We start from the raw sequence: 56,875 nt of genomic DNA, 5'->3' as shown, positions 1-56,875 counted from the left end.
TTGCGCAGCTGCTGCGGTGCTTCCTGCGCCCATTCCATCGCCGGACCGATCAACTGCACCGCCAGCGAACCGGTCACGCCCAGCCCGGCGCCGAGGATCAGCAGTGCGCCCAGCGCGCGCGGAATCCACAGCTTCTGCAGCAGGCGCAGGATCGGGTTGCCGACCAGTGCGAAGAACACCGCCAGCAGCACCGGCAGGATGATGTCCTGCGCGGCCCACAGCGTGTAGCCCACCGCCAGGGTGGCCAGGACCACCAGCGACATCGGCCCGCGTGGACGCGACGGGGGCGGCAGCGGTGCCTCCGCACCCTGCGGATCGGCTGGTGACGGGGACAGGAGGGACTCGCTCATCGACGCACCAACCGGGAAGGGGAGCGCATTATCCGCCGGCCGCGATCGGCGCGGCGGAGTGCATGGATCAACGTTCGGACAGCTCGGTGGCGGCTTCGGCCGGGCGCGGTTCGCGCGGTTCCGGTTCGGGTTCCGGGCGGGGGGCAGGTGCCGGCCGTGCGTTGGCGGCGGAGGCCGCCGCCTGTGCCTGTTCGCTGGCATCGTCGGCTTCTTCGGCCGCGTCGTCGGCGGTCGCTGCAGCCTGTGCCGCCATCGCCGTGGCAAACGCCGCCTGGGCACTGGCGAACAGGTTCGAGACCGAACCGACCATCTGCAGCCAGCGCGCACCGTTGACCTTGCCGGGCACTTCCAGCTTGCCGGCGATGAAGCCACCGGCCAGGCCGACCACCACGATGCGCAACGGCGACCAGCCCTTTCGCCAGACGTCGCTGAGCGTGGACCAGTGGTCCTGGGTCTCGCCCAGGCGCACGGTCACCACCTGTTCGCAGCGTTTCACCCGCCGCTGCAGCGCGCCGAACTTCATGGCTTGCCCTCGGGCAGCTGCACGCCGGCATCGGGGTCGTCTTCGCTGGGCTCGTCGAACAGGCCCAGGCGTGACAGCTGGCGCCGGGTGGCATGCATGCCGGTGTGGTGGAAGAAGTAGGACACCCGCCAGATCGCGTAGCCGGTGACGGCCAGGCTCAGCAGCGAGGTGATCAGCAGCGCCTGCAGCCAGCTAAGGCCCCAGCTCTGCAGCAGGGCGATGAGGGTGGCCGCCATCAGCAGCCAGGCCGAGGCACCAAATACGATCGCCACGCCGGCCCAGGCCAGCGCACGGCCGAAGGCACTGCGGGCCAAGGCGAAGTCGGCCGAGGCCAGCCGGCGCAGCGAGCGCACGGTGTGCTTGGCCGAATCGGCAGCGGCACGACCGGCCGCGCCGACCTGGCGGATGCTCTCATCCAGCGGCGGGGTGGCCGCCGGATCAGGGGCTTGCGCGTTGTCTTCGCTCACGCCGCGGCTTACTTGTCGCTGCTGCCGCGGGCCAGCTTGGCGATGATCCAGCCGGCAGCGAAGGCGACGCCGAACGATGCCAGCGGACGCTCACGGATCAACTCGGCGGCGCTGTCGATCAGGTCCTTGCCCTTGTCCATCAACGCGTCAACCTGTTCCTTGGCAGCGGCACCACCGAATTCGGCGGCGGCCAGGCCAGACAGTGCGCTGTCGGACAGTTCGGCCTTGACGTTGGCCTTGCCGATGCGCAGCTCGTCGGTCGCGGCACCGGTTGCGCCCTTGATCGCACCGCCGGCGGCCGTGGCGGCCTGCTTCAGGTGGGAACCGGCTTCACCCAGGTGTTCCTTCAGGTTCTCGGTATTGGTGGGGCTCATCGAATCACTCCTGTTGCGATGGGGGAACGGGTGTCGGCGGTGCCGACCTGGACTGACAGCAATAGCATTGCCGGGGTATAGGGGGTGTTACGGCGGGGCGATCAGCGCATCACGAGCTGGCCCTGCTGCTGGCCATTGTTGCGCAGCACGCGCACCACCAGGGTCGGCGGGCGCTGCTGGAAGTTGGCACGCCAGCTGGCCAGGTCGGCGAATTCACCCACGGTGGCGTCGGTGATGATGTCGCCCTGCTGCAGGCCGTTGCTGGCCGCGCGGCTGCCACGCTTGACCTCGCTGACCAGCACGCCGCCAACACCCGACTGTCGCAGCGACTCGGGCAGGTCGACGAAGGTGGCACCGGTCAACCGCGGGTCCAGGCTCTCGCCGGTGACCGCACGCGCCTGTTCCTTCAGCGTGGCCTTGATCTGCACGGGCTTGCCTTCGCGGCGTACGTCCAGCGTCATCGGGCTGCCGACCGCAGCCAGGCCTTCCACGTTGTGCAGGGCTTCGGCGCTGTCCACGCGTTGGCCGTTGGCCGAGACCACCACGTCGCCCGGCTTCAACCCGGCCGCGGCGGCCGCCGAACCGGCCAGCACGCGGGTGATCAGCGCACCGCGCGTTTCGCCCAGGCCCAGCCCCTGCGCGATCTGCGCGGTCAGGTTCTGGCTCTCCACGCCCAGCGTGCCGCGTACCACCACGCCGTGCTTGACCAGCTGGTCGACCACGCTGCGCGCCAGGTTGGACGGAATCGCCAGGCCCAGGCCGATGTTGCCGGCCATGCTGCCCTGCGGGTTGAAGCTGGCGGTATTGATGCCGACCAGCTGGCCCTGCAGGTCGACCAGGGCGCCACCGGAATTGCCGGGGTTGATCGACGCATCGGTCTGGATGAAGTTCTGGTAGCCCAGGCCACGGATGCCGCTGCGGCCCACCGCCGAGACGATGCCCGAGGTGACCGTCTGGCTGAAGCCGAACGGGTTGCCGATGGCCACCACGAAGTCACCGACCCGCAGCTGGTCGCTGTTGCCGAGCTTGATGTCGGTCAGGTTCTGCGCCGGGATGCGGATCAGCGCGATGTCGGTATCGCGGTCCGAACCGAGGAACTCGGCCTTCACCGTGCGCCCGTCGGCCAGTGTCACCTGCACGTCATCGGCGTTGTCGATGACATGGTGGTTGGTCAGCACCAGGCCTTCCTTGGCGTCGATGATCACGCCCGAGCCCAGCGATTCGTTGATGCGCTCCTGCGGGATATCCGGGAACAGGCGGCGGAAGAACGGGTCGTTGAAGAACGGGTTGCGCACGCGCACCACCTGCTTGGTGTTGACGCTGACCACGGCCGGCATCGCCTTTTCCAGCATCGGCGCCAGCGAAGGCACCGCCTGTCCGGCCACCGCGGCCGGCAACGCGGCGGTGGTCGGCAGCACCGCTGGCAGCGGTGCTGCATCGGCACGGTTGTCCAGGTGGGCATTGATGCCGGTGGCAACGAAGCCACCGAAGGCGGCGGCGATTGCGAGCGTAAGCAGGGTGGGAAGCGGTCGCATGGTTGTCGGTTCGCTGGCGTGGGTGGGGGCGGTTCGGCCCTACGGTAAAACAAGCTGAATGAGTGTGTCGCGATCTGGATAAATGCGCCATGAAAACCGCAGGCCGCGAAAGGCGAGTGAGGAGGCTGACAGCATGGCTGTGGCGACACCGCACAGGCGACGCCTGCACCACCGAAGACGATCGCCGGGGGCGCCGACACAGACCGATACCTGCGCAGTTCCGCGCAACCGGGTGCCGCAATGCGCCACAGCACGCATCGGATGCCGCGTCCGTGCAACGGCACGCAACGGCCATCTTCGACCACGCGCTTGCTGTGGCGTAGTCCTTAAAAAAAGGGGTTTCCTGTGAACCCGCCGCTTCCGCGGCAGTGGTGGGCTACACCATGGCCGTCGCATCAGATGCGATTGCGGGCGCGTGCCCCGTTCCACGATCGTCAATGTCGGTATAGCATCGCCCCGTTTTGATACTTAAGGCCCCCAGGAGGGCAACATGAGCAACGGTAATGGTGTGTCGGTCGTGACCGACGCTGTCGAGAACGTCAAAGAAGCCGCCACCAACGTTGGCGAGACCATCGCCCACGCCGCCGAAGACGCCGTGAAGTCGGTCAAGAAGACCGTCAAGCGCGCCACCAAGGCGGCCGGTACCCGCGTTGCCAAGGCCAAGAAGGCCGTGGCCAAGGTCGAGAAGACCGTTGCCAAGAAGGCCGACAAGGCCGCCAAGTCGGTCGGCAAGACCGTTGCCAATGCCAAGAAGAAGCTGGAAGCGGCCAAGAAGAACGCCAAGGCCGAAGCCGCTGCCCTGAAGAAGGAAGTGGCCAAGAAGAAGGCCGCTGCAGGCAAGGCTGTGACCAAGAAGACCGCTGCCGCCAAGAAGGCCACCAAGGCTGCCGGCAAGAAGGTCGCCACCGTGAAGAAGGCCGCCACCAAGAAGGCCGCCGTCGCGAAGAAGACCGTTGCCAAGAAGACCGCGGCCGCCAAGAAGGTGGTCGGCAAGAAGGTCGCCACCGCCAAGAAGGCTGTGGCCAAGAAGACCGTCGCCGCCAAGAAGGTCGCCGGCAAGAAGGCCGTGGCTGCGAAGAAGGTTGTCGGCAAGAAGGTTGCCGCCACCAAGAAGGTCGCCACCAAGAAGACCGCGGCCGCCAAGAAGGTTGTCGGCAAGAAGGCTGCCGTCGCCAAGAAGGCTGTTGGCAGGAAGGCCGCCGTCGCCAAGAAGGCTGTCGGCAAGAAGACCGCCGTCGCCAAGAAGGCGGTGGGCAAGAAGGTTGCCGCCACCCGCAAGACGGTCGCCAGGAAGGCTGCGCCGCTGAAGAAGGTCGCCGCCAAGAAGGCTCCGGCCAAGAAGGCCGTGCGCAAGGTCGCCAAGCGCAAGTAATCGCGCCGTGACCGAAGGCCCTGCCACCCACCGGGTGGTAGGGCCTTTCGCGTTTCTGGGGCGCTACCTGGGGCAAGATGCAGGTTCTTCCCGCCGGAGCCCCGACCATGCGCGGTATCGACTTCAGTTCCTGGCAGGGCGTGCTGTCCACGTTGGCCGGCCTGGTCCTGATCACCCTGCTCGGCGTCGGCATCCGCCTGCTGGTGATGCAGACCCTGCAGCAGCGCCGCGAGCGCGAGAACCGGCAGATCAACGAACGGCTGCGCACGCTGATGGCCGCCTACAAGACCCTGGGCGGTTCGTTCACCGGCGAGCTGGGCGTGGATCCCAGCCATCGTCGCGACCTGCGCCAGCGCGAAGATGCCGACGGCATCGCCGAGCCGCGCTCGGACCGTGCGCGGCGCATCCGCGATGCGGTCGAGGCCGCGCTGTCGGACATCCTGCTGCTGGGCACCGACGAACAGGTGCGGCTGGCCACGCGTGCCGCCAACGAACTGGCACAGGGGCGCCCGGTGCATACCCACGAACTGGTGGTCTCGCTGCGCGACTTCGTGCGCGAAGCGCTGGATCTGGCCCCGATTCCGGCCGATCTGCAGATTCCACCGCAGGGGCCGACCCGGCCCGTTGCCAGTGGTGGCGGCAAGGGCCGTAACGACGGCGATGCCAAGGGCGGCCGTGCAGGCGGTGGCGGTGGTGGTGGAATGGGCGCCGGCATGGGCGGCATGGGCCTCGGTGCCGGCGCCGCACTGGGCGCCGGCCATGCTGCTGCCAGCGATGAAACGGACGCGCGCTGAGCACGTCCGCCGGGTTCAGCGCGTCAGCTCGTAGAGCGGCACGAAGCCGCCGTAGATCATCCGCGCGCCGTCGAACGGCATCGGATTCTTCGTTGGATCAAACCGCGGGTCCTCCATCATCTTCTTCATGCCGGCGTCGCGGGTCGGCTTGTCCGGCCATTCGATCCAGGAAAACACCACCGTCTCATCCGGCGTGGCTTTCACCGCGCCGAAGAAGTCGGTGGTCTTGCCGTGCGGCACGTCATCGCCCCAGCACTCGACCACGCGCAGCGCGCCGTACTCGATGAAAACGGGATCCCCTGTGCGTGCATGGGCGAGGAACTTCTCCTTGTTGGCGGTGGGCACCGCCAGGACGAAACCGTCGATGTAGCTCATTGCCTGCCTCCGGATGGACCGTGCCACATGCACGGCCTTCAGGTACACGACGAACCAGCGCGTAGGGAATCGACATCCCGCGTGCGCCTGTTCAGCCCGGGCCACCCGGGAGCGGGGCCAGCACCGTATCCGGTGGCTGCTGGCCGGCCAGGTGGCGCACGAAGTAGTCCCACATGCGGTGCGTGTAGGTGGCGTCGTTGCGGAACAGTTCGTGGTCCTGCCGGGCCAGGTACAGCAGGTCGTAACTACGCTGGGCCTTGTTCAGGGCCGCGGCCAGCTGCAGGGTCAGCGCCGGTGGCGCGTTCTCGTCCAGTTCGCCATAGACCAGCAGCAGATGCCCGCGCAGGTTGCCGGCCAGTGCCGCATTGTCGAGCCCGGCAAGGGGGGCCGGCACGCCACCGGCCATGGCTGTAGCTGGCACCACGCCACCGAACAGCCGGTCCATGCCGTGCAGGGCGCCGCCGTACATGCCCTGGAAATTGTGGCTGCCGGCCGAGGCCACAGCCACCTTGTAGAACGCCGGGTGGCGCAGCAGTGCACGCGCCGCGCTGTAACCACCGAACGAATGCCCGTAGATGCCGACCCGCTGCAGGTCGATGCCCCGGTAGCGTTCGCCCAGCTGGCGCAGCGCGGCCACATGGTCATCGAGCTGCACATCGGCGCCGTGCAGGAAGCTGCTGTCATGGAATGCCTTGTCGCGGCCGCCGGTGCCGCGGGCATCGATGCTGACCACCACGAAGCCGAGCTCGGCCAGGCTGGCGCGCGATACCGGGTTCTGCGCCGAAACCGCTTCGGCATAGGTCACCGGCGCATTGCTGATGAAGGCGCCGCCGTACATCGCGTCGATCACCGGGAAGCTGCCGTCATCGCGATAGTCGCGGGGCAGGTAGACGGTGGCGAAGATCGGCGTGCGCCCGTCGGCGGCCAGCAGCCGTTCGCGCCGCGGCGGCCGCCAGCCAGCAGCGATGATCGCCTGCGCATCCGCAGCCTCCAGCACCATCACTTCGCTGCCATCGTCGCTGGCGCGCAGCACCGTGCGCGGCGGCTGCGCGAGGCTGGACACGGTATCCACCAGATAGCTGCCGCCCGGCGACAGCGCCTGCGGCGCGCGTCCGCCGAACAGCATGCCGGTGCCCGCATCGGCCAGGTGGTCGCTGCCATCGGCGGCCAGGCGCTGCACCGGCCCACCGTGCAGTGCTACCCGGTACAGGCCACGTACGTAGGGATCGCCGCCCTCGACACCGCCAGCACTGAAGTATGCCCAAGCGCCTGCGCTGTCCACCCCGAGAAGGTCACGCACCGCCCACCGGCCGCGGGTGAGCTGGCGCATCACCTTGCCGTCGGACAGGCGCACCCGGTACAGATGGCCCCAGCCATCACGCTGCGAGAACCACACGGCGGTGTCCTGGCCGGGCAGGATCGCAACCGAGGCACGGTTGTAGGAATACAGGCTGAGCTGCAGGCGCGCGTCGCCGGCTTCTTCCAGCACGGTGCGCAGCGCACCGCTGCCGGCATCGATCTCCACCAGGCGCAGTCGTCGCGGCGCGCCGAAGTGCGCGATCGCGGCATACAGCCGGTGGCCGTCCCAGCCCAGCACGCCGGCCTCGCTGAGGGTGTTCCAGCCCTCGGGCAGGGTGATGTCCTGCTGCCGGCCGCTGCGCACATCGACGATGTACAGGCTGTCACGCACCTGCTGTGCATCGCCCAGCAATCCCAGTTTCACCGTGTGCACGCGGGGCCGCGCGCCGCCGGCCGGGGTGCTTTCCAGATAGGGGTAGTCCCGCAGCGCACGTTCGTCGTAGCGGACGCCGGCAACATAGCGTCCATCGGGCGACCAGCCGACGGCGAATGGCCGCGCCGGCATCCGGCCCTGGCTGCGTGGAATACCGCGCAGGGTGAAATCGGGCAATACACCATAGCCATGGCCGGCGACACCGCCGGTGGTCAGCGCCCGCGGTGCCTGTCGGCGTTGCTGCAGCCATAGATTGTGGTCGCGCACCTGCAGCCAGGCCTCGCCGTCGGGTGCGGGCAGTGCATCGGCAGCAGGCATGGCGCCCTGCGTCCGCAGGCACTGCCAACGTGGCCACTGGCAGTCGATGCCGGCTTCACCGCTGAAGCGCAGGCGCAGGCCATCGGCCAGCACCTGCACATTGACCAACCGCAACCGTTGCCCGTTCACCCCCAGGGCCCCCGCAGCGCTGTCCAGCGCAGCGCGATCGAAAAGGATCTGCCGGGAGGCCTGCGCCGGATCGACCAGCACGCCCTCGCGCCGGCCCTGGCCGTCTTCGCGTTCGTACCAGAAGCGGCCATCGGCCAGCCAGTTCGGCAGGAGCGAGGCATTGCGCAGCGCACCGCGCAGGTGGCTGTCGTGCACGCGCTCGGCGCGCTGGTAATCGGAGGGCTGCAACGGCCGAGCCGATGCTGTGGAAAGCACGCCGATGAAGGCGAGGACGGCGGCGCAGAACCGGAACCGCAGCGGGGCAGGTACGTGCAAGGCAACCTCCTGTTGCAAGGGTCAGCGGAATTCGAATGCACGCGCGCCGCGCGCGTATGCCAGACGCAGCCTGAATCAAGCCAAAAAATTCAGCAATGCGAAGACCGCTGTTTTCAGGGAGCGTTGTGGCGAATAACGGAGAATTTACATTCCCGATGCGATGGCGCCCTGGCGCTGCTGCACACCATAAGAAAGTAAAGGTGTACCCCCATGAAGAATTCGCTGATTGCTCTGGCCCTGGCCGCTGCCCTGCCGTTCACCGCTTCGGCTGCTGAGAACCTGTCCTACAACTACGCCGAAGCCGACTACGCCAAGACCGACGTTGAAGGCATCAAGGCCGACGGCTGGGGCGTGAAGGGTTCCTACGGCTTCCTGCCGAACTTCCACGCCTTCGGCGAATACAGCCGCCAGGAAATCGACCACACCAACCTGAAGGTTGACCAGTGGAAGGTCGGTGCCGGCTACAACGTTGAAATCGCTCCGAGCACCGACTTCGTTGCCCGCGTTGCCTACCAGAAGTTCGACCGCAAGCACGGTCTGGACTTCAACGGCTACAGCGCTGAAGCCGGTATCCGCACTGCCTTCGGCGCCCACGCCGAGGTCTACGGCATGGTCGGTTACGAAGACTACGCCAAGAAGCACGGCGTCAATCCGGATGGCCAGTGGTACGGCCGCCTGGGTGGTCAGGTCAAGCTGAACCAGAACTGGGGCCTGAACGGCGAACTGAAGATGAACCGCCACGGCGACAAGGAATACACCGTCGGCCCGCGCTTCAGCTGGTAATTGCTGCCTCGGCGCGATTGCGCGCTGGAGACGCCCCAACAGGCCCGGCATTTGCCGGGCCTGTTGCGTTTGCGCCGTGGCAAACCGGAATGCTGTCTGACTGGCGGAATGCGCGGGCCAGCCATTGCAAGGAATTGGATTCCGCCGCTGCGGGCACCGACCTACGTTGGATGTCCCATGTTGCCTGGACATGCCGCAATGCCGCTGACCCTCCCGCCTCTGCTGCCTGATCGGCCACGACGCCTGGCGCTGCTGGACCCGCACCCGGTACTGCGGTTGGGCGTGGAAGTGCTGCTGCGCCAGCACGCGGGTGTGCAGGTACGGGTGAGCCTGTCCAGCGAGGCGCACCTGCTGCACCTGCTGGAGCGCAGCCCGACGTGTGTCGACCTGCTGCTGATCGATGCGTTGCCCATGGGCGACCTGGGCGATGGGTTGGCCCTGTTGCACGTGCTGTCGCAGCGCTGGCCGGCACTGCCGGTGCTGGTGCTCTCGGCACACTGCAATGCCAGCACGGTGGCCACCGCGATGCGTGCCGGTGCGCGCGGCTTCCTGTCCAAGTCGACGCCACCGGACGTGCTGCTGCGTGCCATTGATGTGGTCGCCCGGGGAGGGCGCTTCGTGCCACCAGAGCTGCGCGCGGAACTGAACCTGCCGGGCACGCGTGCACGCAGAATGCCGGCCCCGGCACTGGTGCCGTTGAGCCAGCGCGAACGGGAAGTGCTCGGGCTGGTGCTGAAAGGGGTCAGCACCAGCGAAATGGCCCTGCGATCGGGGCGTTCAGCCAGCACGATCAGCTCGCAGAAAACCTCGGCCTACCGCAAGCTCGGCATCCGCGGGGACGGTGACCTGTTCCGCTTCCGCCACCTGCTGGAATGCGGATGAGCGGCGTTACTCGCCCTGATACTGCTTCTCTTCCACCAGTGCAGAACCGGCCAAGCGGTTGATCTCGTTCTTCACCTGCACGCGCTCGCCATTGGTGCCATAGACACCGCGTGCCAGCTGGATGAATGCATCATCGAACACCTGGGCCGCTTCCTTGTCGCGCAGCTGGTCCTGGATGTCCCACATACGCTCGTTGATCGCCTTCAACTGCTGCTGCAGCGCGGCCAGGGCCGGCTGTGCCTGCAGCTGCTGCTGCAACAGGGGCAGCAGGCCGTCCAGCTCGGTGCGCACGTTGGCCAGCTTGGCGGCATCGTCGATGCGCTCGGCCTTGATCTGGAGAATGGTGATCTTGTCGATCAGCTCGCCGATCGATACCGGGGTCAGGATGGCGTCCACGCGGTTGGTTCCTGGAAACAGGGCGCCATGATACCGCGCCGCTGGCGCATGGCCCCGATCCACGGGATTTACGCCGAATTTGCGCCGCAGGCCGGGCCGCACCCTCGATCCGTTACGGCCACGCGCTGGACACTGCCGTCCCGGCGGCGTGACCGCCTTCGACGAGGAACACAGTGCAGTGAACAGCAAGGGGATGATGGCGGCGGTGGTGGCCGCCCTGGCAGGGCTGCTTGGCATGGGCAGCGCGCAGGCACAGGTGCAGGTCAGTGGCAGTGCGGCCTTGACCAGTGACTACGTGTGGCGCGGCAGCTCGCAGAGCGATGGTGACCCGGCGGTGCAAGCCGGCGCGAAGATCTCGATCCCATCGGGCTGGTACGCCAGCGTGTGGGGGTCCAACGTCTCGTTCAAGCCGGACAATGGCGCGCGCAGCGAGTTCGACCTGGTGGCGGGCTGGTCCGGCGCGCTGGCACCGGACTGGACGCTGGATGCGAACCTCACCCGCTATGTGTATCCGGGTACCGGTCGTGCGCTGGACTGGACCGAACTCAACACCACCGTGACCTGGAAGCAGCGCGCCTGGCTGCAGGTCGCGCATTCCAACGATGCGTTGGCCGGTGGCCATCGCGGAACCTATGCCCAGCTGGGCGTGCGTGCGCCGCTGCACGAACGCGTCCGCCTGGAAGCAGCGGTGGGCCAGTACTGGCTGGCCACCGCGCAGGGCCCGGATTACCTGCATGGCCAGCTCAGTGCCATTGCCACGCTGACTCCGGCATGGGAGCTGCGCGCCACCGTGCATGACACCGACAGCGCGGCCAAGCGACTGTTCCCGGGCAATGCCGGGGGACGCTGGGAGCTGGCGCTGCAGGGCAGCTTCTAGTTCGACGATGCCGCCTGGCGCGCGCGCAGCGCGCCGGGCAGCCACAGCAGCAGGGCCAGCACGGCCACGGCGGCACCGGCCACGCAGACGCCGGTCCAACCGTAGCGCTGGTAGACCTGCGCCGACAGCAGCGAACCCAGCGAGCCGCCGATGAAGTACCCGGTCATGTAGCCGGCATTGAGGCGGTTGCGCGCCGCGGGCTGCAGCGCATAGATCAGGTTCTGGTTGCTGACGTGCAACAGCTGTGCGGCCAGGTCCAGCACCACCACGCCGATCAGCAGCGCCAGCAGCGAGTGGGCCGACAGCCCCAGTGGCAGCCACGACAGCAGCAACAGCACCAGCGCGATGGCAGTGGCGCGTCCGGTCTGGCCGCGGTCGGACATGCGCCCGGCCAGGCCGGCCGCCAGCGTGCCGGCTGCACCGACCAGCCCGAACAGGCCGATGGTGGCATCGCTGTAGGCGTAAGGTGGCTGCGCCAGCAGGAACGCGAGCGGGGTCCAGAAAATCGCGAACATGGCAAAGCTGCAGGCACCCAGCAGGGTGCGCTGGCGCAGCACCGGCTCCTGCACGAACAGCACGCCGATCGAGCGCAGCAAGGCGAAATAGCCCAGGCCGGCGCTGTGGTGGAATCGCGGCAGGCCGCGCTGCAATGCCAGTGCGGTCAGCACCAGGGTGCCGGCAGCGATGGCATACACCAGGCGCCAGTCACCCAGGCTGGACAGCAGGCCTGCCACGGTACGCGCCAGCAGGATGCCCAGCAGCAGGCCACTCATCAGCGTGCCGACCACGCGGCCACGATGTTCCGGCGCGGCCAGCGTGGCCGCGAACGGCACCAGCACCTGTGCCACCACCGAAAACAGACCGGTGATCGCGGTCCCGACCAGCAGCCAGGCCAGCGACGGCGCGCAGGCACTGATCACCAGGCCACCGGCCGACAGCAGGCTCATCACCACGATCAAGCGGCGGCGCTCGAACAGGTCACCCAGTGGCACCAGCAGGATCAGTCCGGCGGCATAGCTCAGCTGTGCTGCGGTAACCACCATGCCGACCTGGCCGAACGGCACGCCGAAGGCATCTGCGATGGTGTGCAGCAGCGGTTGCGCATAGTAGTTGCTGGCCACGGCCACGCCGGTGGCGACCGACATCAGCAGCACCTGCCAGCGGTGCAGAGGGGGAAGGGACGGGCTCACGCGGTGTTCCAGGAAGCGGGGTGCACAGTGTCCGCCTGCTGCGGTCATGATGGAAATGAATCATCATCATCCTTGTCATCTGAAAACAAGATAGCTGGATGAACCTCAAGCAGCTCGAGTTTGCCGTCGCCCTGGCCGAGGAGGGCAATTTCACCCGTGCCGCCGAGCGCTGCCACGTGGTGCAGTCCGCGCTCAGCCACCAGATCGCCCACCTGGAACAGGAACTGGGTGCCACGCTGTTCGAGCGCCTGCCACGCCAGGTGCGGGCTACCGCCGCCGGCGAGGCGTTGCTGGTGCACGCACGCCAGGTGCTGGCCAGCCTGCGCCACCTGCGCGCCGACGTGGCTGCCGTCAGTGGCGAAGTGCGTGGCCTGCTGGCCATCGGGCAGATTTCTTCGCTGACCGACATCGACGTCGTGGCGATGCTGGCGGCCTTCCAGCGGGTGCACCCACAGGTGGAGTTCCAGCTGCGCGTGGACAAGAGCGAAGACCTGATCGCACAGGTGCAGTCGCGCGCGCTGGATGTGGCACTGGTCGGCCTGGCGCCGTCGGCAGCGCTGGACGGCGTCTGCCACCAGGTGCTGCAGGAGGAGGATCTGGTAGCGGTACTGGCGCCCTCGCACCGGCTCGCCGGGCGCACGCGGCTGCCATTGACCGCACTGCAGGATGAAGCGCTGGTCGACTTCCCGCGCGGTACCGGTGCGCGCCGACAGACCGACGATGCCTTCGCCGCCGCTGGCCTGCCGCACACGGTGCGTTTCGAGGTCAACCTGATGGAACTGGTCGAGCGCTTCGTCCGCCATGGATTGGCGGTCGGCATCGTGCCGGCGTTGATCGCCGAAGGTTTCCAGGGCGTGGTTCAGATTCCACTGCAGCCGACCCCCACCCGGCGCGTACACCTGGTCTGGCAGCGGCTGCCGACGCCGGCCGCGCGCGCCTTCGTCGAGGCCGTGCTCAGCCGCGCAGGCGCAGGCTCAGGCCCTTGAGGAAGTTGCGCAGCATCTGGTCCAGACAGCGCCGGTAGTTGGTGTGCCCGGGCTGGCGGAACAACGCACCGACTTCCGACTTGGACACGTTGAAGCCGGCGCTGGCGAAGATCTCCATCAGGTCCACGTCGCGCAGCTGGAAGGCCACGCGCAGCTTCTTCAGCACCAGGTTGTTGTCGATGCGGGTTTCCACCGCACGCTGCGGCTGGCTCTCGTCGCGACCGCGCAGGTGCACGATCAGGCCATCGAGGAAGTGCGCCAGTGCGCTGTCGTTCATCGCCTCGAAACCGGCTTCGTCCTCGCGGCGCAGCCAAGCCTTCACCTGCTCGGTATCCACGGCGAAGGCCGGGTCGGCCATCTGGCACAGGGTGACCACGTGCTGGTCACCCAGGTCCAGGGAGTAGCGCACGCTGCGCAGGACATCATTGTTGATCATGGCGCAATTGTACCGGTCACCCCGACAAGTGGGGTCGCCGCCGGGGTCAGACCCCTTTGCTCCGCAAAGGGATCTGACCCCGGATCCGGCCGATCCGGCAACACGGCTGCTGCCGGACGGTGCCAGAATGGGGATCTGGTTTTCCCCCTGGAGTTGCCTGATGACCCGCACTGTCCTGATTACCGGCGCCACGTCCGGCTTCGGCGCCGCCGCCGTCCACCGCTTCGCCCAGGCCGGCTGGAAAGTGATCGCCACCGGCCGCCGCGGCGAACGCCTGCAACCGCTGGTCGAGCGCTATGGCAAGGACGTGGTGCACGCCGCCGCCTTCGACATCCGCGATCCGGTGGCGATGGAGGCGGCCCTGCTGGCGCTGCCGCCGGCCTTCGGCGAGATCGACCTGCTGGTCAACAACGCCGGTCTGGCGCAGGGCACCGCACCGGCACAGAGCGCCAGGCTGTCGGACTGGACCACGATGATCGACACCAACATCACCGCGCTGGTGACCCTGACCCACCGCCTGTTGCCGCAGCTGGTGGAGCGCAAGGGTGCGATCATCAACATCTCGTCGGTGGCCGGCGTCTACCCGTACCCGGGTGGCAACGCCTACGGTGGCACCAAGGCCTTCGTCAGCCAGTTCTCGCTGGGCCTGCGTTCGGACCTGCACGGCACCGGCGTGCGCGTGACCACGATCGAGCCGGGCATGGCCGAGACCGAGTTCACCGTGGTCCGCACCCATGGCGACCAGAATGCGTCGGACAAGCTGTACAGCGGTGCCAATCCGATGACCGCCGAAGACATCGCCGAACAGATCTTCTGGGTGGCCACGCTGCCACCGCACCTGAACATCAATCGCCTGGAGCTGATGCCGGTCAGCCAGTCCTTCGCCGGGTTCCAGGTCGCCCGCGAGGGCTGACGCCGTGTGTGGAGTCGAGCCATGCTCGACTCGGCAGAAACAAAAAAAGCCGGGCAATGCCCGGCCTTCTTCATGCAGTCCCGCAGAACGTCACTGCGCCTTGATGGCCATCGCCTGCAGGCCGGTGCCATCCAGCTTCTGCTTCGCTTCAGACAGTTCGCCGGCGCTGCCGTACGGCCCCATGCGCACGCGATACACGGTCTTGCCGTTGATCTGCGCCGACTCCACGCGTGCCGCCAGGCCCATCATGGCCAGCTTGGCCTTGGTGGCTTCGGCGTCGCCGGACGCACCGAAGGCACCTGCCTGCAGGATGTAGCGGGCGTTGTCGGCGGGCGCCGGTGCGGCAGTGGTCGCCGGCGCGGTGGGCGCGGCTTCCGCGCGCGGCGCGGGGGTGGCGGCCGTGCTGGTCGACGCCGGTGCGGTGCTGGCCGGCGGGGTTGCCGCGGCCGGGCGCTCGCTCAGCGGTGCCGGCAGCGGACGGTTGCTCGCGGTCACCGGTGCGGTGCTGGCGACGCTGGCCGTTGCGGTCGGTGCCGGCGTGGCCGTGCTCGCCGGCGGCACCGGCTTGCCCTCCAGCGCGGCCTGCGCGCGCGACGCTTCGGCCTTGGCCCGGCGCTGGTCCTCGGCACGCGCGCTGGCGGCCAGTTCGGCGTCGGACATTTCCACTTCCTTGCCCGGCAGCAGGGTGTAGAAGTCGTACTGCGTCGCCGCGGGCTTCTCCGGTTCGGCCGGCTTCGGCGTGGCCGGCTGCGCGGCTGGCTGGCTGCCGACATCGCTGTCTGCATCAGCAACCGGGGCCGGCTGCGCGTTCGGGTTCGGCTGCGGACCGGCGCGCAGGAAGCCGTCGCCTTCGCCCTTGAACAGGTTCGGCGCCGCCAGGAACACCACGGCGGCGATCGCCACACCGGCCACCAGCCACACCCATCCGGGTGTGCCCTGGCTGCTGCTGTTGCGTCGTGCCTGGGTTTTGCCGCGTCGTGCTGCCATGTGTACTGCGTCTCCTGATGCTTACATTTTTTCCGGGGCGCTCACGCCCAGGAGTTCGAGGCCGTTGGCCAGCACCTGGCGCGCCGCGCAGGCCAGGGTCAGCTTGGCGTTGCGATCGGCGGCGTCTTCCACCAGCACCGGCGTCCCGTGATACCACGTGTGGAAGGCATGCGCCAATTCACGCAGGTACTGCGCCACCAGGTGCGGCTCCAGCGCCACGCCGGCCGCTTCCACCACTTCCGGATAGCGCGAGATCTCGTTCATCAACAGCAGCGAGGCATCGTCGGCCAGGTGGCCAAGGTTGGCCAGGCCATTGCCCTGCTCGTACACCAGGCCCTTTTCCTGCGCCTGGCGCAGCAGGCTGCAGACACGGGCGTGCGCGTACTGCACGTAGAACACCGGATTGTCGTTGCTCTGCTGGCGCGCCAGGTCGATGTCGAAGGTCAGCTGCGAATCGGGCTTGCGCGCGATCAGGAACCAGCGGGTCGCATCGCGGCCGGCTTCTTCGATCAGGTCGCGCAGGGTGAAGTAGCTGCCGGCACGCTTGGACAGCTTCACTTCCTCGCCGCCGCGCATGACCGTGACCATCTGGTGCAGCACGTATTCCGGCCAGCCCTGCGGGATGCCCACTTCCATCGCCTGCAGGCCGGCGCGCACGCGCGCCAGCGAGCCGTGATGGTCGGCGCCCAGTTCGGTGATCGCGCGCTCGTAGCCGCGCTGCCACTTGGACAGGTGGTAGGCCACGTCCGGCACGAAGTAGGTGAAGGTGCCGTCGGACTTGCGCATCACGCGGTCCTTGTCGTCACCGAAGTCGGTGCTGCGCAGCCACAGCGCGCCGCCTTCCTCATAGGTGTGGCCGGACGCCTGCAGCTTGGCCACCGCTTCGGCAACCTTGCCGTCGGCGTACAGCGAGCTTTCCAGGAAGTAGATGTCGAAGTCGACACCGAACGCGGCCAGGTCCAGGTTCTGCTCGTTGCGCAGGTAGGCCACGGCGAAGCGGCGGATTGCCTGCATGTCGTCCGGGTCCTTGGCGCCGACCACGGTGCTGCCTTCCAGGTCGACGCTGGCACCGGCCATGTAGGCGCGGGCGACATCGGCGATGTACTCACCGCGGTAGCCGCCTTCCGGCCAGCCGTCCTGATCGGGTGCGATGCCCTTGATCCGCGCCTGGGTGGACAGCGCCAGGTTCTCGATCTGCACGCCAGCGTCGTTGTAGTAGAACTCGCGCTTGGCGTTCCAGCCGTTGGCATCGAGCACGCGGGCCACGCAGTCGCCGATCGCCGCTGCGCGGCCATGGCCGACATGCAGCGGGCCGGTCGGGTTGGCCGACACGTACTCCACGCCCACCGTGCGGCCATTGCCGGACAGGTTGCGGCCGTAGTCGTGGGCTTCCTTGATGACCGAGGCGGTTTCGCGCTGGTACGCGGCCGGGGCCAGATGGAAGTTGATGAAGCCGGGGCCGGCGATCTCGACCTTGCTGACGTCCTCGCTGCGCGGCAGCGCCTCGACCAGCGCCTGTGCCAGTGCGCGCGGATTGCTGCGCGCGGCCTTGGCCAGCAGCATCGCGGCGTTGGTGGCGAAGTCGCCGTGGTCACGGGTCTTCGGGCGCTCGACCACGAAGTCCGGCGGCAGGGAGTCGGCGGGCAGGGTGCCATTGGCGCGCAAGGCTTCGATGCCTTGGCTGATCAGGGCGCGGAGGAGATTTTTCACGAGGCCTGCTGTGAGAATGAGCGGCGGAATCGCCCATTTTAGCGCAGATGCCCGCGCCCACGCTGACCAGGACATGCCTGCGGGGCGCCCGCCCGGCCCTGACCAGGGCCGTTCAGCCGAACAGGCGCGGCTGGGGCGGGGACAGCAGGCCCCGTTCAGCAAATGAAACGGGGCGGCCCTCGCCGACCACGAAGTGGTCGAGCAGGCGCACGTCCACCAGTGCCAGCGCCTGCTGCAGTTCATCGGTGATGCGGGTGTCGGCGCCGGAGGGCTCGGGGTCGCCGGAAGGATGATTGTGGCTGAGGATCACCGCTGCCGCATTGTGCAGCAGGGCTCGACGCACCACCTCGCGGGGATAGACCGGGGCGGCATTGATGGTGCCGGCGCACACATTACAAGGTCGGGTGTGGGCGGACTTTAAGTTCATGATTTATAAGCATTAAGCTGAAGTCATGGGGTGTCCATACCCGTACAAGGACCTGTGCCTTGTGGCATCAGCTACTGAACTCTCGCATATAAGTTGCGCAAATTCAGGTCGACCTCGTGATAGCACCACTATCGATCTGCTTCGATAAAGAGGTCTGACAGAGCCGCATCGAGCCCATGTGCGAGCCGCTCCAGAGTGGTCAGCGTGATGTTCTTCTCGCCTCTCTCTATCGCGCTGTAGTAAGCCCGGTGCATACCGATCTGGTCGGCGAAGCTCTCCTGACTCTTGCCAAGCTGAATTCGCCTGAGCCGGATTGCGGACCCCAGAGCTTTGAGAAGTGCGGCCTCGTGCATGAGGCAACGCTAGGGAGGGGATACTTTTAACGCTACGCCCTTAGATGTAGTCTACTTAAAAGTATCGGCCGACCCACGTGATGTCCTTCTACTTCGTTTGTCCCGAGCTCGATTTCACAATCGAGATCCCTCTGTCTCCGCTAGGGCACGAGCAGGTCCTGAGGCAAGTACTGCGCGCCCAGGCGGATGGCGACTGCACGAAATTCCGAAGCCGACTCGCTGAGGAGTTGGGAAGAATTCTTCCCAACGTGACCGACTGGGACATTAGGCCACCAACAGGCGCTCAGCTTGCATACGCAAAATCTTTGTGCAATCAGCTCGGCTGCGTGCTGCCGCGCGCGGTACTGGTCTCCCGGTACTCCATGCAAGCTTTCATCTCAGAGCAGGCACTGCTACTGAAGGCGAAAAAGTAGCTCTATTGACCGTCCAAGTAACGCAGAAGTCCGACGCATCCAGATGGAGAAATCATGCGACCAAGCACACTAGCATTGGATGTTGAAGGGACGCTCATCTCGAATGCGATTAGCCAGATCCCTAGGCCAGGACTACTTAGATTTCTAAGCTATGTTGAGAAGAGGTTTGAGCGCTTGGTAGTCTTCAGCTCAGTCCCAGAACCGCTATTTAGGGAAATCGCAGATCTTCTAGTAGCTGAGGGGCATGCGCCACCGTGGTTCCGATCGGTTCAGTATGTCAACTGGCATGGAAGGACTAAAGACCTCCGATTCGTGTCTGACGACGTGGGGGATGCCCTTTTGCTTGATGACTATGGGGCATACGTCCATCCTGGCCAAGAGCACCTTTGGATCAAAATCCCGCAGTTCTGTGCTCCATATGAGGAGAGCGACATCGGACTGGTGGCTGCGCTAGAGAGCATCTCTCAACACCTCAGCATCAATGGGTCCACTTGAGGGCAGTCCTGCTGATATTGCCGGCTGCAAGAAAATGTCTGAGACGTCAATCTCCTCACTTGGAGGAGTGCACCTCTCAAACGTGGATTCAATAACCTAGGTCGGATAGCCGCTTTCCCGAGCAATTTGTGGCTTGCATCTTCAATGATCAGCTACGTCCGAGCGCGTTAGGCTCGATCGGGAGGGAATGAGCTCGCCGCTCCCGCGACCTTGGTCGGCTAGAAATGCTAGTTGTGATTGGCTAGTCTTCCCGCGGGCGCATGGAGCGCACCATGCTTGACGCTAATCCTGGGCCGAGCATGCAATTACCTGAATGCTCTAGGGGGAGAGATGTCTGAGACTTCGAATATAGCCACGATGGCGGCAAGGGTGTCAGAAGACATCTTTGAGGTGTTTGGCTGGGAGAGAATTCTGCCTAGCGATCAGGACTGGGGTTGCGTTACAGCGGATCATGCGAAGAAGACACATCCGAGTGATGTGGTTTTTAGATACAAGCATCCCTACTCGGACTCAACGATCTACTTTACGACCGATCTTAAAAGCTTCGCTAAGGGATCGATCACAAAGCAGCAGCTAAAGAAGGCGATTGCATCTCTAGGAATGTCTGCGGCCTGTGCAGGGATCAGCGAATCTTGGCAAAACCTCTACTTGACGCCGGACACTAAAAGCGACGTTCGAGGCCTGCTCTTCATCTACAACCACGACGACGAGTACGAGGGTGATTTCAATCAGCTGCTAGCTGAATCAAGCCCGGCAAAAGCTGGGCTTGAAGAATCGACGATGCTGCACGTGATTGGGCCACATGTAGTGTCGTACTTGGCTACAGTTGCTAACGACATTCATGTGCTCAGAGGGAAGAAGAAGCTGCCTTCGGATGAGTCGAAGTTCTGGTTCTTCTATCCGGATCTGATCGGGGAGCCATCACGACAGCCTCGCGCGCGATCAGCAACAGTCGAGGCGTTGTGTGGTCCCCTAATTGTCTGCGAGTACATTGCTGATAGCAAAACGGGAAGTGCGACGACTGGCGCCTTGATCTACTACTCGCGGAGTGGAGAGACAGTGGACGAGTTCAAGTATCTCTTGGACTACCTGTTTAGGTATCAGCTTCTGAGCAACTGCGAGGAGATCAAAATTCGTATGGCTAATGCGGTTGAAAAAGCGCCTGCCATCTTCCAAAGAGCAGTCGATGCCTATGTGGCCGATGTGAATGGCCTCAAGGAAATCCGCGACCGACTTGCACAGGTGAGCTTGGAGCCAATTACGGAAGTGATCAAGGTGTTTAGCAAGGTGGACCTGGGAATGGAAGAGCGCAAATGACTATGTACTTTGCCGACAACAAGGACATACGCGATTTGCTAGACAGCTCTCGCCAGCGCCTGACGCTAGACGTTCTGAGGGAGTTCTTGCTTCGCCGTGGAATCATCGTTTCTGACGATGCAACTAAGGAACACCTGTTCGATCAGATCTCAATGTGGACACTTGATCTAGAGGATCTGAACTGGCTCCTGGACAAAACTGCGCGAGCTGATCGAACCGAGCGATACACTTCGGCGACCGTCTCAGGACAGTTCTCGGACGCAGAGGTTCGCAAGGCAATTGAGTCGTTGAACAAGAACACGGTCGGGCCTCAATTGGACTCTCTCACTTTCTCAAAGAGCGCTGATGGGCCCTTTCACCTTGCCGCCACTTACTCAGAGCTGGATCCTGCGAAGACTCGCCTCCGGCAGAAGCGCACGCGCGACGGATCGATTAGGCTCGAAATGGGCTCTCATGGACTCAGCATGAGGCATGAGGCCAACGAACGGATGTCTGCAGTAGCAGATGAGCTGATGAAGGCGCTGGCGGCTTGCAAGAAGGAACCTGTGGAGGCGCGCAAAATTGATCTCTCGCATCTGACAAGCGGCGAGAGTCGAACGGCATTCTTCCTTAGCCTCATTCGGGGTGTGGGCGGGATGAAACTATCCGACGTCAGCAAGGTCCAAGTGGAACGCTCCATGCTTGACGCGGGCATGGGCAAGGACTCCCCTGCTATAGCCTCTAACTCATTTGAAAGCGAGGGTGCCGACATTGAGGTCGAGGATGCTGATGGGGAGCACTCTGCCGCTGATCTAGAGGAAAAGGTTGACCTTGAGTTCGTCGGAAATGAGGTGAGAGGTGCCATCCTCCGAGGAGCCTCACTTCTGACCAGCCCCGAATTTCAGATGCTGAAGAAGCACTTCTTTCTCTATGGGATGGAGTGGACTAGCGAGGAAGACTCCGAGAAGGGGAAGATCGTCCAGTTTGAGGCCGCGTTTGAGAATTCGCAGGAGTGCAGTGGATTCCGCTACAAGGTTAAGGGCGTAGTCGACAGGAAGAAGAGTGGTGACGGCTTGGAGTTCGTGAAGACGCCCAGAGCCTGCACCGAAATTGAGAACTCCCATTACATGAAGCTTCTGGAACAAGCTTCGAGAGCAGCGCTCGTAGCTGTGGAGCCCAAGGCCACAGAAGAAGCGGTCGACGACAGTGGTGAAGGCGACGATTTTGGAGTTGGGTGCGCTAGTACGACTCCAGACCTCGAAATTTTAGAGGCAGGCGCGCCTGAGCTGAGTGAAGTGGACACAACATCAGATGAGGTCAGCGAGGATGACTAGTCGATATCGTTTCTATCAGTGGTCCGCTTCTCCGAAACAGTTCCAACTGCTAAGAAAGCGGATGGAATCAGAAAGTTTCAGCGAAGAAACTGGCCGCGGCGTCCGATTGACAAAGGCCACCAGCAGCCTTGTTGAGGGGCGCTACATACAGAGGTTCGCATACGAGGAGCAGGAGTTCTCCGCGAACGGCGGATCGTCCACCGTCGAGCGAATGGGATTCGCTATCACTAGCTTCAGACTACGACCGACATCTTGCGGTATTGCCATCGTCGATCCACCAAGATCTATCAGTGACTTCGTCATGTTTGTAGCAATGCTGCTTAACGACGACGTCTCTGTGCAGGTTCCCCGCTTGAATCTCATCAGCTTTAAGCGCCTGGTGGAGTCAGAGGTTGGTCGTTGCCATGTCAGGGCGGTGAAGATCGCTGGCGCTCAACTGGCTGAGAACGTGATCGCAGACATAGCTGTTTCAGATCAACTCGACGCGCTTGCACGTGCGCTGAGGCTTTACCCTCAGCATAGGGCATGTATAGGCAAGATCGACATGGTACTCCCCGATCTGCCTGGCACAAGATCCCGCCTTACCGTCAGCAGAACTGGCTCGGTCAACACCACCATGCCTCTGAGGAATGTCGAGACAATTTGGGAGGCGGTGGAGGGTGCGTGCGAAGAAGGTTGAACTCGGAACACGCCATGGCGTAGCTTCAATCAGTTGCAGCCAGCGCGGACCACTGCTGGTTGTTTCACTGGCTGACGTTGACCTCAGCGGGATAGCGGAAGAACACAGTCCTTGCTGTCCAAGCTGCCGATCAGTGCGTTCGCATCATTCAGCACGGGAGGCGTCGGTAGCCAAGGTTCTTTAGCCAGAATTTCCAGCTCGGCTCGGTGCTATCCAATGCCGCAAGTATGCGCTAGACACAGCGGGCAATGCCATGAACGTTCGTAGGCACCCGGTTCGTAGTGCCAGCCTGAATGCCCACGTGGTCTTTGGCTGACGAGCTTTCTCATTCGCCTGCACCGATTCCCAATGCTGGCCATCATTCAATAGTCGATAATGGCTTGCTTACCATAAAAATACAAAGACCTCGAAGGAGAGGTAGATGTCCAAACGGCCAAGGGATTGCATCATTTGCGGGAAGCCGACGGAGACCGGTGAGCACGTTTTTCCATCTGCTCTGGGCGGACGCCGTAAGGACAAAGGTATTTATTGTAAGAAGCACAACCACGGGTTGGGATCTCACGTAGACGTTCTTCAGAGGCAGCTTGCCATCTTCAATGGGTTGCTCAAGGTCAAACCCGATCGGGGCGATTTCAAGCCTGCTGTGATCCTGGGTAGCGACGAGGAGACCTACTCAATAGAAGGCGCTGAGATTGGTCACTTACCAGACATAGCCGCAATCCTCAACGAAATGAAGATCGGCGAACTCTCGAATCTGGAGATTGATCCAGTGCATATCCCGGCATTGAAAAAATATGCCAAGCAAATGGGCCTTGAGCTCACAGTCATCAAGACCACGGAGCCAGTGCAAAGGTATGTCACTGAGCCTTATGGCTTTCAACTCGTGCTTGGGGGCGAAGATGGTATGCGCTCAATCGCTTACCTTGCACTGACATTCGTAGCGCATTACTGGCGAGACGTGGCACGCCTGCCATCCTTGGCTTCCATCAAAGAGATGCTACGAAGCGGTGCCCAATACCAAGAAGATGATCGAGTTCACCCTCCAGTGCCTGCCCGTGAATTCGTGTACTGGTCTCGCGTTATCGAATCGCCACCTGAGGTCATTCATCCGACCAAGCTAGGCCATACGATCATCATCTGTATCAGCCGTGGTCGGCTTCTGGCCTACATATCGCTGCTTGACGCGCTGACCTTCATCGTGTCATTGGGACATGTGGGTCAGCATAGTGCTGATCGTACGGTTATCGTACATGTGGATCCGTTGGAGAACCATTTTGGCAATGACTGGAAGGTCTTGGAATTTGATTACGCCCTGATCAGTGATTTTGACAGGGACTTTTTCACTGGAGACATCTTCGCAAGCGGTTATATGCACGACCGTATGCACACTGTGATGGCCCGAGTGATGAGGCACCGCGACAAGGCCTTTGCCAAGGACGCGCTGGAAGAATTTAGATCCTTTGCCAATCTTGGCGAAGGCCGCGCAGAGAAAATTCGTGTCTTCTTGAAGAAGCGGAGTCAGCGCCTAGTCAACCATATCGTTCGCTTCTCCCAGGCCGACAGTCGATCCAATCCTATAGGGGTGCTGGTCAGACAATCTGCGAAGCGATGCCTGGATGGAACACCGCTCAGGGACGACGGGTTGACCGAATTTGGAGCGAAAGTGTTGGCCGAAACTATTAGTACATTGCACGATCAGTTGATGAGCCTTCCCGATGACTTCACTTTCCGCGATACATGGTTCATTGACTTCTTTGACGGAGATTTAGCTATGGCTTCTGTCGCTAGACATCTAGTAATGGCACGCTCAAATCTAATCGCCAGAAGATAAGAACATAGATGCCGGGGGCCGTTGCTGTCAGTCTTGGGCAGGCCTTTAAATTCCGCGGATGTTTGGGCCTATATTTTCTACCAGGCTGCTTAATACGTTTCAATTGGCCTACAGTCCGGTACAGATTGGTCTCACCAATGGCCCGACGCCCCCGCCGCCATTAGCGGAAGGGGGCTTCTATCGCCGCGCAGGATGATTGGGTGGAGCATTGGGGTTGCAGGCTAAATTCTAAATCAGGCTGTGTGCCGGAATTTTCGATTGGCATTTCAACCAATTATCCTGCGGACCTCTCTCAGAATTTCGACGATAACCTTGAGGTTATCCGTTGGGGCATTGGCGATAATTGCTATGATGATAATAATTGTATAATTTATGTCCATTTAAAGTATTCCTTGAAGTTATGGAGGCACGTTCATTTCCTTTATTGAGTAATGGGTGCTGACTATATTGTAATATTCCTGTTATAATTAACAATAGGAAGTGCTCACTATTGAAGGGGGTGGTATGACTCAGCACAAAACGTCTTACGCTGTTGTTGACATTTATCACATCACCAGCCCTGCGGTTGCGCTGGAGATGGTTGTCTCTCAGACTTTTCGCAGCCACTACAATTTTCGAAGCTACGACGGCGGAATGAATTTTTGCGGTGTGCTTGGGCAAGTTTCCAATACCCAGCCCGTGGGGAGGGGGGCTCGTCTACATTGCAAGTGGGACGGCCTTGTCTCTGATCCTCTATCTCCTGAATCTTACGACTACCATACTCCGAACGTGCTATTTGATTTTAATGGCTCAGGCGAATATCACAGAAACAATGATCCGCGCTATTTCTTGCCCTATGGGTCGATGATTCAAGTGTCGGGAGTGGAGTGCGATCCTTCGGCGCTTCATGATTACTATCTGTCGCGAAGTCCGCTTTTGAGAAAATGCATGTACCGGTTTAGATCGAAAGAGTATCAGTGTGCTGAGCTTCAATCGTTGTTGGACTATTACAATGAGCAGTGCGCCGCTGGGATGGTAAAACTAGAGATCCAGCAAGGTCCTCCCACTTTTACGCGGGGTGGTGGGTTCTTTGGGTGAATATTATTAATGAAAGTTGACTCGTGGAAATGATGTGGGTGAAAACAAAGGGTGGATCTCATACTTTTGATAATCATTAATTTCTTTAGTGGTTAATCATATTTCATTAGGTTAGGTCTGGTTTTGCGGCTTCTCCATAGGTCGCAAGCGGCGACTTGACTACCAACGCGCTGGCAGAAAAGTCGCTTCGGAGCGAATAGAAAGTCATCGTTCAGATTGGGCGGATTTCATTTCTACATCGCCTATGTCCCGCTTGGGTAGGAGCCCTTGGCGTGGATTAACTGAAGGTCTAGCCGGGCGTCCCTGATTAGGAGCGCTTCAATGTTCAAGACAAGTCTTACTGATCCATTGAATGTATGTGCCATTCCAGTCGGAAGCCGCGGCGGGGAGATTGGGCTTACCTTCGCGCCTGGCAAGTATCAAGAAGTCGCAATGACCGGCGCTTGGGCGAGAAACCTTGACCTAGACCTAGGCGTGATCAGACGTTGGGGGGCGCGACATCTAGTCACTTTGATCGAGCCGTGGGAGTTTGAGGAACTTCGGATTTCATCCCTGCCCCAGCGTGCTGCGGAGCTAGGGCTAGTCTGGCACGGCCTTCCTATCACCGACGGAGCTGCGCCGGATGGGCGTCTGTTGGAGCGCTGGAGGACACTGGGACCGATGTTCTCTGCCGAACTCCTAGATGGTGCGAAGATTGTTGTTCATTGCAAGGGCGGCCTCGGTCGAGCAGGCACGGTGGCATCTATGCTTCTCTTGGAGAGCCGTGCGGCCAGTAATGGTGACGACGCGATGGCCAAAGTAAGAGAAGTGCGCCCCGGTGCTATTGAAACCCAGGAGCAGGAGTCGTTCATACGAGCTTGGGCGGATCATGTGAAAGGATAGCGAGTGGAATCCCTTCAGGGCACGGCGCAAGGCTTCGCCCAGTGATGCAGGAAATGGCTGTGAGCGGCTCGTGTTCACTGACTCCTATCTCGATCGCAACGGGCTGCAAGAGCTTGAATGCGCCCATCTAGGGCCCGGCCGGATTGCCTGTCTGATCATCTCAGGGGAATCGGCGGGTTCAATCAGCCGATCCAGACATGATATGCGGTGCTTCTTGGACGGTTCCGCAGGACGATTGAGAGGCCAACTTTCGCCAAGGGCAGGGACGAAAAGCCAACTTGCCATGTTGAGCGGAAATTGGGCTATTCAATTGCAACGTAGAAGGGCTGGCTGAATCCAACAATCTGGCCATCTGCATTTAAGATGAAGGCCTCGATCTGGTGGACTCCGCGATAGCTGAGTGTTTCGCGCCGGCTGTGGGGCTGATCAGAATGGTCGAAACCGCCACGAAGGTTGCGAACTCGTCTAGCGGCTTCGCCTGTGTTAGTCACTCGCCACATGGTCCTATAGGTGTCATTGGGCTGTACCCCCCCTAGCTTTGCCTCAAAGCGGATGTCTTGATTTGGGGCCATTGGCTCACCGCTTCTTACCGTCCGCAAGCGGATGCCAGCGGCATCGACCAGATAGCCCGAGACACTCGCTGGCAAACGAAAGTTGGCTAGAGGCCACGGCGGTTGTTGGCGATGACCTGGCTCGAGAACCTCCACTGGCACCATCTGTAGCCCGCCGATCCTAAGCGCTTCGACATCATCCAGTTGGGCATCAGCATCAACCAAGCCGGCCTCCATGGCGATCACCGGTTGGCGAACCAGGGCGAATGAGTCACCGAAGATTCGCCGCCAAAGCTCAATGCTTTGATCCGAGTCCTGTTCATCGAACGCTGCATCAATCCACTGTCTATACCGATGGATCGCATTGCGGAAGTTTCGATACTGTTCCTCGCTCCACTCGGAGGCCTGATCTTCTGCGGGAAGTACGGGGTTTGGCACATGGGGCGGGTAGTAGTTCTCCTGAAGCCAGTCATCCAGGCGGCGAAAGAGAGTTCTCAGGGAGGTTGGAACATCGCTGAAGTCATTCCCGTACCGATCGACCTCGTGAATGCGCTCACCGAGTAGGGTGGTGAAAAGGAAGGACGGACAGGTAAAGGTTCCCTTGTAGTCTCGAAGATACTTGGCGAGCCGAGTGACCTTGCGAAATGAGTTGTTGCCGCTGATTGAGTTCTTGTCGCGCAACCAAGACGTGTACTCTTCCGGCATTGATGCTTGGAAGGCGTTGTCGCGCCGGTTGCACACCTCTTTGGAATCGGGATACAGGCGATCGATAACGCAGGGGGCAATGTCCATTTTTCGATCGCCAGCGTACTCAAGGGTCACGCAGTAGGGATAGCGCCTAACTTTGTCCGCGTAACGAGGACTTGATTCGAATGTGCGAGCCAGCTGGTCTACATAGTCTGCCGCAGTCCATCCCTCTACAGGTCTGACAAAAAGAATGACGTCGGCATCAAATGGTCGACCATCGAGAGGGCGAATGATGGTCTGGTGGGCCCATGACCCGTGCTTGTAGAGTCGGACGATCCTTGGTACGTAGTTCGAATTTCTGAGGAAGACTTCGATTGCTGCAAAGGAGTTTTCCAGCTGATCCAGCCGAGTACTATTGAGATTGACGACGTTCGCAAGAAATGAGTTGAAATGGTTGAGATTCTTCATTTCAAACTGTTCCCTGCATTGAGCCTCTTAATGAAGTCCTTTGCACCGGCCTGCATCTCCTGCTCGAGCTTCTCACGCCTGAAGAAGTAGACGAGGTCACTTACTAGAGGGCTAGATGCACGATGAGAGAAAATGGCGTCCTGCAGCTGCCGCGCTCTTGCTTCAAGTTTGACAGCGTCATCATTCGGCTGAAACTTATCTAGTGAGCCGTCAACCTCTCCTTTCAGGCGCGCGACCAAGGCAATGGTGTCACCTTGGCGCTGCGACTCTCTGATGATCCAGAGAGCGAAGGGCCCGAAGGGAACGAGCATTGTCAGGATCACATCAACCAACGGCTTCTGGAGTGAGATCACGATCAGCACTGCTAGGTAGAGCCAGCCGAGTGCCTTCAGGCAGCGCTGGTAGTCGTCTCGTAGGTTCGAGTCGTACCAGAGGTTCGTGCGCTGACAAACTAGACGGGCACTACTCATCGGCAGCGGATCCACTGATTGCGGATACCAGTCCCGCAGTTCCGACTCCCGTGCAGCCATGAGCGGTTTGCTGCCATAGCGCTCTACTTCCTCGGCATCAACCCTGTGACCGGCGACGAATGCGTTCCACGGAAGGTCAAGTACTGTCGTGTCGAACTGCTCTTGCAGTCTGGCCGACAGCTTAATCCGGCCTCGGCGCCATCGATCTATCCACAAAGCATCCGATGCACCCACCATGAGCGCCACTAAGCTAACCCACTTTGTGCCGCCCGACAGGCAGGGTGTAGATGTGGTGACAATAGAGACTACTGGGAGGAGGAAAACGAATATAAAGTAGTAGCGCTGAGCTCGTTTAACACCAGCGTGGATGCGCGCTCTCGCTCGTAGGAGTCGAAGCGCATCCTCGGAATTCTGTCTCTCCCGAACACAATTTGGCATAGTTTCCGTCCCTAGCCTCGTCCTCCCTTGTGGCCGACTATAGTCACCGGAAGGGTTGTGACGCAAGTCACGCTTGCGCCCCCGGTGTGGCAGTACCTCCTCGCCTTGTGGCTGCGATAGCTAACAGGGGGGCGCACGCCAAGCATGGCTGAGGATTCTCCGGGGGCCTGAGCTAGATCCACGCACAAAACTACCGCATGTTGAGGAACGCACAAGGTTCAGAGCTCACCGCCTGTTATCAACGGCGAGCTAGCTCGGCCAACTTCATTTCTGCGCTAAGCAGAAGCGAGCGTAGATGGTCGCGTTCCGATTCCAGCTCGTTGATTCGCGCGACCGCATCTGCCAGCTTTAGCACGAGCGAGTTGGTCTTGGCTCGCTCACTGAGTAGTACTCCGTCTCTCTGGGCAACATGGGCTTGGACCTCGGCAATCAGGGGTCCAAAGCGAGACTTCTTAAAATGAGCAGGGGGTACGCCCGCTTCTCTAGCGACGTTGTTCTGACTAACGAGTGCTCCAGGTGGCAATACCACTGGCCGACCCGATTTCAGTCTATCGAATGCGGCTTTCAATCTTTCAAGCAGGGGAGGCTCATTACTCATTGGATCTCACTCTGATGATGAAGTCTCTAAGCGCGGAAACTTGGCCCTCAAGCGCCCGCATCCTTGGGCTATCGCCGGAAGGGCGTAGTGCCACCAGTAGAGGCTCGCTGTGAGCAATCAACCTCTCTGCACGTACTACATGCTCCTTGTTCAGTAGTGCTTCGGGGCATGTCACGCAATGGGAAAGTGTGTCATAACCGCCATACTCGCAGTTGCCCCTCTTCAGGCAGACACCTAGCAAAGTGGGCCTCACGGAAAGCGCGCCCTGGTTAGCGAGCTTCGCAAGCCCCTTTAGGTCTGAGGTGCTGATCAACTCTAGAAGGTGATCCTTGTGGGCTGATCCATGGGAAGAAAAGTGCTTCGAGTCAGCAAGTTCCTTCGCGACTCGGGCCGCCTCATTAGCCAGCTCCTCCGCAAGCTCAGTGCGCATCGATTCGTTGAGCGAGAGGCTGTGGTATCCGCGCACGTAGTACTCGGTCATTCCAAGGTGTAGATGCTTCAACTGAAGCTGGATGGAGCCGAGCGCGACTGTCCCTGAGCGTACGGCATTCACTACCAATGTCCGTCTCAGCTGATGGAAGGAGAACGGCCACACCTTCCCAAGTACAACACGCCCTCCAGAGCTTCCGTTGATGAGTTCGGATACTCTAAGGTCGTCTTCAGTGACCTTCAGGGTCTCAGGATCAAAAAGCCACGGATAGTTGATCCTTTCGATCATTGAAACCCGCGGTGGGTCGATACTGTATCGCTTCTTCTTCCAGCCCAGGACGGACGTAAAGAGCCAGTTGCTGAAGCTTCCTGAGACCAGTTTGGTGTCGCGCATTTCATGATGAACCAAGGAAATGGCTTCAAGTACTTGGATTGCCTTTGCAGCCAAGTCGCTACATATCCAAGTGGATTCCGTCATAGGATGTATCTTTGCGGGTACTCCGACTATCAAATTTGCCGGTCCGATGGCGGCGTCCTGATGCTGGCGGAGGCACCCGCGCTTGAGTTCGCGAGCCTCTGAGATGCGCATGCCGCTATGCGCGCACAGCAAGATCAGGGCGGCATCCCGTATCGCTGTGATGTAGGTCAGGAATGGATGTCGGTGCTCCAGCGTGCCGTATACGGTGTCGAAGATACCCACTAGTCTCGCAGGTAACGCGGAAAGATCTTCCGTAGCAAGTTGGGTGCCTGGTGCCGGGGCAAGGTTGAACGCCTCGTGTAGTTGGCTACGTATTGCATTTTTAAGTAGGTCGATATGACTGATTGCGAGCGACACAATCGCATCGCATTGATTCAAGACGTAAGAATGAATCCGATTAGGGATGTAGAGTGTTTGATTGGCTGAATATCCTGTTGGGTAGAAGCTTGGGATGAGCGCCGGCGGGCAAAGCGTAAAGCCTATTTCTTCACTTAGAAGGGCCAGTTCATGCATAAGCAGTGGCGTGGATCCAAGTGAGCTGGGGCGGATTCGCTTTCGAAGGTCCGCCTGGCATTTATTTGAATTTCCAAACTCCGAGATCAGAGTTCGTGTGGAGTTGCAAGCCTTGAGGATCTCCCTTAGGCGGCTGCATTTGGTTTGGAGGCTGCCGGCCCCGAGGGGGTGGTGGCCAACATAGAGTAGTGCCAGTACTACGACTTTCGCCGCAGCTGCGTTGCTTTGCTCTAGATCATCCGTGTTCCCATCATTGGCGAACCGTATGGAGATCGATGACGTGTGATATGCGGAGAATATCCAACAGTTGTCTCCGTATCGACTGCAAGGTGAGCCATCTGATTTGTAGGAGACGACGAAATCGGGTGGCACGTCGTGGATGCTGGCAAGGCCGCCAGGCAGAGGAACATCACGGTGTTTCGATATCAGTCGGGAAGTGAGCATTAAGCATCTCCCTGCGCGAATCTAATTAGAAGATCCCAGGATGGATGGAACTTTCCGTCAGTCACCTTGCGATCTGCGATCTGTGCCCATGCCTCGTGTTGCTTGTTCTTCTGCGAGAAGGCACGGACGATTGATCGGATGCGGCGCATGGTCTCAAGTATCGGCCGCGAATGCTCTCTGTTTGGATAGAGATGACTTTTGAGTTCGAGTCGCTTCAGCTGGAGGTAGCTCTTCAATCTCCATATGTAGTCCAGACTCGACACTCCCTTGTAGTTTTCACAGAAGAGGCATCCTGCCATGGTGTCGCAGTTGGGAGTGGGGGCATCGGGCGAAGCTATCGTCAATGGCTTGGGGTTGTCCTTCTGTGTGCATGGCGCACCGTCAACCGCACGCGACACTCGAAGCGCGGCCACTTCTGACTTGAAGAACGCAGTGAATTCACTCGCCGCTCGTTGCGGGCTTCTACGCACATAGTTCTTGGCGAACGTTTCACGGCTGTGTTGGAGGATCAGCGACTCCGTGTCCGGATCTCCGCTTACCTCCATGATGCTATTGGACTTGATCTTTCTGAGTTCGACGGTCGTAATGAACGGAACGCCAAGTTCATTGAAGATGGTTCTTAGGTTGCCACTGTGGAATTTTCGACTTGCCGGGCCGCCTCGTTGATAGATTGGGAAGAGCAGGTCTGACTTGAATTCGGCCAAATGGGCTGAGCGAAATTTCAGATAGGCAGAAAAGATGGGCAGGTATGGCTTGGGGATGGTGAACAATACGTCATGCCCGGCGCGAGCCTTGAACTCCCTGAATTCGTAGTGATCTCCAGTGGACCGTCTGCTGTACTGCTCCACCTTCATCTTTTGAACTTCAGCAAGATTCATTCCGGTCATTGCTATGAATAGGAATGCCTCTGCAGTGACCCTAAGGTTAAGTAGAGGGAACCTGCGATGTAGGCTCGTGCCCTCTAGGGTCCTTTGTCGTCTTGCGACATCGTAGCTGTACTTGGTCGACGTCGACCTCCACGTCCCAGAGTAGTGGTAGTAGATCGGGCCACTCTTCCTGACTTGGATTGGCAATGGCAGGGGCGCGTAGAGCTTATCTGGTTGGAGGCAGTCGATAAGCGAGATGAGGTCTGCGACGTATTGCTGAACGACTTCGCTTCTCGCATCGTTAGTCTTCAACGCCAAGGCTGCTCCGCGCTTGGAGACCCCAAATGACTTCAACAGCAGTGTTGAGTCTTGCCCGGTTACGCCGGCTAGAATTCTAACGACGTACTGCTGCTGCGCGAGATCGTGCCGGGAAGCTGTTTTGAACGATCTGGTCCAACGTTGGACAGCGATGAAGAATGTTTTTGGAGAGACTTGGACTGACTCTCGGTCGCAGTAGCTAAAGAACGTCCTGAGCGTGTTAAAGATTGTTTCGCGCGTGGAGTCAGCCAGTTCGCCAAGGGCATGCCTCTCTACTATGTGTTTGTGAATGGATTTAAGAAGTTCGTATCGCAGGACATCGTATTTCCCAAACTTCCCCGAGCGTATCTCTGTATCAACCGTCATGGTCGGGCGCTTGGCGGCACCGATGAAGGCCAGCCTGGAGAGATCCCATGGCAAAGATCTGCCAGCCTTGGGGCGAGGAATAATGAGAGGCTCAGGGAGTCTCATGCTGAGTAAGCTCAAGTAGCCATTGCCCATAGAGGTCGTTGTACTTGCCGACAATTCGCCTCTTCTGCGCGTGCTGGACATAGCGAAGAGCGGTCCGCTCATCTGATTGGCCCAGGAACTCCGTAATAGTTGAAAGCGCGGATGTCACAGGGATCCCTATTGCCATCGCGGCATCTAGCAAGTTGCATGCGAACGTCGCTCGGGAGTCGTGAAATCGAAAGTCTTCGATCGGGACGTCGCTGGCTTGTGCGATCGCCCTTATCCTGTGAATTGCTACACCAATGGCGCTGCTCGGAATGCCGTCGTCATCATGATAGGGGCGTCCCTGCGGGGTTAGGAAGAGGTACTGAGAGTACCGACCTCCATGCTTGATGGCGCGTTTTAGGCGTCGGACCGAAGTTATGTAGCTAGGGAAGGTCTGAACAACTCCGCTGCTGCAGGCGACAATAGCGCACCAGATTGGGGTGACGATCGATGCAGCTGACGTTCGGTGATGCCGAGACCCTGGGCCAGCGCAAGCGCACGCGGCGGGAGATCTTCCTGGCCGAGATGGAGCAGGTGGTGCCGTGGCAGGCGCTGCTGGCGCTGATCGAGCCGCACTACCCGAAGCTGGGCCGTCCCGGCCGCCAGCCGTACCCGCTGGCGACGATGCTGCGCATCCATTTCCTGCAGCAGTGGTACGCGCTCAGCGACCCGGCGATGGAAGAGGCCTTGTACGACACGCCGGTGATGCGCCGGTTCGCGCGGTTGGGCGGCGTGGACGCGATTCCCGACGAGACCACGATCCTCCACTTCCGCCGGTTGCTGGAAACCCACGGCCTGGCCGGGCGGATCTTCGAGCGGGTGAATGCGCATCTGGCGCGCAAGGGCCTGAGCCTGCACGCGGGCACGATCGTGGACGCGACGATCATCGCCGCGCCGAGCTCGACGAAGAACGCCGAAGGCAAGCGCGATCCGGAAATGTGCCAGACGAAGAAGGGCAACCAGTGGCACTTCGGCATGAAGGCGCACATCGGCGTCGATGATGAATCCGGCCTGGTGCACCACGTCGAGTGCACGGCGGCGAACGTGGCCGACGTGACCCGGGTACACAGGCTGCTGCACGGCCGGGAAGACACGATCTGTGGCGACAGCGGCTATACCGGTGCCGACAAGCGTGAAGAGTTGAAGGATGTGGAGGCCGGCTTCCTGATCGCGGAGAAGCCGTCGAAGTTGCGGGCGATGAAGAACCCGCGCGAGCGGCGTTACACCGAGCGCTGGGAGCGGTACAAGGCGAGCCTGCGCGCGAAGGTCGAGCATCCGTTCCGGGTGATCAAGCGCCAGTTCGGCTACACGAAGGTGCGCTACCGCGGCCTGGCGAAGAACGCGGCGCAGGTGCTGACGCTGTTCGCGCTGTCGAACCTGTGGATGGCGCGCCGGCGCCTGTTGCCGGCGATGGGGGTGGTGCGCCTGTAAGGCGGGAAAACCCGCCAGAAACCGCCTGAAAGGGCGGGAAATTGATCAAATCGACGCTGGTCCGGCGCTCTGACGCTGAAATCCAAGTGTCAGAGTGCGTTGTTCAGACCCTCCCTAGTAAGGCGTTGGATGAGCGCGTCTGGTACGACGGGGGAGTAGTTCGTTGAGAACTTCGTCATCACCCCGTGCGCGGGACCGATCTTGATGGACTTGTGGCCTTTCAGGTTCGTGGACGCGGCCTTTTCGATAGTTTCGCATTTGAGGTCTGTGATGCTGCCCAAGCGAATTCCAGAAGAAAAGCCAATGGCGAGCATCAATGTCACTTCTGTGCCCGCATGTGCCTCGGATAGCGTCAGGATTCGCTTCTGAAGTTCCGCCGGAACTGGCTTCAGGCCACCTTCCAAGGTCGATCTGGGCGCGGTCCTACGTCGTTTCAGGGGCATGTTCGAGACTGTTTTCTCGACTGTCTTTGATCCGAACTTTGTAGAGACTTGGACCTGGGTCGTTCGAGTCAAGAACGGTTTGCAGCCGTCTGAAAGTTGCCCGGTGGATGTGCACCAGATGTAGAAGTTGGCGACTGCTCGCAATTCTGTTTGAGCGGTCGAGTATGCACCCGTACCCTCTTTTACATTGAGGTTCCTGTGCGACTTGTACAGGTAGGTCGGCTTTTCTGAATCCGGCTTATGCAAGTCGTTCCACACCAATCCATTGGCTTCCAGAAAGTTGGCGTAGCTGACTAGGCTGCGGGCGTCTCTAATGATCGTCTTTGCGCTTAGATCGTCGGCAGGATCGCAAGCGCGACTCGCGAGCCAAGTATTCGCTTCTGTCCAAGGTAGGCCGGAAGCTAGGCGAATGTAAGGCAACTGCCGCTTGGGTTCAGGAACATCGTTGATGGACATGGAGACTGACCAAAGATGCCGGCCGTCAGCCTCTCGATGGTCGAATCGCTGAAACTGAAACAGCTCGAGCGTTGCCATTGGTCGGTCCCGAATTTTGCCTGTACTGCCTCACCCCCCCGACACTACCGCATCGGACTTAAGGCGTCCATTGCATAGAAGTAAGATGTACCCTGGAACAGTTCTTCGCAGGCGATCAGGCGGTGGCGGTTGTCCAGGAACAGCGCCATGAAGATCTCGCGGGCCTGGCCGCGCAGGCGGTGCTGCAGATAGCGGCCGACCGCAGCCGGGTTGTTGCCGACGGCCTCGCCCTGCTGAAGTTCGGCCGCCAGATAGCGGTGGGCCAGTTCCAGCCCGGCGGCCAGTGCACAGCTTCGAGCAGGGCCCAGCCCCGGCAACCGGGCCAGCTCGCGGGCCGGGCGGTCCAGCAGCACACGCAGGGGACCGTGCGCCTGCAGCAGGTCGCGCGCGGTCTGCACCGCATCGCGTCCACCGAAGCCGGAGCCGAGGAACAGTGCCAGCAGTTCTGCGTCGGACAGCGTGGCGGGGCCGCGTGCGATCAGCTTCTCGCGGGGACGTTCCTGTTCGGGCCAGTCGTGGATGGGCATGCCTGCATCATCGCCAGTGGGGGCGATGCGGCCCATCAGGGCAGGACGCATGCCCGGGTCGGCCGTTGCCTCAGTCGCGTCGCGACTGCAGGTAGGCGAACAGCTCCTGGTTGTTCTGCAGCCCCAGCTTGCGCTTGGCCTCGGCCTTCTGCCGGCTGATCGTCTTGGGGCTGCGGCCGCAGTGGACGGCGATGGCGTTCACTTTCAGCCCGGCGGCCAACAGGTCCAGCACTTCCTGTTCGCGGGCGGACAGCGCCGCCGGTTCGCGCGCGAACATCAGGTCGCGCGCCTGCAGGTGGTGGCGCAGCTGCTGCGAGACGAACACCTGCCCTGCCATGGCCGCGTTCAAGGCCTGCGGCAACTCGCCGAAATCGGCGCACTTGTCGACCAGGCCGCTGACACCCTCACGCAGCAGGCCATCGAGCAGGCCGGGGTGGCGGGCGCCGGTAAGCACCACCACGGGCATGTGCGGGTGGCGTGCGCGCAGTTCAGCGATCAGTTCCGGGCCATCCGGGCCGGTGCCCGGCATGGAGAGGTCGGTCAGCACCGCGTCGCAGCCGTGGTGCTCGACCAGCTGCAGCAGCTCGGCGCCGTCACGCGCGCTGCCGACGACCTCCATCAGGTGGGTCTGCAGCACGATGCGGATGCCGTGCAGGACGACGGGATGGTCGTCGGCGATGATGATGCGCGGGTGCACGCGGAATCCTCGAAAAGCGAAGCGGCACACCTGCGGCGGCCACTGACGATTCTGCAAACGTGGCCGGCCTACAGGTATAGGAAAGTTCCGAATCGCAGTGTCTTGAACCCCGGAAGCGCTGTGGTGCAAGTCCCATCTGCTGATAGCTGCCCGCTATGTGCGCTGTGCACCGGGACATTACCGACCATCGGGTAAGCTAATGCCCTCGTTTGCACAGGAATTCCAGGTGGCTGACTCCCCCAACGCTTCCCCCGCGCCCGGCCGCGCGCTGGAAGGCCAGAAACTGCTGTTGTGCGTCGGAGGCGGGATCGCGGCCTACAAGGCCCTGGAACTGGTGCGACGCCTGCGTGATGCGGGCGCCCAGGTGCAGGTGGCGATGACCGCCGGCGCCCAGCAGTTCGTCACCCCCCTCAGTTTCCAGGCCCTGTCCGGGCAGCCGACCCGCACCACGCTGTGGGACAGCGCCGCCGAACAGGCCATGGGCCACATCGAGCTGGCCCGCTGGGCGGACCGCATCGTGGTCGCGCCGGGAACCGCCGATCTGCTGGCCCGGCTGGCCCAGGGCCATGCCGATGACCTGGTCAGCACCCTGTGCCTGGCCAGCACCGCACCGCTGACGATCTGCCCGGCGATGAACCATCGCATGTGGCTGCATCCGGCCACCCAGGCCAACATCGCCCTGCTGCGCCAGCGTGGTGCGCAGGTGATCGGCCCGGTCGATGGCCCGCTGGCCGAAGGTGAATCCGGTCCCGGTCGGCTGGCCGAACCCGGCGACATCGTGGCCGCGCTGGCCGCCAATGGCGGCGCCGCTGCGACGGTTGCCGCGCCGGAAACCCGTGCCCTGCAGGGGCTGCGCCTGCTGATCAGTGCCGGCCCGACCTACGAAGACATCGATCCGGTGCGTTACGTCGGCAACCGCAGCAGCGGCAAGATGGGCTTTGCCCTGGCCGCCGCTGCTGCCGCGCTGGGCGCGCAGGTGGTGCTGGTCAGCGGTCCGGTACAGCTGCCGACGCCGCCGGGCGTGCAGCGCATCGACGTGCGCTCGGCCGCGCAGATGCGCGATGCCGTACTGAAGTCGCTGCCCGCCGACATCTATATCGGTGCCGCCGCGGTGTCCGACTACACGCCGCGCCAGGTCGCCGCGCAGAAGCTGAAGAAGACCGCCGACAGCCAGTCGCTGGTGATCGAACTGGTGCGCACGCCGGACATCCTCGCCGAAGTCGCTGCACAGACGCAGTCGCTGAAGCTGGTGGTCGGCTTCGCCGCCGAGACCCACGATGTGGAGAAATACGCGCGCGGCAAGCTGGTCGACAAGCGCCTGGACCTGGTGATCGCCAACCAGGTCGGCATCAGTGGCGGCGGTTTCGAGAGCGACAACAATGCCGCCACGGCCTTCTGGCAGGACGGCGAACAGGTATTCCCGGCCACTTCCAAGCGCGAGCTGGCCGAACAACTGCTGGCGCTGATCGCGCGGAGACTCCAGGCATGACCCAGGCATCCACTTCCCACCCGCTGCAGGTCAAGCTGCTCGATCCGCGCTTCGGCGACAGCTGGCCGCTGCCGGCCTATGCCACCGAGGCCAGTGCCGGCATGGACCTGCGCGCGGCGCTGGATACCGCGCTGACCCTGCAGCCGGGCGACACCGCGCTGGTGCCCAGCGGCCTGGCCATCCATATTGCCGACCCGAACCTGTGCGCGGTGATCCTGCCGCGTTCCGGGCTGGGCCATCGGCATGGCATCGTGCTGGGCAACGGCACCGGCCTGATCGATGCCGACTACCAGGGGCCGCTGCTGATCAGCGTCTGGAACCGTGGCCGCGAGGCCTTCACCATCGAGCCGGGCGATCGCATCGCGCAGCTGGTGGTGGTTCCGATCGCCCGCGTCAGCCTGCAGGTAGTGGATACTTTCACCGACAGCGTGCGGGGCGCGGGTGGATTCGGCCATACCGGGGTGCGTTGACAGGGGACATCGATGAGCGGCATCGGGGAAGGACAGCGGGGACGGTCGTTGGGTCGCAGTGCACCTCTACTGGGGGTGCTGTTGATCCTGTTGGCCGGCTGGTTCGGATGGAGCGCGGTGCAGCAATGGCGGCAGGAGGCCAACGGGCAGGCGCTGGAAGAGGCGCGTGACCAGGCCGTGCAGGGCCTGCAGCAGGCTGCTGCGGGCCAGTTGCAGCAGCTGCAGCAGCAGTTGAAGAACGATCGCGTGCAGCAGGCGCTGCAGGCCGGCGACGCCGCTGCGGCGGCGCTGGCCGTTCGCGAGAGCTGGACCGGAGTCGAGCAGGTCGAGGTGCTGGCGGCCGATCTGGCCAACGCCTATGCCGATCCGGCCACCTTCGGGTATTCCCGCCTGGCGCTGCTGGAAGCGGCGCTGGCCGAGGCCAGGCCAAGCCTGCGCGTGGTCCGCGACGGCGGCGGCAACCGCCTGGGCCTGGCCGCGCCGGTGCAGCTGGGCAGCCTGGGGCCGGCCGTCATCTATGTCCGCCAACCGCTGCTGCGGCTGACGTCGCCGCTCGACCAGGTCAGCGCGCCGTCCGCCGGCTTCCTCGGCCTGCGCCAGGGAGCATTCGATCTGGTCACCCAGGGCGACCCGAGCCTGGCCGAAAGCGCGGAAGCGCTGGCGCGCCCGGTTGCAGGCACGCCGTTGCGGCTGGTCGCGTCGGTGCCGAATGTCGAGGCCGGTCCGCTCGGCCTGGGCGCGCTGGCCAGCGCCATTGTGGCGTTGCTGCTGGCGTTCATTGCCGTGTTGCTGGTGGTGGGGCGCGACCGGCTGCCGAAGTCGCTGCCGTTGCCGCGCCGCGCCGCCGCGTCCGAGGCCGACCATGGCCCGACCCTGAGCGAGAGCCTGCAGCAGGCGCCGCCACCGGTGGCCGCCGTGACCGGCAGTGGCGATGCCACGCCACCGCCGCCACCGCCGGTGCCTGCCGAAGAGCTGGCCGCCGGCATCTTCCGCGCCTATGACATCCGCGGCATGGTGGGCAGCGAACTGACACCGAAGACCGCGGCGCTGATCGGCCAGGCCATCGGCACCGTGGCACTGGAGCAGGGCCTGCGCGAGGTGGTGATCGGGCGCGATGGCCGCCTGTCCGGACCCGAGCTGACGGCCGGGCTGGCCGAGGGCCTGCGCCGTGCCGGCTGCGCGGTGATCGACATCGGCCTGGCGCCGACCCCGCTCGTGTACTACGCCGCCTTCCATCTGCGTACCGGCACCTGCGTGGCGGTCACCGGCAGCCACAACCCGCCCGAGTACAACGGCTTCAAGGTGGTGATCGGCGGCGAGACGCTGTCCGGCGACGCGATCACCGACCTCTACCAGCGCATCGTCGAGGGCCGCCTGGTGCAGTCCGCCGAACCGGGTGACTACCAGCAGCGCGATGTCAGTGCCGACTACATCCAGCGCATCGCCGATGACGTGCAGCTGGACCGTCCGCTGAAGGTCGTGGCCGATGCCGGCAATGGCGTGGCCGGCGCACTGGCCCCGCAGCTGCTGGAAGCAATCGGCGCCGACGTCATTCCGCTGTACTGCGATGTCGATGGCACCTTCCCCAACCATCATCCCGACCCGAGCGAGCCGGCCAACCTGGAAGACCTGGTGCAGACAGTCAAGCGCTTCGGCGCCGACCTCGGCGTAGCCTTCGATGGCGACGGCGACCGGTTGGGCGTGGTCACCGGCGAAGGCAGGATCATCTATGCCGACCGCCTGCTGATGCTGTTCGCTGCCGACGTGCTGATGCGCAATCCGGGCGCGATGGTGATCTACGACGTCAAGTGCACCGGCAAGCTGTCCGACCATGTGCTGCGCAACGGTGGCAGCCCGCTGATGTGGAAGACCGGGCATTCGCTGATGAAGGCGAAGATGCGCGAGACCGATGCCGAGCTGGCTGGTGAGATGAGCGGCCACTTCTTCTTCAAGGAACGCTGGTTCGGTTTCGACGACGGCCTGTACGCCGCTGCGCGCCTGCTGGAGATCCTGGCCCAGCGCGAGGAGACCCCGGACGAAGTGCTGGGCGAACTGCCGGAAATGGTCGCCACGCCGGAGCTGAAGGTAGCGGTGGCCGACGGGACGCCGCATGCGCTGGTGGCGATGCTGGTGGCGGCGGCGCAGTCGCCGGACAACCCGTATGTGGGGGGCCGCCTGTCGACCATCGATGGCCTGCGCGTGGACTTCGCCGATGGCTGGGGCCTGGTGCGCGCCTCCAACACCACGCCGGTGCTGGTGCTGCGCTTCGAAGGCAACGACGATGCCGCACTCGAGCGCATCAAGGCCTTGTTCCGCAGCCAGCTGCAGCCGGTGCTGGGCGACACGCCGCTGGGGTTCTGAGGTGGGGCCGGGCGGCGCCCGGCACCCGCCGAATCAACGTCAACGTCAAAGGCCGGCTATCCGTAGGATGCGGGGTGGGTCCGGTTACGGAGGACGCTGCAAGTCCCCCTCCGGGGCCCGGCCCAGCCGCTGGCGGCTGGGCGTTCGGGCGCTTGCGAAGCAGTGCTTCGCAAGCAAAGCGCCCTCACCCATGTAAGCTCGGTCGCCGCATCCATGCGGCTCACGCCCCCGCAACCGGACCCACCCCGCCTTCGACAGATTTCCGCGATCTGTCCGAACCGCATGAACTGCTCTTGGTAGGTGTCGACCTTGGTCGACACAGCAGAGATCCACGCCATGCGTGGATGCTCTTCCGAATTTGCTTTGGTGGGTGCCGACCGTTGTTCGGCACACCCTCACCCCTTGAATCGCAAGCCCACGCCCGGTTCGGTGAACAGATAGCGTGAATCCAGCGCCGAATCGCCCAGCTTGTGCCGCAGCTTGCCGACCAGGATGCGCAGGTAATGGGTATCGTGCTGGTGGGTCGGCCCCCAGATCTCCTGCAGGATCTGCGGCTGCGTCACTACCCGCCCTGCATTGCGCAGCAGCAGCGACAGCAACGCGTACTCCTTGCGGGTCAACGCCACCGGTTCACCCTGCAGGGCGACTTCGCGGCGCACCAGGTCCACGCGCAGGTGGCCGTCGTCGAACACCGGCGGCGTGCCATCACTGGGTACGCTGCGGGTGCGCAGCAGCGCCCGCACCCGCGCCATCAGTTCCTGCGTGCCGAACGGCTTGGTCACGTAGTCGTTGGCGCCGGTATCCAGTGCGCGCACCTTCTCGGCTTCGCCGGCGCGCACGGTCAGCATGATCACCGGCACCTGGCTCCACTGCCGCAGCTGTTCAAGTACCTCGTGGCCTTCCATGTCCGGCAGGCCGATATCCAGGATCACCAGGTCCATGTCCTCGCTGGCGGCCAGCTGCAGGCCTTCCTGGCCGGTGGCGGCCTGTCGCACCTGGTAGCCCTGCGCGCGCAGGCTGATGTCCAGGAACCGGCGGATCTGGGTTTCATCATCGATCACCAGCACGCGCGCGGCCGGCACGCTGGCATCAATCGGGGTCGGGCTCATCGTGGGAGGCTGGCTTGAGCAGGGGCAGGGTGATGCGGATCAGGGTACCGCGACCGTCGCGTCCGGGCAGCGCCTGCACGCTGCCGCCATGTGCGCCGATCATGCCCTGGCAGATGGTCAGGCCCAGGCCGGTGCCGTGGCGGCCGCGGTCGCCGCGCTCGACGCTGTAGAACATGTCGAAGATGCGCGCGCGCTCGTCGTCGGGAATGCCGGGGCCGGCATCGATCACGTCGATGCGCAGCTGGCCGTCCAGTTCGCGCGCCTGCACCTGCACGGCGGCGTCGGGCGGCGAGAACTTGGCCGCGTTCTCCATCACGTTGAACACGGCCTGTTCGACCAGTGCCGGGTGTACCCAGATCGGCGCCAGCGTGGACGGAATGTCCAGCTCCAGCCGCACCTTGGGCTGGTAGCGCTGCAGGCGCCGTGCGGCCGAGCCGATCAGTTCGTCCACGCCGATCCAGTCACGGTTGATCTTCAGACCTTCGTGGCCAAGGCGGGTCATGTCCAGCAGGTTCTGGATGTAGCGGTCCAGCCGCTCGCCTTCGACCAGGATGGTGTCCAGCAGGGCACGGCGATCGGCCGTGTCCATCGCCGCGCCGTAACTGGCCAGGCTGTCGGCCGAACCGATCATCGCCGCCAGTGGAGAGCGCAGGTCGTGCGACACCGAAGAGAGCAGGGCCGAGCGCAACCGCTCGGTCTCGTTGCTGACATGCGCCTGTTCCAGTTCGGCCACCAGCCGGGTACGCAGTGCGGCCTGCGCGATGTCATCGACCATCGCCTCGGCAAGCTGCCGCTGTTCGGGCAGCAGGCGTGCCTGTGCGCCGGGCAGGTACAGGCCGGCCACGCCGATCGCGCGATCTTCGCCATCCAGCAATGGCAGGAACCACCACTGCGCACCGGCCAGGGTGTCGGTGAAGCGGCCGCTGGGCTGGCCGTGGCGCAGCGCCCAGTCGGCGGCAGCCAGGTCGGTATCGCCGGGTTGGCTGCGGCCACCGGCGGCAGTGTCCGCGCCGATCCGCAGCCACGCCGGCACATCCATCGCCTGCTCCAAGGCATGCCGACCTGCCTGTGCCACCTCGCCGTTGCCAGCGGCGCTGGCCAGCTGACGGCCCAGCTGCTGGCGTGCACGTGCATGGCGGTTGGCCGCACGCAGCGCAATGACCTGCATGCGCAGGCGCGAGGCCAGCCGTCCGGCCACCAAGGCGGCGGCCAGGAACAGGAACACGGTGATCACGCCCTGGCGCGCACCGATGGCGAAGGTGAAGCGGGGCGCGATGAACAGGAAGTTGTAGGCCAGGAAGCACAGGATCGCCGCCATCACCGCCACGCTGGCACGCGTGCGCGCCGCCACCAGCACCACTGCCACGATGAACACCATCGACAGGTCGGCCATGCCGACCCAGCGTTCGGCCAGCCAAGCCACCGCACAGGCCAGCGCGGTGGCGATCAGTGCCTGTACCGGCTCGTAGCTGATGCCGCGCATCGGTGGCAGCAGACCTTCGCGGCGCGAGCGCGCCCGGGCCTGCGGCGTGCTGATGATGGTGATCTCGTAGTGCGCGCCGCGCTGGATCAGCTGCTGGGTCAGGGTTCGGTTGAACATCCGCGCCAGCGGGCGCTCACGGGTGCGCCCCAGCACCAGGGTCGATACGCCGTTGTGCGCTGCATGGTCGAGCAGGGCATCGGCGATGCTCGATCCGTGCAGCAGTTCGGCGTCGCCGCCCAGCCGCCGTGCCAGGGCGAAGGCCGCATCGATCTCGCGCCGCGTGGCCTCGTCCTGGCGCCGGCCCTGCACGGTCACCACCGTCCACGGTGCGTCGCGGCGCTCGGCGATGCGGCGCGCCACCCGCACCAGGTACTCGCTCTGGCCGCCGCCATCGATGGCCACCAGCACGCCGCGCCGCAGCGGCAGGTTGCCTTCGCCCCGTGCGGCGCGGGTTTCACGCAGGCTGCTGTCGACGCGGTCGGCGGCTTCCTGCATCGCCAGTTCACGCAGGGCGGTCAGGTTGGCCGGCGAGAAGAACGCCTGCAGCGCCTGCGCGGCCTGTTCGGGCACATAGACCTTGCCCTGCTGCAGGCGCGCGATCAGTTCGCGTGGCGGCAGATCGACCAGCACGATGTCGTGCAGGCGATCGAGCACGCCATCGGGCACGGTCTCGCTGACCCGCACGCCGGTGATGCGCATCACCACGTCGTTGAGGCTTTCCAGATGCTGGATGTTGACCGTGGTCCAGACGTCGATGCCGGCGTCCAGCAGCTCCATCACATCCTGCCAGCGCCGCTCATGGCGGCTGCCGGGCGCATTGCGATGGGCCAGTTCGTCCACCAGCACCAGCGCTGGATGCCGTGCCAGCACGGCATCCAGGTCCATCTCCTGCAGGGCGTGGCCGTGATAGGCCACGTCCTTCAACGGCAGCTGCGGCAGACCTTCCAGCAGGGCCTGGGTTTCGGCGCGGCCATGGGTTTCCACCAGCCCGACCACCAGGTCCACGCCGCGGCGCAGCTGCTCCTGGGCACGGGTCAGCATGGTGTAGGTCTTGCCCACACCCGGCGCGGCGCCGAGGAACACGGTCAGCTTGCCACCGGCTTCGCGTTGCAGGCCTTCCACCAGGGCATCGGCCTGGCGGGTACGCGCATCAGTCATGGGGGCCGCTGTCATGGCCGCCATTGTGCGCGCAGCCGATGCAGGCCGGCATCACGGCGCCTTGGCCGCATGGTCCAGCGCGAAGTTCAGCGTCACCACGTTCACCCGCGGCTGGCCGAACACGCCCCACTGGCGCCCTTCAGTATGTGCCTGCACCAAGGCCTGCACGCGCTCCACCGGCAGGCCGCGGGCACGTGCCACGCGTGCCACCTGCAGCTGCGCCGCCGCCGGCGACAGCTGCGGATCCAGCCCGCCGCCGGACTGGGTGACCAGGTCGGCCGGCACCTGCGCCGGGGCGACACCTTCGCGCGCGGCCACCGCCGCCGTGCTGGCGGCAACACGCTCGGCCAGCGCCGGGTTGCTGCGCGCCAGGTTGGAACCGGCCGCGGCCATCGGGTCGTAGTTGGCCGCCGACGGCCGTGCCTGGAAGTAGCCATCGCCGGTGAACGGCTGCGACAACCATGCCGAGCCGCGCACCTGGCCGCTGCCATCGCGCAGCAGGCTGCCCTCGGCCTGGGTGGGGTAGGCCAGGCCGGCGAAACCGGTGGCGATGCCGGCGTAGACCGCGCCGGCCAGCAGCAGGGTGGCCAGGCCCAGGCCGATCGCCGGGCGCCAGCCGGCGCCGTCCTGCAGGCTGGCCACGCGGGCTTCGGCCTTCGGTTCGCGGGGCAGGGAGGTGGAGGTGGAAGCAGAACGGTTCATGCGCCGAATACCAGGACAAGGAAGAGGTCGATCAGCTTGATCGCCGCGAACGGCAACAGCACGCCGCCGAGGCCGTACACCAGCATGTTCCGGCGCAGCAGCGCGGTGGCCGTGGCCGGACGGAAGCGCACGCCACGCAGGGCGAGCGGGATCAGCGCGGGAATCACCAGCGCGTTGAAGATCAGCGCCGCCAGCACCGCGTTGCGTGGGCTCGACAGCTGCATCACGTTCAGTGCGGCCATGGCCGGAACCGCAGCGGCAAACAGCGCCGGCAGGATCGCGAAGTACTTGGACACGTCGTTGGCCAGCGAGAAGGTGGTCAGCGCACCGCGGGTGATCAGCTGCTGCTTGCCCACTTCCACGACTGCCAGCAGCTTGGCCGGGTCTGAATCGAGGTCGACCATGTTGCCGGCCTCCTTCGCCGCCTGCGTGCCGGAGTTCATCGCCAGGCCGATGTCGGCCTGGGCCAGCGCGGGAGCATCGTTGGTGCCATCGCCCACCATCGCCACCAGGCGTCCACCGGCCTGTTCCTGGCGGATGCGTGCCAGCTTGTCTTCCGGACGGGCCTCGGCGATGTAGTCATCAACGCCCGCTTCGGCGGCGATGGCGGCAGCGGTCAGCGGGTTGTCGCCGGTGATCATCACCGTGCGGATGCCCATCGCCCGCAGCTGTGCGAACTTCTCGCGCATGCCGTGCTTGACCACGTCCGACAGCTCGATCACGCCCAGCACGTGGCGGCCCTCGGCCACCACCAGCGGGGTGGCGCCATTGCGCGCGACCTGCTCGACGCGGCCGGCCAGTTCAGCCGGCACGTTGCCGCCCAGTGCCTGCACGTGGGCGCCGATCGCATCGGCAGCGCCCTTGCGGATCTGCCGCCCGTGTTCCAGATCGACGCCGGACATCCGGGTCTGGGCACTGAACGCCAGGTAGTCGGCACGGTCCGGCTCGGCGGTGGCGCAGCCCTGTTCGCGCGCCAGGCGCACGATCGACTTGCCTTCCGGGGTCGGGTCGGCCAGCGAGGACAGCAGTGCGGCCTCGCGCAGCTGGCTGGCGTCGATGCCGGCCAGCGGATGGAAGTGGCTGGCCTGGCGGTCGCCGTAGGTGATGGTGCCGGTCTTGTCCAGCAGCAGCACGTCGACGTCGCCGGCCACTTCCACCGCCTTGCCCGACTTGGCCAGCACGTTGGCAGCCAGCGCACGGTTCATGCCGGCGATGCCGATGGCCGGCAGCAGGCCGCCGATGGTAGTCGGGATCAGGCACACCAGCAGTGCGATCAGCAGCAGTGGATCGACCTGCACGCCCACGGCCGCGCCGATCGCCGGCAACGTGGCCACCACCACCAGGAAGGTCAGCGTCATCGCCGCCAGCAGCAGGGTCAGCGCGATCTCGTTGGGGGTCTTCTGGCGATTGGCACCTTCCACCAGCGCGATCATGCGGTCCAGGAAGCTGTGGCCCGGCTCGGCGGTCACCCGCACGATGATCTGGTCGGACAGCACCTTGGTGCCACCGATCACACCGGAACGGTCGGTACCGGCCTCGCGCAGCACCGGTGCCGATTCGCCGGTCACTGCCGCTTCGTTGATGGTGGCCAGGCCCTGCACGATCTCGCCATCGGCCGGCACCAGCTCACCGGCACTGACGATCACATGGTCGCCCGGGCGCAGCTCGGCTGCAGGCACCTGGGCTTCGGCTGCGCCCGGCTGCGGCGCCGCCAGCCGGCGCGCCACCAGGTCCTGGCGGGCACGGCGCAGCGAGGCGGCCTGGCCACGGCCACGCGCTTCGGCCACTGCCTCGGCGAAATTGCCGAACAGCACGGTCACCAGCAGGATGGCGGTCACTGCCAGGCCGAAGCCCAGCGGTGCATTGCCGGTCAGGGTGACGATCGCGGCGACGATCGTGCCGGCCATCACCACCGCCATCACCGGGCTGCGCACCAGATGCATCGGCGCCAGCTTGCGCACCGCTTCGACCAGCGCACGGCGCAGGCCGGCGCCATCAAGCAGGGCAGGGCGCAGTGCATGGGTACTACGGGTTGAACTTGCTTGGGTACTCATCAGGGTGTCCTCAGCGCAGTCCCAGGCTCAGGTGATCGGCGATCGGGCCGAGTACCAGCGCCGGCATGAACTGCAGCACGGTCAGGATGACGATCACCGAGACCAGGGTCAGGGCGAAGGTCGGGGTTTCGATCTGCAGGCTGCCGGCAGACTCCGGCGCCTGGCGCTTGGCGGCCAGCTGTGCGGCCACCACCAGCGGAATGATCAGCAGCGGGAAGCGGCCCAGCAGCAGTACCAGCGAGCAGCTCAGGTTCCACCACAGCGTGGCGTCACCCAGTCCTTCGAAGCCCGAACCGTTGTTGGCGTAGGCCGAGACATACTCGTAGAACACCTGGCTGATGCCATGGAAGCCGGGGTTGGAGGTGCCGGCCAGGCCGGGCACGGCCAGGGTGATCGCAGTGAACACCAGCAGGGTGATCGGCTGCAGCAGCACCAGCAGGGCCAGCAGGCGCACCTGGGGCGTCTCCAGCTTGCGGCCGAACAGTTCCGGCGTGCGCCCGGTCATCAACCCGGCCAGGAACACACCCAGCAGCAGATAGACGATGAACTGCTGCAGGCCACAGCCGATGCCGCCCCAGATCGCGCTGACCAGCATGTTGACCATCGCGATGCCACCGCTCAGCGGCGCCAGCGAATCGTGCATGCCGTTCACCGAGCCATTGGAGACCTGGGTAGTCACCGCCGCCCACAGCGCCGTGCCGTCGGCGCCGAAGCGCACCTCCTTGCCTTCCATCAGCAGCGGGGTGGCGGCGCTGGCGCTATGCCCTTCGCTCCACATCATCGCGCCGGTGGAAAGCAGCGACATGCCCAGCATGCAGCTGAACACCAGGGCGCCGAAGCGACGCCGGCCGGTGAACGCGCCGATCATGAAGATCACCGCCATCGGCACCAGCAGGATGCCGACGATCTCCAGCGCGTTCGACAGCGGGGTCGGGTTCTCCAGCGGGAAGCTGCTGTTCGGGCCGTACCAGCCGCCACCGTTGGCGCCAAGCTGCTTGGCCGCGACCATCGCCGCCACCGGGCCCAGCGGCAGCTTCTGTCCGGTCATGCCGGCGCTGGCATCGATCGGCGTGGCCTGCGGGCCACCGGCCATCGTCGACGGCACACCCTGGCTGGTCAGCAGCAGGGTCCACACCAGGCACAGCGGCAACAGGAAACGCACGCACAGGCGCACCACGTCCACGTAGTAGTTGCCTACCGCCACCTGGCGGTCATCGCCGGCACCGGTGGCCGCCGCAGCCTGCGGCGCACGCGAGAACAACGCGCGCAGCGTCGCCACCGCCAGCGCCAGGCCCATCATCGGCGTCACCACCTGCAGGCCGGTGATGCCGGTCATCTGCGAGAGGTAGGACAGCTGCGCCTGGCCCGAATAGTGCTGCTGGTTGGTGTTGGTCAGGAACGAGATCATCGTGTGCAGCGCGGTGTCCCAGCGCATGTTCGGGATCTGGTCCGGGTTCAGTGGCAACCAGGCCTGGGTCATGAACACCGCCTGGGTCAACACAGCGACCACCACGTTGCTCAGCACGAAGGCCAGCACGTAGCCGCGCCAGGACATCGCGCGCGAGGGATCGACGCCGAACACCTTGTACAACGGCTTTTCGATCCAGTTGAACAGCACGTCGACCTTCATCGGCGTGCCGCGCATCACGCGGGCCAGGTACAGGCCCAGCGGCCACGCCAGCAGCAGGCTGGCGGCAAGAATGACAAGCATCTCAGTCATGGCCGGCTCCGTTAGAACGATTCGGGCCGCAGCACGACATAGAGAAGATAGGCGGCGGCGATCAGCACCAGCACGCCACACAACAAAGACAGCCAGGGGGACATTTCAATAGCGACCTGGTGGAACCCCTCCACCTCAGGCCGTCATCGTCGTCCTGCCGCCCATAAACGCACTACGCGCCGGACCGGGCCGACGCGTAAAGAGTGCATAAATTCCGTGGGCCAACCCGTAACCAGGCGCCGCCTGCTGTAGAGCCGAGCCCATGCTCGGCTGCCCTTTCCCAAGGTCACGCGGCGCCGAGCGTGGGCCCGACGCTACAGGCAAATCACGGCGCCTGGCTCGCCTGCGCCACGCCCTTCAGCTCGCGATAGCGCTGCAGCGTGCTGTCGATCTCGGCCTTCAGCGCCTGCTGCTGCTGCAGGAACCCGGCCTGCAGGCGTTGCTGCGACTGCAGTTGTACATGCCGCTGGCGGATCGCCTCGGCCTGCTTGTCGGCCACCTTGCCACCGGCCAGTTCGCGGTCACCGGCGGCCGACAGCAGCGCCACCAGCGATTCGCGCAGGCTGGTGACGTTGTACTCGGCGGTCTTCAGGTTGTTGTCCAGCACTTCCTGGCGTTCGGCGAACACCCGGCGCAGGTCGTCCTCGCTGCCATAGGTGGACAGCATCGCCTGTTCGGTGCGCTGGCGGGTCTGCTCGGCCATCAGGTCCAGCTGCTGCTGCTGTGCCACGGTGCTGGCTGCGGCGCGCTCCTCGTCGGTCAACGCGCGCTGGACCTGCGCATTGCGCAGGCCGCTCTTCGCGTTGAACTCCTCGCGGGCGTGATTGACCGCATCGGCCGGCAGCGAATCACTGCAGATCCGCTCCTTGCCCTCGTTCCAGCAGTACAGCTTCTTTTCCACCTTGCCGCCGTCGCGCGACTGCGCCGGCACGGTGAACGGCACGGCCAGCAGCAGGCCGGCAAAGAGAACAGCAGGAACTCGGGACATGACCTTTCCCCTGGTCGGTCAGCGGATCGAACGGACGCCGTACTGGGCCCGGTAGGCTTCCAGCGGCTGCCGGTAACCGACAAGTTCCGGGTTGCCGGAGGCGAAATCAAGCAGATCGGCCAGCGATGCCACGGCGATCACCGGAATGCCGGCTTCTTCGGCCACCGACTGTGCCGCCGAGCGACGGTCGGCTTCCGAGGCGATCTCCTGGCGGTCCAGTGCCACCACGATGCCGGCCGGGGTGCCGCCGGCAGCGCGGATGATGCCCAGCGCTTCGCGGATCGCGGTACCGGCGGTGATCACGTCATCGACGATCAGCACGCGCTTGCCATTCAGGTCGGCGCCGATCAGCTGGCCGCCTTCACCATGGTCCTTGGCTTCCTTGCGGTTGAACGACAGCGGCAGGTCGCGGCCACGCTGGGCCAGCTCGCAGGCCATCGCGGTGGCCAGCGGAATGCCCTTGTAGGCCGGGCCGAACACCACGTCGTACTTGATCCCGGTGGCATCGATGGCATCGGCGTAGCAGGCGCCGAGCTGCGACAGCAGCGAACCGGAGTCGAAACGACCGGCGTTGAAGAAATAGGGGCTCAGCCGGCCGGACTTGAGGGTGAACTGGCCGAAGCGCAGGGCGTCGGCAGTCAGGGCCAGCTGCAGGAAACGGTGGCGGTGGTCGCTCATCAAAACTCGATTCATCTTCATTTGGAGCACAAATCCTAATCCAGCTGGGCGTTTCGCGCTCGTCCAGCGCCATGTGAAAGCCGTCCAGGCCCGGCCTGGCGGACTGCGCAGCCCTGCGGGCAACCGGTATGCTTGCCCGGTTTCCCGCCGCAGGTCCCCCGCATGCGCATCATCAGTTTCAACGCCAATGGCATCCGTTCCGCCGCGACCAAGGGCTTCCTCGACTGGTTCCGTGCCCAGGACGCCGACGTCCTGTGCATCCAGGAAACCAAGGCCCAGGAAGACCAGCTGACCGACCCGATGTTCCGTCCGGACGGCCACCACTGCTTCTATCGCGATGCCATCACCAAGAAGGGCTACAGCGGCGTGGCGATCTACAGCAAGCGCGAACCGGACCAGGTCATCACCTCGCTGGGCTGGGCGCCGTTCGACGACGAAGGCCGCTACATCGAGGCGCGCTACGGCAATCTCAGCGTGGTTTCCTTCTATATCCCATCGGGCAGCTCGGGCGACCTGCGCCAGGGCTTCAAGTTCGAAGTGATGGAATGGCTGCGGCCGATCCTCGAAGCGTGGGCGCGCAGCGGCCGCGACTACGTGCTGTGCGGTGACTGGAACATCGTGCGTTCGGCGCTGGACATCAAGAACTGGAAGTCCAACCAGAAGAACTCCGGCTGCCTGCCGGAGGAGCGCGACTGGCTCAACGCGCTGTGCGCCGACCACGGCCAGGCCACCGATGTCGCCGGCGGCCGTGGGTGGGCCGATGCCTACCGCCTGCTCAACCCCACCGGAGAGGACTACACCTGGTGGAGCAACCGCGGCGCCGCCCGTGCCAACAATGTCGGTTGGCGCATCGACTACCAGTTCATCACCCCGGGCCTGCGTGACCGACTGCGCAGCTGCTCGATCTACCGCGACGAGCGCTTCTCCGACCACGCCCCGTTCACCGTGGACTACGACCTGTGACCGAGGCCGCCACGCCGGTCAGCTACAAGGGCTGGGCCGGCATCAAGCGCGCCTTCGGTACCCCGTCGGCGCTGACCATGGCCATGCTCGGCTTCGGCAGTGGCCTGCCGTTCCTGCTGATCGCCTCGCAGACCCTGTCCACGCGCCTGCGCGACGTCGGGCTGGACCTGGGCAGCATCGGCCTGATCAGCCTGGCCAGCTTCTTCTACCTGCTCAAGTTCCTGTGGGCACCGCTGCTGGACCGCTACGCCTTCCCGCTGCTGGGGCGGCTCGGCCGCCGCCGCTCCTGGCTGCTGGTGTCGCAGGTGCTGGTGCTGGTCGGGCTGGTCGCGCTGGCCTTCGTGCGGCCCGAACAGGGCGTGTGGCCGTTGGTGATGTGGGTGCTGGTGGCGTCGTTCGCCGGCGCCACCCAGGATTCGGCCGTCGATGCCTACCGCATCGAGATCGCGCCGCAGACCGCCCAGGCGGCGCTGGCCGCCACCTATACGCTGGGCTACCGGATCGGCCTGATCCTGGCCGGTGCCGGCGCGCTGTACCTGGCCCAGTTCGAAGGCTGGATCGTCGCCTACCTGGCGATGGCCGCGCTGATGCTGCTGCCGATCGTCACCACCCTGCTGTGCGCCGAACCGCAGCGCCCGGCCACCGCCGTGCAGCGCCGCATCGATATTGCCGAAGCGTTCGTCCAGCCCATCTCCAGCTTCTTCAGCCGCAATGGCGTGGCACTGGCGCTGGTGCTGCTGGCCTTCGTCGGCCTGTTCAAGTTCCCCGACCAGGTGATCGGAGTGATGGCCGGGCCGTTCTATCTCGACTCGGGGTTCGACAAGGCCGACATCGCCACCGTCTCCAAGCTGTTCGGTGTGTGGATGGGCATCGGCGGCGCGTTCCTTGGCGGCATCGCGGTGGCTGCGTTCGGCTTCCGCCGCATGCTGCTGGTGGCCGCGCTGGGCGTGGCGCTGTCCAACCTGGCCTTCCTGCTGATGGCGCACAATCCGGGCAAGCTGTGGGCGTTCTACGCCGCGCTCAGTGCCGACAACCTGTTCCAGGGCTTTGCCGGCACCGTGCTGGTGGCCTTCATGTCGTCGCTGACCGACCGCAACTTCACCGCCACCCAGTACGCATTGCTGGTCTCGCTGGCCAACCTGCCGGGCAAGTTCGTCGGTGGCGTCTCCGGCTACATCGTCGAAGCGACGTCCTACAGCACGTTCTTCATCCTCAGCTCGATCACCGTGGTGCCAACCCTGCTGCTGCTGGCGTGGCTGTGGCCGCGGATCGCCGATCGCGGGCCGCCGCCGGTCGCCTGATTGCCTGCCCGCCCGGACTGCGGGATCATCGCCCCCGACGCGCCGAGGGGGCGGTGCCTTGCGAACGGGGAAGTGAGCATGGCCGACGTTGTGCTGCGGGACCTGGACCCGCTGCTGCTGGAACGCATCCGACGGGTCGCGGTCGCCCGCGGCTGGACCCACGAACAGACCTGCGCCGCCTTGCTGGAGCAGGGGCTGTTCAGCAGTGAACTGGAGGTCCGCTCCGGCTTCGGCGATCCCGAAGTGGACGCCCTCTCCGCCGCGATTGCCGCCCTGCAGGCCCTGCCGGCAGGGCAGGGCTTCGATTAGCGCCTTTGTAGAGCCGAGCCATGCTCGGCTGCTCTTGGCCCGGCCCACGCTAAGCCGAGCAGGGCTCGGCTCTACAACGGCGCCTCACCTGCGCGGACGGCCCACCTCACGCCAGGTGGATCGCCCCCAGGATCCGCGGGCCCGTTGCCCCGGTCACGCTCGGCAGGTTGCCCGCCAGCCCGTCCATCGTCCGCTGCGCCAGCCAGGCGAAACCCATCGCCTCCACGTACTCCGGGTCCAGCCCATGCACCGCGCTGGACTCAACCTGCACCTCCGGCAGCCGCGCCGCCAGCCGCTTCATCAGCTGCCGGTTGCGCACACCGCCGCCACAGACCAGCAGGCGCCGGGTCTGCGGCTGCTGCGCCAGCAACGCATCGGTCACTGTCGCCACGGTCAGCTCCAGCAGGGTGGCCTGCACATCGGCAGCGGCGTACTCGCCTTCCCCCATGTGGGCTTCGGCCCAGGACAGGTGAAACTGTTCGCGCCCGGTGCTCTTCGGCGGCGGCAGCGCGAACCACGGGTCCGAGCACCAGCCGGCCAGCAGGCCCTCGTCCAACGTGCCACTGGCAGCGTAAGCGCCATCGGCATCGAAGGTGCGGCCGGTATGGCGCTGGCACCAGGCGTCCATCAGCGCATTGGCCGGGCCGGTATCGAAGCCACGCACCGCGCCTTCGCGCGGGATCAGGGTCAGGTTGGCGATGCCGCCCAGGTTGAGCACCGCGCGGTCTTCGTCGGCGGTGCCCAGCATGCCCAGGTGGAAGGCCGGCATCAGCGGCGCACCGTGGCCCCCGGCCGCCACGTCGCGGCGGCGGAAGTCGGATACCGTCGTGATCCCGGTCAGTTCGGCAATGCGGTTGCCGTCGCCCAGCTGCACGGTGAACGCCGGGTCGGCCAGCGGGCGGTGGCGCACGGTCTGGCCGTGCGAGCCGATCGCGCGCACCTGGCTGCGGTCCACGCCGGCCTCGGCCAGCAGTTGATTGGCGGCCCCGGCGAAGTTGATCGCGATCCGCGCGTCCAGTTCGCCCAGTTCCTCCAGCGACTCCAGCGGGCCACCTTCGCCCAGCGCCACCAGCCGCGCGCGCAGCACCGGCTCCCAGCGGGCGGTCAGGCCGTGCACGAAGCGGCAGCCACCGCCGGCGGGGAACTGCACCAGCGCGGCATCGATGCCATCGGCGCTGGTGCCCGACATCAGGCCAAGGTACAGGGGGGCGTCAGCGTCGGCAGTCGTGTTCATGGCAGGCATAAAAAAAGGACGCGGCAAGCTTGGGCTGCCGCGTCCTTCTTCGTCAACGCAAGACGCTCAGCCGCGCTTGCGGCCGGTCGCCTGCTTGTCCTTGGCGCTGGCCACCTCGGGCGCAGCCTCGTCGCGGCTGGTCGGTGCCGGGCTGGCGTCGGCGTAGATCAGCTTCTCCATGCCCTGGATGCGCGCCATCGCCGGCGCGGTCTGCGCGCGGAAGGCGACCAGCTCGGCGCCCTTCAGCGGTTCCGGCGGCGGCATGGTCACGGTCAGCGGGTTGCGGTGCTCGCCGTTGACGCGGAATTCGTAGTGCAGGTGCGGCCCGGTCGCCAGGCCGGTCGAGCCGACATAGCCGATCACCGTGCCCTGGGCCACGCGCTGGCCGGTCCTGATGTTCGCAAAGCGCGACATGTGGCCGTACAGGGTGGTGTGGCCGCGGCCATGGTCGAGGATCACCACGTTGCCGTAGCCGCGCTGCACGCCGGCGAACTGCACGCGGGCATCGCCGGCGGCCATGATCGGAGTGCCGGTGCGCGCGGCGTAGTCCACGCCCTTGTGCATGCGCATCTTGCCCAGCACCGGGTGCTTGCGCGCGCCGAAGGTCGAACTCAGCCGCGCGAACGGGATCGGCATGCGGATGAAGCTCTTCTTCAGCGAACGGCCGTTGATGTCGTAGTACTCGGACTTGCCGTTGCGGTCGAAGCGGAAGCCGGAATAGGTCTTGCCACCGGTGGTGAAGGTCGCCGCCAGGATCTTGCTGGTGTCCACCTTCTCGCCTTCGCGCCAGGTTTCATCCATCACCACGCTGAAGCGGTCGCCCGGCTGCAGGTCCTTGGAGAAGTCGATGTCGTACTTGAAGATGTCGTCGGTCATCGTCGCGATCGCCGACGGCGACAGCCCGGCCCGTCGGGCCGCGGCATACAGCGAACTGGTGATCTCGCCGCTGGTGACCACGGTGCGCGTGGAGGACTCGCGCTTGGTCACTTTCTCCTTGATGTCATCGCCGGCCAGGCTCAGTTCCACGCGGTTGTCGGCATCGCGGTCGAAACGGATGCTGCGCAGGTCGCCGGACAGCGGCATGTCGAAGGCGATCTCGGCACCCGGGCGCAGCTTGGTCAACGCCTCACGCGCGCCGGGGTGGTCCAGCACCCGGTGCAGGGTGGTGGCCGGAATGCCAGCCTTGTCGAACAGGTCGCTCAGGGTCTGGCCACGCTGCACGCGCAGCACCTGCCAGCTGTCACCCGGCACCTGCTGCTGGCGGGCCATGGTCAGCGGCGGCAACGGCAGCGCCAGGCTGGTGTGGCTGTCGGCGTAAGGCGCATCGATGGTGTGCGAGAAACCGGGGACGATCGTCGCCACCAGGGCGCCGATGGTCGCAAACAGGCTGGCGTGCATCCAATGGCGGCGGGTCCAGCGCTCATTGAAGGCGGCGGGAAGATGTTGCCTGAGCTTCCGATGCAGGGTGTTGTCGTGCAGGACGTGGAGGCGTTCCTGGAAGCGCTGCTTGCGTGCGCGCCCTTGTTCGGAATTGTGCATCGGCGGTTTTTTCCTGGCGGCCTGGGAGTGCGGGCCTGATCGCCGGTTACCATAGACACCTGAGAAAACCGCGTCAAACCCTTGTGCCCATTGGCTTTTGTGAAGCCAATCGGGTTAACTTCGCTTTAACACCCCACACAAGAATCGGCGTTGCCGGGAGTAGTCACGTGTCCTCGATTGAAGAAGCCCTTGCCCTGATCGGCCGTGGTGCCGACGAGATCCTCAAGCTCGAGGATCTGCGTGCGCGCCTGCAGGAAGGCCGTCCGCTGCGGATCAAGGCCGGCTTCGACCCCACCGCGCCCGACCTGCACCTGGGCCATACGGTGCTGCTGAACAAGATGCGCCAGTTCCAGGACCTCGGCCACCAGGTCATTTTCCTGATCGGCGACTTCACCGGCATGATCGGCGACCCGTCCGGCAAGAGCCTGACCCGCAAGCCGCTCAGCCGCGATGACGTGCTGGCCAACGCCCGTACCTACGAGGAACAGGTGTTCAAGGTGCTCGACCGCAGCCGTACCGAAGTCCGCTTCAACTCGGAGTGGTTCGGCAAGATGGGCGCGGCCGACATGATCCGCCTGGCCGGCCAGCACACCGTGGCGCGCATGCTCGAGCGCGACGACTTCGCCAAGCGCTATGCCGCCCAGCAGTCCATCGCCATCCACGAGTTCCTGTACCCGCTGGTGCAGGGCTACGATTCGG

General features: G+C 64.0%; 51 protein-coding genes and 2 pseudogenes (2 of these 53 running past the window's edge). 22 read left to right on the top strand and 31 right to left on the bottom strand.

The window, feature by feature from the left end; all coding sequences use genetic code 11:
• The 5 genes from J3A72_RS00295 to J3A72_RS00275 form a co-directional block, all read right to left on the bottom strand.
• Window positions 1-350, bottom strand: the start of a protein-coding gene (locus tag J3A72_RS00295; RefSeq protein ID WP_049441853.1) for an AI-2E family transporter. Its footprint begins 760 nt before the window's first position; the window shows 350 of its 1,110 coding nt (coding positions 1-350); it begins with the start codon at window positions 348-350; the stop codon falls past the left edge of the window.
• A 67-nt stretch (window positions 351-417) separates the two neighbouring features.
• The gene (locus J3A72_RS00290; RefSeq protein WP_014645650.1) at window positions 418-873 is read right to left on the bottom strand and encodes a hypothetical protein; all 456 of its coding nucleotides are present in this window, start codon (window positions 871-873) and stop codon (window positions 418-420) included.
• Window positions 870-1,340, bottom strand: a complete 471-nt coding sequence (locus tag J3A72_RS00285) for a phage holin family protein (protein ID WP_014645651.1) — start codon at window positions 1,338-1,340, stop codon at window positions 870-872. Before J3A72_RS00285 ends, J3A72_RS00290 begins: the two co-directional genes overlap by 4 nt.
• An 8-nt stretch (window positions 1,341-1,348) precedes the next feature.
• Window positions 1,349-1,714 (bottom strand): hypothetical protein, encoded by a 366-nt coding sequence (locus tag J3A72_RS00280; protein ID WP_004153835.1) that lies wholly within the window; start codon window positions 1,712-1,714, stop codon window positions 1,349-1,351.
• 101 nt (window positions 1,715-1,815) lie between these two features.
• Complete coding sequence (locus tag J3A72_RS00275) at window positions 1,816-3,249, bottom strand: Do family serine endopeptidase (protein ID WP_014645652.1); 1,434 nt, start codon at window positions 3,247-3,249, stop codon at window positions 1,816-1,818.
• A 490-nt stretch (window positions 3,250-3,739) separates the two neighbouring features.
• Between J3A72_RS00275 and J3A72_RS00270 the strand changes: the two genes are divergently transcribed.
• Together J3A72_RS00270 and J3A72_RS00265 are read left to right on the top strand one after the other, a co-directional pair.
• Window positions 3,740-4,621 (top strand): histone, encoded by an 882-nt coding sequence (locus J3A72_RS00270; RefSeq protein ID WP_075076377.1) that lies wholly within the window; start codon window positions 3,740-3,742, stop codon window positions 4,619-4,621.
• Window positions 4,622-4,728: 107 nt separating this feature from the next.
• Entirely contained in the window at window positions 4,729-5,415 is a 687-nt protein-coding gene (locus J3A72_RS00265; protein WP_014645654.1) for a hypothetical protein, read from the top strand.
• Window positions 5,416-5,430: 15 nt separating this feature from the next.
• Here J3A72_RS00265 and J3A72_RS00260 read toward each other — a convergent pair whose 3' ends face one another.
• Together J3A72_RS00260 and J3A72_RS00255 are read right to left on the bottom strand one after the other, a co-directional pair.
• Window positions 5,431-5,790: a DUF1428 domain-containing protein gene (locus J3A72_RS00260; RefSeq protein ID WP_014645655.1), complete on the bottom strand. Its 360-nt coding sequence runs from the start codon at window positions 5,788-5,790 to the stop codon at window positions 5,431-5,433.
• 91 nt (window positions 5,791-5,881) lie between these two features.
• Window positions 5,882-8,284 (bottom strand): prolyl oligopeptidase family serine peptidase, encoded by a 2,403-nt coding sequence (locus J3A72_RS00255; RefSeq protein ID WP_075076376.1) that lies wholly within the window; start codon window positions 8,282-8,284, stop codon window positions 5,882-5,884.
• Between the two features lie 210 nt (window positions 8,285-8,494).
• On the opposite strand from J3A72_RS00255, the gene J3A72_RS00250 reads away from it, so the two are divergent.
• Both J3A72_RS00250 and J3A72_RS00245 read left to right on the top strand, forming a co-directional pair.
• Window positions 8,495-9,067 (top strand): Ax21 family protein, encoded by a 573-nt coding sequence (locus J3A72_RS00250; protein ID WP_014645657.1) that lies wholly within the window; start codon window positions 8,495-8,497, stop codon window positions 9,065-9,067.
• Window positions 9,068-9,265: 198 nt separating this feature from the next.
• Entirely contained in the window at window positions 9,266-9,949 is a 684-nt protein-coding gene (locus J3A72_RS00245) for a response regulator transcription factor (RefSeq protein WP_032961444.1), read from the top strand.
• Between the two features lie 6 nt (window positions 9,950-9,955).
• Here J3A72_RS00245 and J3A72_RS00240 read toward each other — a convergent pair whose 3' ends face one another.
• Window positions 9,956-10,345, bottom strand: a complete 390-nt coding sequence (locus J3A72_RS00240; protein WP_046428155.1) for a DUF6165 family protein — start codon at window positions 10,343-10,345, stop codon at window positions 9,956-9,958.
• A gap of 178 nt (window positions 10,346-10,523) precedes the next feature.
• Between J3A72_RS00240 and J3A72_RS00235 the strand changes: the two genes are divergently transcribed.
• Window positions 10,524-11,222 (top strand): TorF family putative porin, encoded by a 699-nt coding sequence (locus tag J3A72_RS00235; protein ID WP_075076410.1) that lies wholly within the window; start codon window positions 10,524-10,526, stop codon window positions 11,220-11,222.
• Here J3A72_RS00235 and J3A72_RS00230 read toward each other — a convergent pair.
• A complete protein-coding gene (locus J3A72_RS00230; RefSeq protein WP_046428156.1) occupies window positions 11,219-12,460 on the bottom strand; it encodes an MFS transporter in 1,242 nt (413 codons plus the stop codon). The two genes, J3A72_RS00235 and J3A72_RS00230, sit on opposite strands and share 4 nt — an antisense overlap.
• A gap of 50 nt (window positions 12,461-12,510) precedes the next feature.
• On the opposite strand from J3A72_RS00230, the gene J3A72_RS00225 reads away from it, so the two are divergent.
• On the top strand, window positions 12,511-13,398 hold the full coding sequence (locus J3A72_RS00225) for a LysR family transcriptional regulator (RefSeq protein ID WP_014645661.1): 888 nt from the start codon (window positions 12,511-12,513) through the stop codon (window positions 13,396-13,398).
• Here the strand turns inward: J3A72_RS00225 and J3A72_RS00220 are convergent.
• Window positions 13,367-13,834, bottom strand: coding sequence for a DUF1456 family protein (locus J3A72_RS00220; protein WP_014645662.1), 468 nt, complete (start codon window positions 13,832-13,834; stop codon window positions 13,367-13,369). The two genes, J3A72_RS00225 and J3A72_RS00220, sit on opposite strands and share 32 nt — an antisense overlap.
• 160 nt (window positions 13,835-13,994) lie before the next feature.
• On the opposite strand from J3A72_RS00220, the gene J3A72_RS00215 reads away from it, so the two are divergent.
• Window positions 13,995-14,747 carry an SDR family NAD(P)-dependent oxidoreductase gene (locus J3A72_RS00215; RefSeq protein ID WP_014035694.1) on the top strand — a complete coding sequence of 251 codons (753 nt, stop codon included), beginning with the start codon at window positions 13,995-13,997 and terminating at the stop codon, window positions 14,745-14,747.
• 90 nt (window positions 14,748-14,837) lie between these two features.
• Here the strand turns inward: J3A72_RS00215 and J3A72_RS00210 are convergent, their stop codons facing one another.
• The 4 genes and pseudogenes from J3A72_RS00210 to J3A72_RS00195 form a co-directional block, all read right to left on the bottom strand.
• Complete coding sequence (locus tag J3A72_RS00210; protein WP_046428160.1) at window positions 14,838-15,734, bottom strand: SPOR domain-containing protein; 897 nt, start codon at window positions 15,732-15,734, stop codon at window positions 14,838-14,840.
• Between the two features lie 21 nt (window positions 15,735-15,755).
• On the bottom strand, window positions 15,756-17,444 hold the full coding sequence (argS, locus tag J3A72_RS00205) for an arginine--tRNA ligase (RefSeq protein WP_032961431.1): 1,689 nt from the start codon (window positions 17,442-17,444) through the stop codon (window positions 15,756-15,758).
• A 112-nt stretch (window positions 17,445-17,556) separates the two neighbouring features.
• Window positions 17,557-17,835 (bottom strand): annotated as a pseudogene (locus tag J3A72_RS00200) (JAB domain-containing protein); the annotation flags it as partial.
• A gap of 164 nt (window positions 17,836-17,999) precedes the next feature.
• Window positions 18,000-18,224, bottom strand: a complete 225-nt coding sequence (locus J3A72_RS00195; RefSeq protein WP_075076375.1) for a helix-turn-helix transcriptional regulator — start codon at window positions 18,222-18,224, stop codon at window positions 18,000-18,002.
• A 467-nt stretch (window positions 18,225-18,691) separates the two neighbouring features.
• Here J3A72_RS00195 and J3A72_RS00190 point away from each other — a divergent pair, with 467 nt between their 5' ends.
• From J3A72_RS00190 to J3A72_RS00160, 7 genes are all read left to right on the top strand, one after another.
• Window positions 18,692-19,132: an NIF family HAD-type phosphatase gene (locus tag J3A72_RS00190; protein WP_075076373.1), complete on the top strand. Its 441-nt coding sequence runs from the start codon at window positions 18,692-18,694 to the stop codon at window positions 19,130-19,132.
• Between the two features lie 330 nt (window positions 19,133-19,462).
• The gene (locus J3A72_RS00185; RefSeq protein WP_075076372.1) at window positions 19,463-20,449 is read left to right on the top strand and encodes a hypothetical protein; all 987 of its coding nucleotides are present in this window, start codon (window positions 19,463-19,465) and stop codon (window positions 20,447-20,449) included.
• The gene (locus tag J3A72_RS00180) at window positions 20,446-21,762 is read left to right on the top strand and encodes a hypothetical protein (RefSeq protein ID WP_075076371.1); all 1,317 of its coding nucleotides are present in this window, start codon (window positions 20,446-20,448) and stop codon (window positions 21,760-21,762) included. Before J3A72_RS00185 ends, J3A72_RS00180 begins: the two co-directional genes overlap by 4 nt.
• A 61-nt stretch (window positions 21,763-21,823) precedes the next feature.
• A complete protein-coding gene (locus J3A72_RS00175; RefSeq protein ID WP_075076370.1) occupies window positions 21,824-22,441 on the top strand; it encodes a hypothetical protein in 618 nt (205 codons plus the stop codon).
• Between the two features lie 421 nt (window positions 22,442-22,862).
• Window positions 22,863-24,272: an HNH endonuclease gene (locus tag J3A72_RS00170; protein ID WP_075076369.1), complete on the top strand. Its 1,410-nt coding sequence runs from the start codon at window positions 22,863-22,865 to the stop codon at window positions 24,270-24,272.
• Window positions 24,273-24,776: 504 nt separating this feature from the next.
• Entirely contained in the window at window positions 24,777-25,349 is a 573-nt protein-coding gene (locus tag J3A72_RS00165; protein ID WP_140222786.1) for a hypothetical protein, read from the top strand.
• A gap of 321 nt (window positions 25,350-25,670) precedes the next feature.
• Window positions 25,671-26,231 carry a cyclin-dependent kinase inhibitor 3 family protein gene (locus J3A72_RS00160; protein ID WP_075076368.1) on the top strand — a complete coding sequence of 187 codons (561 nt, stop codon included), beginning with the start codon at window positions 25,671-25,673 and terminating at the stop codon, window positions 26,229-26,231.
• A gap of 302 nt (window positions 26,232-26,533) precedes the next feature.
• On the opposite strand, the gene J3A72_RS00155 is transcribed toward J3A72_RS00160, so the two are convergent.
• From J3A72_RS00155 to J3A72_RS00140, 4 genes are all read right to left on the bottom strand, one after another.
• Window positions 26,534-27,937 carry a nucleotidyltransferase gene (locus J3A72_RS00155; RefSeq protein WP_075076367.1) on the bottom strand — a complete coding sequence of 468 codons (1,404 nt, stop codon included), beginning with the start codon at window positions 27,935-27,937 and terminating at the stop codon, window positions 26,534-26,536.
• Window positions 27,934-28,845: an S-4TM family putative pore-forming effector gene (locus tag J3A72_RS00150; protein ID WP_172617725.1), complete on the bottom strand. Its 912-nt coding sequence runs from the start codon at window positions 28,843-28,845 to the stop codon at window positions 27,934-27,936. Before J3A72_RS00150 ends, J3A72_RS00155 begins: the two co-directional genes overlap by 4 nt.
• Before the next feature lie 590 nt (window positions 28,846-29,435).
• The gene (locus J3A72_RS00145; RefSeq protein ID WP_140222788.1) at window positions 29,436-31,307 is read right to left on the bottom strand and encodes a phage integrase family protein; all 1,872 of its coding nucleotides are present in this window, start codon (window positions 31,305-31,307) and stop codon (window positions 29,436-29,438) included.
• Entirely contained in the window at window positions 31,307-32,962 is a 1,656-nt protein-coding gene (locus J3A72_RS00140) for a hypothetical protein (RefSeq protein WP_140222789.1), read from the bottom strand. Before J3A72_RS00140 ends, J3A72_RS00145 begins: the two co-directional genes overlap by 1 nt.
• A gap of 474 nt (window positions 32,963-33,436) precedes the next feature.
• Here J3A72_RS00140 and J3A72_RS00135 point away from each other — a divergent pair, with 474 nt between their 5' ends.
• Window positions 33,437-34,417 (top strand): IS5 family transposase, encoded by a 981-nt coding sequence (locus J3A72_RS00135; protein ID WP_075076136.1) that lies wholly within the window; start codon window positions 33,437-33,439, stop codon window positions 34,415-34,417.
• An 89-nt stretch (window positions 34,418-34,506) separates the two neighbouring features.
• On the opposite strand, the gene J3A72_RS00130 is transcribed toward J3A72_RS00135, so the two are convergent.
• From J3A72_RS00130 to J3A72_RS00120, 3 genes and pseudogenes are all read right to left on the bottom strand, one after another.
• Window positions 34,507-35,316, bottom strand: coding sequence for a hypothetical protein (locus J3A72_RS00130; protein ID WP_209571754.1), 810 nt, complete (start codon window positions 35,314-35,316; stop codon window positions 34,507-34,509).
• Window positions 35,317-35,480: 164 nt separating this feature from the next.
• A pseudogene (locus J3A72_RS00125) lies at window positions 35,481-35,921 on the bottom strand (UPF0758 domain-containing protein); the annotation flags it as partial.
• A 70-nt stretch (window positions 35,922-35,991) separates the two neighbouring features.
• Window positions 35,992-36,618, bottom strand: coding sequence for a response regulator transcription factor (locus tag J3A72_RS00120; RefSeq protein ID WP_049408686.1), 627 nt, complete (start codon window positions 36,616-36,618; stop codon window positions 35,992-35,994).
• 199 nt (window positions 36,619-36,817) lie between these two features.
• On the opposite strand from J3A72_RS00120, the gene coaBC reads away from it, so the two are divergent.
• Genes coaBC through J3A72_RS00105 form a run of 3 tightly spaced genes read left to right on the top strand, consistent with a single transcriptional unit; the run spans window position 36,818 to window position 40,938 of the window.
• Window positions 36,818-38,107, top strand: coding sequence for a bifunctional phosphopantothenoylcysteine decarboxylase/phosphopantothenate--cysteine ligase CoaBC (coaBC, locus tag J3A72_RS00115; RefSeq protein WP_014645667.1), 1,290 nt, complete (start codon window positions 36,818-36,820; stop codon window positions 38,105-38,107).
• Window positions 38,104-38,577, top strand: a complete 474-nt coding sequence (gene dut, locus J3A72_RS00110; protein WP_014035700.1) for a dUTP diphosphatase — start codon at window positions 38,104-38,106, stop codon at window positions 38,575-38,577. The genes coaBC and dut overlap by 4 nt, the downstream gene beginning before the upstream one ends.
• Window positions 38,578-38,589: 12 nt before the next feature.
• Window positions 38,590-40,938, top strand: coding sequence for a phosphomannomutase/phosphoglucomutase (locus J3A72_RS00105; protein WP_075076361.1), 2,349 nt, complete (start codon window positions 38,590-38,592; stop codon window positions 40,936-40,938).
• A 395-nt stretch (window positions 40,939-41,333) separates the two neighbouring features.
• On the opposite strand, the gene J3A72_RS00100 is transcribed toward J3A72_RS00105, so the two are convergent.
• The 8 genes from J3A72_RS00100 to pyrE form a co-directional block, all read right to left on the bottom strand.
• A complete protein-coding gene (locus tag J3A72_RS00100) occupies window positions 41,334-42,047 on the bottom strand; it encodes a response regulator transcription factor (RefSeq protein ID WP_032961423.1) in 714 nt (237 codons plus the stop codon).
• Window positions 42,028-44,688, bottom strand: coding sequence for a sensor histidine kinase KdpD (locus J3A72_RS00095; RefSeq protein ID WP_014645670.1), 2,661 nt, complete (start codon window positions 44,686-44,688; stop codon window positions 42,028-42,030). Before J3A72_RS00095 ends, J3A72_RS00100 begins: the two co-directional genes overlap by 20 nt.
• Before the next feature lie 51 nt (window positions 44,689-44,739).
• Entirely contained in the window at window positions 44,740-45,390 is a 651-nt protein-coding gene (kdpC, locus tag J3A72_RS00090; protein ID WP_075076360.1) for a potassium-transporting ATPase subunit KdpC, read from the bottom strand.
• Window positions 45,387-47,444, bottom strand: coding sequence for a potassium-transporting ATPase subunit KdpB (gene kdpB / locus J3A72_RS00085; RefSeq protein WP_075076359.1), 2,058 nt, complete (start codon window positions 47,442-47,444; stop codon window positions 45,387-45,389). Before kdpB ends, kdpC begins: the two co-directional genes overlap by 4 nt.
• Before the next feature lie 10 nt (window positions 47,445-47,454).
• Entirely contained in the window at window positions 47,455-49,164 is a 1,710-nt protein-coding gene (gene kdpA, locus J3A72_RS00080; protein WP_014645673.1) for a potassium-transporting ATPase subunit KdpA, read from the bottom strand.
• Window positions 49,165-49,175: 11 nt separating this feature from the next.
• Window positions 49,176-49,268, bottom strand: a complete 93-nt coding sequence (locus tag J3A72_RS00075) for a potassium-transporting ATPase subunit F (protein WP_032961470.1) — start codon at window positions 49,266-49,268, stop codon at window positions 49,176-49,178.
• 221 nt (window positions 49,269-49,489) lie between these two features.
• Window positions 49,490-50,152 carry a hypothetical protein gene (locus J3A72_RS00070; RefSeq protein ID WP_032961414.1) on the bottom strand — a complete coding sequence of 221 codons (663 nt, stop codon included), beginning with the start codon at window positions 50,150-50,152 and terminating at the stop codon, window positions 49,490-49,492.
• 18 nt (window positions 50,153-50,170) lie between these two features.
• Entirely contained in the window at window positions 50,171-50,830 is a 660-nt protein-coding gene (gene pyrE / locus J3A72_RS00065) for an orotate phosphoribosyltransferase (RefSeq protein WP_032961411.1), read from the bottom strand.
• Window positions 50,831-50,992: 162 nt separating this feature from the next.
• On the opposite strand from pyrE, the gene J3A72_RS00060 reads away from it, so the two are divergent.
• The 3 genes from J3A72_RS00060 to J3A72_RS00050 all read left to right on the top strand — a co-directional run bounded on the left by J3A72_RS00060 (window position 50,993) and on the right by J3A72_RS00050 (window position 53,403).
• The gene (locus J3A72_RS00060; RefSeq protein WP_041862998.1) at window positions 50,993-51,793 is read left to right on the top strand and encodes an exodeoxyribonuclease III; all 801 of its coding nucleotides are present in this window, start codon (window positions 50,993-50,995) and stop codon (window positions 51,791-51,793) included.
• Window positions 51,790-53,094 (top strand): MFS transporter, encoded by a 1,305-nt coding sequence (locus J3A72_RS00055; protein WP_014645677.1) that lies wholly within the window; start codon window positions 51,790-51,792, stop codon window positions 53,092-53,094. The genes J3A72_RS00060 and J3A72_RS00055 overlap by 4 nt, the downstream gene beginning before the upstream one ends.
• 78 nt (window positions 53,095-53,172) lie before the next feature.
• Window positions 53,173-53,403, top strand: coding sequence for a hypothetical protein (locus J3A72_RS00050; protein WP_014645678.1), 231 nt, complete (start codon window positions 53,173-53,175; stop codon window positions 53,401-53,403).
• 106 nt (window positions 53,404-53,509) lie between these two features.
• Here J3A72_RS00050 and J3A72_RS00045 read toward each other — a convergent pair whose 3' ends face one another.
• Together J3A72_RS00045 and J3A72_RS00040 are read right to left on the bottom strand one after the other, a co-directional pair.
• A complete protein-coding gene (locus J3A72_RS00045; RefSeq protein ID WP_075076409.1) occupies window positions 53,510-54,637 on the bottom strand; it encodes an anhydro-N-acetylmuramic acid kinase in 1,128 nt (375 codons plus the stop codon).
• A gap of 66 nt (window positions 54,638-54,703) precedes the next feature.
• On the bottom strand, window positions 54,704-56,176 hold the full coding sequence (locus tag J3A72_RS00040; RefSeq protein WP_032961400.1) for a peptidoglycan DD-metalloendopeptidase family protein: 1,473 nt from the start codon (window positions 56,174-56,176) through the stop codon (window positions 54,704-54,706).
• Between the two features lie 167 nt (window positions 56,177-56,343).
• Between J3A72_RS00040 and tyrS the strand changes: the two genes are divergently transcribed.
• Window positions 56,344-56,875, top strand: partial view of a tyrosine--tRNA ligase gene (gene tyrS / locus J3A72_RS00035; RefSeq protein WP_032961398.1) — the start only. 680 nt of this gene lie beyond the right edge of the window; the window shows 532 of its 1,212 coding nt (coding positions 1-532); its start codon is at window positions 56,344-56,346; the stop codon falls past the right edge of the window.

Origin of the sequence: Stenotrophomonas sp. PvP093, assembly GCF_017876915.1 — a bacterium.
Classification (GTDB): Bacteria; Pseudomonadota; Gammaproteobacteria; order Xanthomonadales; family Xanthomonadaceae; genus Stenotrophomonas; species Stenotrophomonas muris.
Note: the sequence above shows the minus strand (reverse complement) of the source record. Positions and strands in the feature narration are given on the sequence as shown.

Coding starts and splice junctions, on each gene's coding strand:
- J3A72_RS00045 (WP_075076409.1), bottom strand. CDS start 54,637: ATGAACACGACTGCCGACGCTGACGCCCCCCTGTACCTTGGCCTGATG.
- J3A72_RS00095 (WP_014645670.1), bottom strand. CDS start 44,688: ATGACTGATGCGCGTACCCGCCAGGCCGATGCCCTGGTGGAAGGCCTG.
- J3A72_RS00290 (WP_014645650.1), bottom strand. CDS start 873: ATGAAGTTCGGCGCGCTGCAGCGGCGGGTGAAACGCTGCGAACAGGTG.
- J3A72_RS00195 (WP_075076375.1), bottom strand. CDS start 18,224: ATGCACGAGGCCGCACTTCTCAAAGCTCTGGGGTCCGCAATCCGGCTC.
- J3A72_RS00150 (WP_172617725.1), bottom strand. CDS start 28,845: ATGCCAAATTGTGTTCGGGAGAGACAGAATTCCGAGGATGCGCTTCGA.
- J3A72_RS00265 (WP_014645654.1), top strand. CDS start 4,729: ATGCGCGGTATCGACTTCAGTTCCTGGCAGGGCGTGCTGTCCACGTTG.
- J3A72_RS00180 (WP_075076371.1), top strand. CDS start 20,446: ATGACTATGTACTTTGCCGACAACAAGGACATACGCGATTTGCTAGAC.
- J3A72_RS00260 (WP_014645655.1), bottom strand. CDS start 5,790: ATGAGCTACATCGACGGTTTCGTCCTGGCGGTGCCCACCGCCAACAAG.
- J3A72_RS00070 (WP_032961414.1), bottom strand. CDS start 50,152: ATGTCCCGAGTTCCTGCTGTTCTCTTTGCCGGCCTGCTGCTGGCCGTG.
- J3A72_RS00140 (WP_140222789.1), bottom strand. CDS start 32,962: ATGAGACTCCCTGAGCCTCTCATTATTCCTCGCCCCAAGGCTGGCAGA.
- J3A72_RS00230 (WP_046428156.1), bottom strand. CDS start 12,460: ATGACCGCAGCAGGCGGACACTGTGCACCCCGCTTCCTGGAACACCGC.
- J3A72_RS00175 (WP_075076370.1), top strand. CDS start 21,824: ATGGAATCAGAAAGTTTCAGCGAAGAAACTGGCCGCGGCGTCCGATTG.
- J3A72_RS00280 (WP_004153835.1), bottom strand. CDS start 1,714: ATGAGCCCCACCAATACCGAGAACCTGAAGGAACACCTGGGTGAAGCC.
- dut (WP_014035700.1), top strand. CDS start 38,104: ATGACCCAGGCATCCACTTCCCACCCGCTGCAGGTCAAGCTGCTCGAT.
- J3A72_RS00190 (WP_075076373.1), top strand. CDS start 18,692: ATGCGACCAAGCACACTAGCATTGGATGTTGAAGGGACGCTCATCTCG.
- coaBC (WP_014645667.1), top strand. CDS start 36,818: ATGCCCTCGTTTGCACAGGAATTCCAGGTGGCTGACTCCCCCAACGCT.
- J3A72_RS00135 (WP_075076136.1), top strand. CDS start 33,437: ATGCAGCTGACGTTCGGTGATGCCGAGACCCTGGGCCAGCGCAAGCGC.
- J3A72_RS00270 (WP_075076377.1), top strand. CDS start 3,740: ATGAGCAACGGTAATGGTGTGTCGGTCGTGACCGACGCTGTCGAGAAC.
- J3A72_RS00155 (WP_075076367.1), bottom strand. CDS start 27,937: ATGAAGAATCTCAACCATTTCAACTCATTTCTTGCGAACGTCGTCAAT.
- J3A72_RS00220 (WP_014645662.1), bottom strand. CDS start 13,834: ATGATCAACAATGATGTCCTGCGCAGCGTGCGCTACTCCCTGGACCTG.
- kdpA (WP_014645673.1), bottom strand. CDS start 49,164: ATGACTGAGATGCTTGTCATTCTTGCCGCCAGCCTGCTGCTGGCGTGG.
- J3A72_RS00105 (WP_075076361.1), top strand. CDS start 38,590: ATGAGCGGCATCGGGGAAGGACAGCGGGGACGGTCGTTGGGTCGCAGT.
- J3A72_RS00170 (WP_075076369.1), top strand. CDS start 22,863: ATGTCCAAACGGCCAAGGGATTGCATCATTTGCGGGAAGCCGACGGAG.
- J3A72_RS00040 (WP_032961400.1), bottom strand. CDS start 56,176: ATGCACAATTCCGAACAAGGGCGCGCACGCAAGCAGCGCTTCCAGGAA.
- J3A72_RS00100 (WP_032961423.1), bottom strand. CDS start 42,047: ATGAGCCCGACCCCGATTGATGCCAGCGTGCCGGCCGCGCGCGTGCTG.
- J3A72_RS00160 (WP_075076368.1), top strand. CDS start 25,671: ATGTTCAAGACAAGTCTTACTGATCCATTGAATGTATGTGCCATTCCA.
- J3A72_RS00185 (WP_075076372.1), top strand. CDS start 19,463: ATGTCTGAGACTTCGAATATAGCCACGATGGCGGCAAGGGTGTCAGAA.
- J3A72_RS00145 (WP_140222788.1), bottom strand. CDS start 31,307: ATGCTCACTTCCCGACTGATATCGAAACACCGTGATGTTCCTCTGCCT.
- J3A72_RS00245 (WP_032961444.1), top strand. CDS start 9,266: ATGCCGCTGACCCTCCCGCCTCTGCTGCCTGATCGGCCACGACGCCTG.
- J3A72_RS00215 (WP_014035694.1), top strand. CDS start 13,995: ATGACCCGCACTGTCCTGATTACCGGCGCCACGTCCGGCTTCGGCGCC.
- J3A72_RS00165 (WP_140222786.1), top strand. CDS start 24,777: ATGACTCAGCACAAAACGTCTTACGCTGTTGTTGACATTTATCACATC.
- pyrE (WP_032961411.1), bottom strand. CDS start 50,830: ATGAGCGACCACCGCCACCGTTTCCTGCAGCTGGCCCTGACTGCCGAC.
- J3A72_RS00050 (WP_014645678.1), top strand. CDS start 53,173: ATGGCCGACGTTGTGCTGCGGGACCTGGACCCGCTGCTGCTGGAACGC.
- J3A72_RS00210 (WP_046428160.1), bottom strand. CDS start 15,734: ATGGCAGCACGACGCGGCAAAACCCAGGCACGACGCAACAGCAGCAGC.
- J3A72_RS00275 (WP_014645652.1), bottom strand. CDS start 3,249: ATGCGACCGCTTCCCACCCTGCTTACGCTCGCAATCGCCGCCGCCTTC.
- kdpB (WP_075076359.1), bottom strand. CDS start 47,444: ATGAGTACCCAAGCAAGTTCAACCCGTAGTACCCATGCACTGCGCCCT.
- J3A72_RS00130 (WP_209571754.1), bottom strand. CDS start 35,316: ATGTCCATCAACGATGTTCCTGAACCCAAGCGGCAGTTGCCTTACATT.
- J3A72_RS00250 (WP_014645657.1), top strand. CDS start 8,495: ATGAAGAATTCGCTGATTGCTCTGGCCCTGGCCGCTGCCCTGCCGTTC.
- kdpC (WP_075076360.1), bottom strand. CDS start 45,390: ATGAACCGTTCTGCTTCCACCTCCACCTCCCTGCCCCGCGAACCGAAG.
- J3A72_RS00060 (WP_041862998.1), top strand. CDS start 50,993: ATGCGCATCATCAGTTTCAACGCCAATGGCATCCGTTCCGCCGCGACC.
- J3A72_RS00075 (WP_032961470.1), bottom strand. CDS start 49,268: ATGTCCCCCTGGCTGTCTTTGTTGTGTGGCGTGCTGGTGCTGATCGCC.
- J3A72_RS00225 (WP_014645661.1), top strand. CDS start 12,511: ATGAACCTCAAGCAGCTCGAGTTTGCCGTCGCCCTGGCCGAGGAGGGC.